The following is a 57,671-nucleotide window of genomic DNA, read 5'->3' on the forward strand; positions in this document are numbered from 1 at the left end:
GTGGTGGAATAAATGGCTCAATATATTCCCATTGGCTATCGGTAATATCTGTAGACATAAGAATTCAAGATCAAATGAGCCTGAATTATAGACGACCATAATTAATCATTTATGAGATGGCTTCTAGTGACGTAGCACCTTCATGCATTCCTGATGAGCAAACCCTCATAGCAACAGAGAGAGAGAAACTCAACATATTCAAAATATAGCTGCCTTTTATAAACAAGAAAATACCGATAATACAACAACCCATTTACTCTGCTGTCCTGGGTGCCACATAAAAAAAGGAACTGAGAAAACAACCTCAAAAAAATTCCAAACACTTGATGAGCTTGCCAGCCATTGTAAACTTTGTGAACGCTACAATATCAACAAAAAATACAAATGCAATTCGTGTCACTTTGCCAGCAACAACCGAAAAGACATAGAGATCCACCAAAAAACATTACAGGAAAATAAACTTTTCGCCTTCAAAAGACCTCATCAAAGTTACGATACTTTACTTAGCCAATAATTGTTGTCAGTTCTTAAAATCTCTGAAGAAATTTTAAGAACTGACCTCACTGACAGCCTCAAAGCTGACGCCAGCTGATCCGGAACAGCAGCGTGTAGACAACAGGTAAAACGATCAATGTCAGGAGTGTTGCGAAGCCCAGACCGAAAATAATCGTCACTGCCATCGATTTGAAAAACGCATCAAAGAGCAGTGGCAGCATGCCCAGCATAGTGGTCAGCGCCGCCATGCACACTGGCCTGACGCGACTCACCGCCGAGTGGAACACAGCTTCATACGCTTCCTTGCCTTGAGAGAGTTCCAGGTTGATCTGATCTACAAGGACAATACCGTTTTTAATCAGCATTCCCGACAGGCTCAGCAAGCCCAGCAGTGCCATGAAGCTGAAGGGTGCATTCAGCAGCAGTAAACCAGACACCACACCAATCAGAGCCAGCGGCACGGTGACCCAGATCGCGATCGGCTGGCGAACAGAGTTGAACAGGAATACCGTGATCAGAAACATGGTCAAGTAACCCAGCGGGAGTGAACCAAACACCGCCGTCTGGGCATCACCTGCACTTTCATGTTCGCCGCCCCACTCCAGGCTATAATCTGGCGGCAGGGGAATGGCCTCGATTTCACCGCGAATTCGTCGGAAGACTGAATCGGCGGTTTCACCACTGGATTCGGCAGGCTCTGCCAACACCGCCAGCATCCGCTTACGGTCACGACGGACAATCAACGGGTTATCCCATTCGCTGTCAAACCGCGATACCACCTGGGTAATAGGCACAAAGGTTGAATATTCTTTACTCCAGACCTGCAGACCGGTCAGGCTGTCGGCGTCCAGCCGTTCCTGTTCTGGCGCACGCGCCATGATGGGCATGAGGTGACTGCCTTCCCGGTACACGCCGACCTGCTTACCGCTGAAATTCACCAACAGCGCGTCATCCAGTGCCTGCTTGGATATACCACTGCGCCGTGCCTGAGCGTCATCCACTATCGGGCGAACGATCAGCGACTGATTACGCCAGGTATGGCGAATGGCATCCGCCGCCGGCTCATTGTTGAGAATTGCAACGGCCTGACTGCCCAACTGGCGCAACACAACCGGGTCTTCACCGTAAAAGCGCGCTTCAATTTTGGCGGCTGGCGCCGGCCCGTTCTCCAGTCGTTTCACCCGGTATTCTGCCTGGGAAAAGTCTGCAGCTAGCAGGGATTCAACCTGGGGAAACAGGTCATCAATGGTTTCCAGATCCCGAGCCGTGATAATCACCTGACCATAACTGGCGTACATCTGCTCCGGTGAGTAGGGCAGAACAAAACGCTGAGCACCTCGTCCCATCACGGTCGTCACTGCCGTGACACCATCCAGCTCCAGCACCCCATCTTCCAGACGAGAAAGCTCGGCTTCCGTTGCCCGGATGTCACTGCCTTCCGGCATCCAGAAATCAACAAAAAACATGGGCGTATTCGAGGGCGGGAAAAACACATTCTTCACCAGTCCCATTCCGGCCACTGCCGCGACCAGCGCAAAACCAGTCAGCGCCAACGTAATGGGACGGTGGCGCATGGCAAGGGTGAGCAGCTGCCGATAGAGGGTAAACACAGCACCTTTATAGAGGTCTTCCTCCCCCTCATTGCCTGCCGTGTTTTCGTTATCTTTAAACAACAGGTTGCAGAAAAAAGGCGTCAGGGTAATCGCTGTAATCCAGCTGATGAACAGGGAGATCAGCAACACCTGGAACAGTGATTTACAGAATTCACCGGTACTGTCCTGGGAGAGACCGATCGGCGCAAAGGCGATGATGGCAATCACCGTGGCACCCAGCAGCGGCCACTGCGTCTGGCTGACCACCTGCTTTGCCGCCTCCAGGCGACTGAGACCACGCTTGATCCCGACGAGTATGCCTTCGGTCACCACGATGGCGTTATCCACCAGCATCCCCAGCGCAATAATCAGGGCGCCCAGTGAGATCATCTGCAAATCAATGGCCAGAATCCGCATCACGATAAAGGTGCCCAGGATGGTGAGGAGCAACACGGCGCCCATCAGTAATCCCGAGCGCAATCCCATGAATACCAGCAACACGACAATCACGATGGCAATGGATTCTGCCAGATTAATCAGGAAGCCATTCACTGATTCCGAAACGACTTTCGGCTGGTTATAGACAGTCGTGATCTCCATGCCGATCGGACGCTGCCCATCCAGCGCCTGCAATTTCGCATCAATCGCTTCGCCGACCTTCACTACATTGACACCACTGGTAAAGGAAATCCCCAGTGATATCGCATCGTCACCATCATTGTGATAGACGACCGAGGGTGTTTCTGTATATGCCTTGCTGACCGTGGCGATATCGCCCAGGTAAACCAGCTTTTCACTCCCTGGCGGGCTGATAATCAGCCGCTCCATCTCCGCGACATTATGAAATTCACCGGTGGGATGAATGCGCACAGAAGCACCGTCCACAAACATGCGGCCAGCATTGGAGACCACATTCTGATTCTGGATCAGTCCGAAGATATAGTCCGGGCTCAGGTTCAGCGCAGCCAATCGCGCCTGGGAAATTTCCACAACCACCTGTTCTGAACGGGTGCCATCCAGCACCACCTTCTTTACACCGGAAATCAGTACCAGTTCACGGCGCAGATAATCGGCATAATTCTCCAGTTCGCGGTAGCTGAAATCTTCACCGGTGATATTGAGGAGAATCCCGAAGACATCCCCATAATCATCCTCCACCTGTGACGGCTGCACACCGGGTGGCAGGCTGGCTTGGGCGTCATTCACCTTACGTCGCAGTTCATCCCATATTTGGGGCAGGTCATGTTTGTCGTATTGATCCCGGATTTCGACGGAAATCTGCGACAGGCCTGCATTGTTAACCGATTCCACATACTTAACCGCCGCCAACTGCTGGATCGCGTCTTCCAGCGGCAGGGTTACCTCTTCTTCCACCTGCTCCGGTGAAGCCCCGGGGTAAGGGGTGATGACCATGGCGGACTTGATGGTGAATTCGGGAAATTCCAGCTGACCAAGGCCCAGAAACGCCATGGAACCGCCCACCAGTAACAGGGCGACAAACATCCAGCTGATCACGGTATGCCGGATACTGTACTCCGCAGTATTCATTACAGTCCCCGCTCCCAGCGCAGTGGTTTGACCGTCATCCCTTCTGTCAGCTGACGGGCACCCGCCACCACCACCTGATCACCGGTTTGAAGGCCGGACAACACCTGGATACCCGCTTCCGTGATACGACCCACCGTGACTTCTACTGCGTTGACCTGTTTGGCTTCCGGGTCATAACGCCAAACCAGTGTGCGGCCGTCACTGTCACTGTTCACAACCGCCTGGGAGGGAATCAGCACATAAGGGATCTGTGATCGCTGGCGAGTGATACGGGCCAGGTCGATGGTAACGGTGGTCGTCATGCCGGGCAGCAGGGTCAGGTCATCCGGTACCGGCATCGTGAACACGACATCATACGTCTGGGTGCCCGGCGTCACCTTGGTGGCATGCTCCTTGTATTGCACCGTGAACTGGCGGCCCGGTGCAGCGGCAAAGCTGGCCTGGGGCTTATAACCCACTTCCACCGTATTGGCATCTACATTCACCACGATGCTCTCCGGCACCTGGATGTGGATATCCACCGTATTGTCACTCTGCAGCAGGAGAATGGTCTGCTTGGCCTGGGTGAACTGGTGGTTTTCCACCTCCAGACGCGCCACACGACCGGCGAAAGGCGCTTTCAGGACGGTATAGGCCAGCTTGTCGCGGGCCAGATCCAGCGCGGCCTTGCTGGATTTCAGCTGGGCGCTGGCCTTGTCGTAATCGGCCTGGGAAATGACTTTTCGTTCGAGTAGGGATTTCTTGCGCTGGAAGTCAATCTGCGCCAGCTCATAGCTGGCCTGGCGGTCCGCCACTTCATTGCGGACATCACGGTCATCCAGCCGCGCCAGCAGCTGACCCTTATCGACGTGCTGACCTTCATTCAGGGGCAATTCCACCAGCTCGCCGGATATGCGGAACGAAATCTCGGCTTCATCACTGGCTGTCACATGACCGGGGAAATGACGCAGTTGCTGGCTGCTGCTATTGGCCACCTCAAAGAGTTTGACCGGACGAATAAGTGCTTCCTGATGCGCCGGTTCCTTCTGGCAACCGGACAGCACGATGATCAGCCCGGTAAAACCCAGGACCAGTAACGGCTTGCCCCACATGCGACGAAATTCCTGCTGTCAATACGTAGTGGCGCAAGCTTACACGATCAACCGGTTGACGTCAGCGTTACCCGGCCCGCTCAACCGGGTTTGTCAGTGGAAGGCGACACGATAGACAGCAAAGCCGTCATCATTCTCATGCAGGAAGGTCATCGCATGGCGGGCATGGGCTTCAACAAAGCGGGAACCCTTAGCCGATGGTGACGTTTCAAACCGAAGATCCAGTGCCGGATTCATGATCGGAGCAAGCCGCCAATTGTGGTCTGCTATCACGCGAACAACGCCCTGTTCGCGGGTTTGCCGCTCAATGTAATCCGCCAGAATGTCGCGATTTTCCTCCGGTGAGGCAAACACGACGGATTCCGCCCCGGTACCGGCGAACTTGCCGCCGTAAGCCCGGTAATTATTCGCTGCGATGAGGAATTGCTGCTCCGGGTCCACAGCCATCCCCTGCCAAGCCAGCGACTGAATGCGCTCCGCTTGCGGGTTAATGAGTCGGCAATGCTCATCATAACGGGCGAGTTGGGTGACATCTATCTGGTAATCAACCCCATCAATCACATCAAAATTATGGTTAGGAAAACGATGATTAATCAGCATCTGTGGCTCACCGCTTGCAGGATCAATCTGGTTAAACTGCCCTGCCGCACATTCCAGCCACTCTTTCAGCGCTGCCCCGGTGATTTTCAAGACCACCAGGCTATTGGGAAACGGGTAGAGATCCACCGCATTACGGAATGACATCTCCCCTTTTTCCACTTCCGTGTAGTTGGCCGGATCACGCTGCCCCCCAGCCTTGAACGGTGCTGATACTGCCAGTATGGGTAAATCCTTCAAGGCCTCGTCATCCTTGAAGACCCGACGCACATAAGCCATCTGCGCCTCATTCACAATCTGGATGCTGGGATCGTCCTGGATAAGGGCCAGATAACTGTAAATTTCAGAACACGCGGTGCCAATGGGACGGCCCACAAAGGTCCGGGTCCCTTCATGGTCTTCAGCCAGCGCAGCCACCAGTTCAGAATCGGCTTCGACCAGTGGTTTATGATCCGGCCCTGCCAGCGGACGGGCTTCCGAATGGCTATCAACAACGTGCCATCGCCCAGAGCGGTTTTCCAGTGTCAGATCAATCACTCCGATATGATTCCCCCAGAAGCCCGGCATCACGGCTGGCACGCCATGAATCGTGCCATGCTCAAGGTCTACACCCGCATCGTTTTCAAACACAGGCCCCGGGAACACCTTATGCGCATGGCCCATCACCATTGCATCAAGGCCCTGAACCTGAGACAGGCCGTTAGCAGCCTGCTCTGCCATAGGTTCATGGGGTTCACTATTGAAGCCGCTGTGACTGAGGGCAATGACAATATCGGCGCCTTCCGCACGCATTTTCGGCACAAGCCTTGTGGCTGTCTCGACAATATCGTGAGCTGTGACCACCCCTTCCAGGTGCTCACGGTCCCAGCGCATGATCTGGGGAGGCAGGAAGCCAATAAAACCCACCTTGAGTGACTGCTGATTACCGGCAGTATCTGCAAAGCGATAAGGTTTTATCAGGTAAGGCGCAAAGGCATGATCGCCAGTGGAAGCATCTAATACATTGGCAGAAATCGATGGAAACTCAGCCCCCTGAAGCGCCTTCCTGAGATAATCCAGTCCATAGTTGAAATCATGGTTGCCGAGATTGGCAACGTCATACCCCAGCCGGTTCATGGCCTTGTAGACGGGATGGACCCAACCACTCTCCATGGCCCGACTGACGGCATAATCCCCCATCGGCGATCCCTGCAGCAGATCCCCATTATCCACCAGCAGACTGTTAGCCACTTCATTACGGGCCTGGCGGATCAGCGTTGCGGCACGCACCAGCCCGTATTGATCCGTGGGACGATCCTTGTAGTAATCGAAATCCATGATATTGACATGAAGATCGGTCGTTTCCAGCACGCGGAGCTGGAGGGTGGCTGCCTGTGCAGTCATCAACAATAATCCAGTTACCAGCAGAATCAGGGATCGCAGCATAACGCTTGCCCCTATTAAGGTATATGTCGAGAAGGCTGCGGGAAACTATAGCAATGACTTGCAACAACGGGATTTCTCATCAACCAGAACGGGGCACAGCTAAAGAGTGAAACAGCAGATTGCGGCCTTCAGGAAAGACAAAGAAAGGCACAGCACTCAACGGCTAGTCGAGGTGCAACCAGGTTGAATCCGACAATTTCTCATCATAGGCTTTCCCCGGGCCACACTTGTTTGAGTAATAGGAATGTTTCGGGTAAAAAGTCTTGTAATACCTGACCGCATGTTCCCTCGCGAGATGCTCCGGCACGCCTACAAGCTGCGCAGCCCGATAATTTCTCTGCACTGCCTGACAATCGGTTTTCTGTTCATTAGATTCCCCCCTGGCATGCATGGATTCATGGGTAAACACATGCATGCTAAACAGCTGTTTACGCGTAATATTTTCGGGATGCTCCAGATACTCCATGAAGTGAGCACACCAGCCATACATGAACACAATCTCACCCGTTATCGGATTGGCATGGCCTGCCAGCCATACGCTATTGTCAAAAATGGCATCAAACGCCGTATTACAGTGCACCACGGCGCGACGCTCGGCCAAAATTGATGCTTTTTCTGACAGAAATTGCTCAAAACGCCATGCCTGGAAAGGAATCCAACCTGCGGCAACGGCCAAGCCAATCATGACTGCAATGTAGCCCAGATCAAAACTGTCATACCCCTTGACCCGGTTTGTGGGCTTTTTGATACCACGCCATGCCAGCCATAAAAAGAAAATTGATAAGGCAATCAAAAACATAGCGGAGTGAGCCTTTTAATTGAACGATACCTTTCTCATCGACACATGAATTATTTAATTTACATCGACTCAATAACACGTAGCAAAGTCCGCTGCAAAAAATCTCAGGATTCAACAGGCATTTATCATTTTGCCCATCCCCAACGATTTGTCTTATTGAACACGCCATCATGTGTATGACTGATGAAGACACATTCATAAGCCTTCATGCCTATCAGAAAAAAGGTGAAAAGAAGAAATAGGATGGCGAAAAATAAAACCAATAGCAGGAAAAACGGGGACAGACAGCGCCGTCCCCGATCGAATTATTGCTGTAGAATCAACGAGATATTATCCGCATACCCATCACTGCTCCCCCAGCTGTCGTCAAACTGGACGGTCACATCAATGGTCTGTGTTGCCGTTGGCACCTGGCCTGAAGCGTCACGATAAACAAAGCCCGTCGCACTGCCACGATCTGATTCCGTCACAGGCCCGATCATCACGCTGCGCTGACCGAAATACCAGTCACTCAAGCCAGACCAGCTACTGCTGTTGATCCGCTTGGGATAGCCGGCATCCGCTTTGTTGAGGGCATGGTCAAACCGGACATACTCGCCTTCCTTGAACAGGTAGGATTTGAACAGGTCTTTCCGGAACGCTGCATCAATATGGCTCGGCCAGACCTGCAGCCCCGGCCAGGTCGTATCCGATATCAGCATCGGATACCCTACATCCACCTTGCCACTGCTGAGGTTGTAGCGGATATATTCAGCACCCTTGAAGAAATAGGCGTTGCCATTGCTCCAGTTGATTGCTGCATCAATATCCCGGGCGCCGCCCTGGAACTTCGCCAGCTCCGGCCATTGCTCGGCGATCTTCATGGGATAACCGTCATCGGCACGATCCGCGTCAATGTCATAACGGATATACTCATCATCCTTGAAGAAATAGGCTTTGCCATTACCCCAGTTGATCACCGCATCGATATCACTGGCACCGCCGGTGAATCGATCCAGCCCTGACCAACCGCCAGAAATACCCGCGGGATAGCCGCTGTCGACACTGTCATTACCTAGATCAAAACGGTAATACTGGTTGCCACGGAAGAAATAGACTTTTCCGTTGTCCCATTTGGTCGCCGCCATACCGGCATCATCATTAAAGCGAACGGTGACGGAGGCCTTGTCATCGTCCTGTGCATAACCGCCCAGCCAGGCAGAGAGGTTGTACGTCGTCGGTTGCAACAGATCCAGATGTGCGACATCAATACGCTGTGTCATGGCAGACTTCTGTTTGGTACCGCCGGCAAAGAAGATCTTTCCTCCATTGGGTACGCTGCCAGCACCAGGGAATCCACCGGGTGCGCCATATTGAATCGGCACAGCACCACCACCTTCCAGCCAGCCGGAGGTAGAACCTTCATAGCCATATTTGGTGTAACCGCGATCATGCTCGGCATTGCCATTAACGATTAATTCTGCACCTATCTGCGCCGGCTGAGCGACCTGGGCACGCAGGACAGAGCGTCCATCCAGCCCCAGGTTTTGCCAGGCCAGTCCCAGGTGATCCAGAATAGAGGGCACCACATCAACCGGTGCCGCATCGGTACGGATACCGTCGGTCAGGTGTGAAACCGCATCGCCACTGGCAATGAACCAGCTGTTCCGATGGTCCGGACGATTCTCGCCATGCTGGCCATTGGCGGTACCACCGTGATCCGGCACGGCAACCACCAGCCAGTCTTCATTCGCATAACCCGGCCGGGATTCCATGGCATTCATAATGTCACCCAGCTGTCGGTCTGCTTTTTCAATCGCATGGCGGTATTCAGGGACATCAATGCTGAAACCATGCTCATGCCCCTTCGCATCAACCATGGAGAAATACTGAAACAGAACATCCACATCCGTATTATTCAGTAGCTCGATGGTCTTGGGGACGGTAGTGTCATCCTCATACTTTCCGTAATACCAGTAGTGGTCTTCATCCGCACCGGTCGGCATTCTCATATGAATACCATCCCAAGACGTCACCCGCGCGGTATGGAGAGCGGGATTCTGCTGTTCAACATGGCTGAACAAGTCAGGAATATTGCCCAGCTTTGACCCCGTAAACGAATTGTTGGTAATGCCATGGCGATCCCGCCAGACACCGTAGAGGACCGTCGCCCAGCAGGGCGCACTCCAGGTTGTGTCTTCCGCCTGCATCGGGCTGAAGAATCCCTGGTTGATCAGCCGATCCAGATTCGGTGTATTGGCCTGCTGCAGGGAATCAGGGCGTAAGCCATCAATACCGATCAGCAAAACCTTTTTCTTTTTCTGAACCGTGACGGCGCTACCGGCATCGGCATTGCTGGCATAGCCGGCTAGCGGTAGTGCAACCGTACTGGCAGCGAGGAGTGAAGTCAGTGTCAGCGCAGGCAGTGACCGCCTGAACCGGAGGTTGGTATTGTCCATTGTGGCTCCCTGAAGTTTTGTTGTTTTTATCCGGCACTGAAGTCCGGACGAGACTTCAGTGTGAGAGCAGGCTGTGACAGTGCCATGAAGCTATTGTGAATGTCCAGCGTCGTACAACCATCCAGTGACATAGCGTATTGGAAGTCCCTGCTACAAGTACTGATTCTCCCCAAAGGCGACATGGTAGACACTGCATCGGTATCACCCTGAATAACCATCAAAACAGCTGAAGACGCATTGACGCTTTCAGGGATGCCATGTTTCCAAACGCACAGGCCGCTCTCACAACAAGTCGGCCTGTACGACAACGACTCGAATCATAACCATGAAGCAATCCACTTTGGCAGGCCCATTATTGGCCGCATCCGCTTTTGTACTGTGGGGGCTGACACCGCTGTACTACCGCCTTGTTCCGGGTGCCGATGTTTATGAAATGCTGGCCCAGCGACTGATATGGTCCGTACCAACGTTGCTACTGGTGATGTTGATCATTGGACGCCATATTAACTGGCGCACGGTACTGGCGGATCGCCGCTCACTGCTGCTCTGCCTGCTGGCTGGCCTGTTCATGTGCCTGTCCTGGTACTGTTTTATCTACGCTATGACCCATGACCAGGTACTCGCTGCCAGCCTGGGATTTTTTATTAATCCACTGTTCTCCATCGCGCTGGGCGTCCTGTTTTTAAATGAACGCCTGAACCGTGCCCAGGCGGCCGCTGTTGTGTTGGGTATCCTGGGTGTTGGCTGGCAGGTCTGGCATTACGGCGAGCTGCCGTGGCTGTCGCTGGGTATGGGCGTTGCGTTTGGCTTCTACGGCATGATCAAGAAGTACATTGCGTTTGATTCGGTGACGTCACTTCTTGTGGAAGCCATGCTTTTGACTCCGTTTGCCCTTGGTTATCTGTTCTGGCGCCTTTACGACGGCAGCAGTGTGTTCTTTGATGCCAGCAGCAATGTTCAGCTGCTGTATATTCTTTCAGCCCCTGTCACCTTGCTGCCTGTGGGGCTGTTCACACTGGCCGTGCGTCGTACCTCGCTGACAGTTGTGGGTCTGATTCAATACATTGAACCCAGCTTGCAGTTCTTCCTGGCCATCGCCCTGTTTGGTGAAGTCTTTGACAGCGTCAAAGCCGTCAGCTTTGGATTTATCTGGACAGGCCTGCTGCTCTGCTGCCTGCAGAGCGCCTATGACCATTACCGCCCAAGAAGTGTCTACTGACAATCAGCAGGGTACCCACATCACTCCGGGTACCCTGTAATTTCGCGGATCTTGCGATAGAGCGGCTGCATCTGCTTATACATTTTCAGATACACATCGTTGTAAAGCCGGTCATACAACAGGGTATTGGCAGGATCCGGCTGGAACACACGACAAGGTCTCGTCATATGCGTGATCGCCGAGCGGTAATCCGGATAGAGCCCGAGTCCTACAGCCGTATTAATGGCAGCCCCAAGACCGGAGGTTTCATACGTGTGAGGACGCTCCACTGGCAGCCCGAAAATATCGGCTGTCAGCTGCATAGCGCCATCACTTTGCGATCCTCCACCGGAAACCACCAGCCGGCCAATAGGATGACCACTGCGTTTCTCCAGGATATCCCGCCCCTCACGAAGCGCGTAGGCCAGCCCCTCGACGATCGCTCGATACACATGGGCACGGGTATGCACATCACCAAAACCAATAATACTGCCCTTGGCCTCCAGGTTCTTGAGACCAGGTGACCAGTAAGGCTGCAACATCAAGCCCATCGCCCCCGGCGGCGCCTCGTCCAGCAGCCCTTCAAATAATTCCTCTGGCACGACACCGCGCTGTTCGGCCTGCTCCAGCTCAGGGTGGCCGAACTGCTGCTTGAACCAGCTCACCATCCAGTAACCGCGATACACCATGAATTCGGCGTTGTAAGCATCAGGTATGGCGGCAGCAAACGGAGGAATCAGAAACTGCGGCTCAACGTATTTGTAGTTGACGGTATTAATGGTCGCCGTCGTCCCATAGCTGAGACACCCCGTACCGGCATCCGCACAACCGGAGCCAATCACCTCACAGGCTTTGTCCGCCGCTGCCGCAATAACGGGCAGACCTTCAGGGATACCCGTGAATTCCGAGGCCGCTTTCGTTACATGTCCCAGCAACTCACCCGGTTTCACCAGTTCCGGCAACTGCTCTCGACGAATCCCTGTACAACGCCATTTCCAGTCCAATGACTTGGCCCACTGCTGACGTTTGTAGTCAAACGGAATGTAGCCCACCTGACACCCGGTAGAATCCTTGAATTCCCCCGTCAGTTTCCAGGTATGCCAACCAGACAGCAGAAGAAATTTATGGGTATTGTTCCAGAGGTCGGACTGATTCTGCGCCAGCCAGCGCGCCTGACATTTGCTGCGGAAATAATCCAGTGTTTCCCTGAGGCCGGTCACGGCGGCAATCAGGTCCCAGCCACCGCCAATCGCCTCGTCGGTGTCCGCTCGTCGCTGATCCAGCCAGAGAATGGCCGGACGCAAGGCTTTTCCCTGCTTATCGACACAAACGACAGTACCCCGCTGTGTCGTCACCGACACCCCACTGACCGCACTCGCCGGAATCTCGGCCTCCCGCCAGAGCTCCCGGCAGGCACGGCCGACAGCCTGCCAGTAATAATCCGGCTCCTGCTCCGCCCAGCCGGGATTCGGTGAAAAATAAGGATTCAGTTCAACCCGCGATTTGCCTACCAGTTCCCCCTGCAGGTCAAACAACAAGGCGCGTACACTCTGGGTACCGTTATCGATAGCCAGCAAGTACTTTTCCTGCGACATCCGGTTACTCCTGCGGCAGCTCTGCAATCGCGACCTGCTCTGTTATTCTTTTTTCGTGCTATCAACGACAAAACCGCAAGGCTTTATGAAGCAATGGAGTACGCTTTGCGCCACAGCGCCTGGTAACGCCCCACCTCCTGAATCCATCGCTCGGCGTCCCAACCTGCTTCTTCCTGCATGATGGCACGGATACGTCGCAGTTCTCCCTGGCCGCCGTTTTCAAGCAGGTTACCGATGCGTGTCCGGCGTAACAGCAAATCATCCAGATGAACCACCTGTTCATGCCGGACGGCCCAACGCAGTTCCCCCCATAAACAGTCGGTATTGGCAACGGGTGTCCATTCCGTATCTTTTATGTCTGCAACCACATGCTCCATCGCAAAACCAAAACGTCCCTCCAGACGACGAAGAATGTTTTCAGAATCACGCTTAAGCCTGGAAACCGTTTGTGTGGCAGCTGATGAGGAGAAAATGGGTGCCTGTGGACTGAAACCATCAGCCCCGGAGATATAGCGGCGAATACTGACCATGACTTCGAGCGCAATAAGGCGGAATGTCGTCAGCTTGCCGCCACAGACAGTAATCAACCCCTGATCATCCCAGATGGCATGCTCACGCTTTTCTTTCGAAGGATCCACATCCTTGCCACTGCTGATCACCGGGCGAACGCCTGTCCAGGTGGAAATCACATCTTCCCTGGCAATCACCGCGCCGGGAAACTGATGGTTAGTCGCTTCCAGCAGGTAAGTGATTTCTTCCTCACTGATTCCCGGTTCCTCATCCAGTGATTCCGGGTAATCCAGATCCGTGGTGCCGATCACTGTGTGACCTTCCCATGGGAAAATAAACACGGGTCGTTTGTCCACAGGATGCATGAAACAACAGACCTGGGCCACCGGCAGACGCCAAGCTGGCACCACCAGATGACTACCGCGCAATGGACGCACGACAGCGGACTGCCCCACCTCTTTACGCAGTGTATCGGTCCAGACGCCTGTCGCATTGACCACCACCCTCGCTTTCAGGGCAACCGTTTCACCGGTCAGCTCATCCACGGCATTGACGCCGGAAACGTGACCATCCTGTTTAAGAAGAGAATCAACACGACAATAGTTCAGGGCCTCGGCACTGGTGTTGTTCAGGGCTTCATACAGAACGCGAAGCACCAGCCGGGCATCATCGACAATGGCATCATGAAAGCAGGTTCCGCCTTTGAGCCCCTCTTCACGAATACCTGGCGTAATCTGAGTACTCAGTTTGTCCGCAGAATAAAAGCGATGGCTGCGTTTTCCGGCCAGCGCACCGTAGACGTTCATCACCGCTGAAAATGCCAGCGGCCCGGGAAATCCACCCTTGTAATGGGTCATGGTGAATTTACTGCGCTCCACCAGCCCCGGTGCTTCATCCAACAGCCTTTCACGCTCACGCACCGAATCATGGGTCAGTTTCAGCTGACCCTGGGCAATGTAGCGCAGGCCACCATGCACCATCTTGGAGGAACGGCTCGACGTCCCCCAGGCAAAATCCTTCTGTTCCAGCAGCAGACAACGCAGACCGCAGCGGGCCGCTTCTCGCAAAATTCCGGCGCCGGTAATACCTCCGCCCACCACAATCAGGTCCCATTCATCGGCTGCCCGCAGTGCAGCCAGTATCTCGCCCCGCGATCCCCCCAGCGGTCCCCGGTTCGCTTCACTCATGTGGCCTGCCTCTTTTGTCAGACTTCTTGGTTATCCGATCATTCGGCAATGATCGATCAGGCTTCCAACAGCGCCCCCGGATTCAGGCGGCCTTCCGGATCAAAGCGTTGACACAGGGTATTGATCGCTGCCATTCCCAACTCGCCCTTTTCAGCGGAAAGATAAGGTGCATGATCTCGCCCCACACCGTGCTGATGACTAATGGTACCGCCATGGGCAACGACCGCCTGGGAGGCTGCACTTTTCAAGTTCCGCCAGTTCGCCACCGTTTCTTCGTAGGTTTCGCCACAGCGGAACAGGTAAGTGGTGTAAATGCTGGAACCCTGTGCATAAAAATGCGACAGATGGGTAAAAACATGCACGTTCTCTCCCTGATCCGCCAGCGCACCACGCAGTGCATCCTCCATGGCGTTCAGGGTGTTGTCCACACGACTCCAGTCCACAGACGTTTCCAGTGTGTCGACGGCATAGCCTTCCTGCCACAGGTTTTCACGCAAATACGGAAAGCGGAAACGACCTTTTTCCCAAATACGACCAATACGGTCGCCAATGGTCATGCCAACACCGTTATAGTGACGCACCAGTCGCCGTATCTGCTGATGTGCTGCACGGTATTGGTCACGGGTGCCTGTAATACCAAACGTCAGCATGCACTTGCCTTCATCAACATTCCTGAAGCGCAGGTATTTTTCGAGCATGGCAATGAGGTCTTCATGTCCCGCCAGCTTCAGCTGGGTAAAGGTTTCCGTGGCATTGGACAACCGGAGCATCGAAAGCGGAATCCGCGACTGAACGGCTGTCTTTGTACAGTTGAAGCCATCTCGCCAGTTAGGGAAATAAACGACAAAGAATTTTTCTTTTTCAGGCGCTGGGCTTACCCGCACCTTCACTTCAGACAGTACCCCCATACGCCCTTCCGAACCCATCACCATTTCGCGAATATCAGGGCCTGCTGAGGAAGCTGGCATGGTAGGGATTTCCAACGTGCCATCAAAGGTTTCCAGACGACCGCCGGCAAACAGCTGTTCGATACGGCCATAACGCAGTGACTGCTGGCCGCTGGAGCGACTGGCGACCCAACCACCGATCGTAGACAGTTCAAAGGATTGCGGGAAATGCCCCAGCGTGTAACCACTGCGGGCCAGCTGTGCTTCCACCATGGGGCCGGGCGTACCGGGACCAAACGTGGCAATCTGGCTTTCAGTATCCAGACTGATCAGGCGGTTCATATGCTCAAGACTTAACGTCAACACCGGTTTATCCAGCGCCGGAGGATTGATATGCCCGGCAACACTGGTGCCGCCACCATAAGGGATGATGACAAAATCCTGCTCACGGGCCAGATCCATTAGCTCTCGGATTTGTTCGGGGGTTTCAGGATAAGCGACACCATCCGGGAAACGATCAAACACCCCGCTTTTCATGGCTACCCAGTCCGGTAAAGACTGCCCACGGGCATGGCGGACACGGTGCTCAACATCCTTACAGATCAGTTCATGATCAGGCAGGCGTGATGCCGGCACCTTGGCACACACCTCGTCCAGGGTCGCCTGCGGCAGGATCCGGCCTTCTCCCAGATTTTCTCTGACAAACTGGCGAGCGCCTTCAGTAATGGTGGGTTTTTCGGTGGTGTCTGTGCCCCAGCTGTTCCAGTAACGCATGGTCTTATTATTCCCCTGGCTGCGCTGATGTTCTGGTTGTTATCGAACCGGCTTCCCCGGTAAGTAGTGGAGAGTGTACTCCTACTGGCATTATCCGTGAAAGGGTCATACCAAGAACAAGCATTGTGAAAATAATCGCAGGGGTTGTCACTATTACTTAATTAACATCTACCAGTCAATATCGGCTACCACACTGCTTTAAGAGTTATAAACAACTGGTAAAATACTGCATAGTACCGATTCTTTAGTATTATTTTTCGCCAGTATTAAAAGGAAACCTTTCCAGAGCACTAACTCATTCAAGCATTATGCACGTGAACATTTGGCCATTTTATTTCGAAAACTGTTGAATCTGACACGTCTAATTCATCTAAATCAGATTCTGCACCAAGCATAGGCTTTTCAATTTCAGCACCTGCAGCCAATATTTCTGGCAATTGCTTCTCAACCTTTCGTCTCTCTTGTTCTTTTTTATCTAAAGGCTGAACAGCAAACGCTAAATTAAGGTGCAAACTATTTGCATGACGTTTTATTCTATCAAACCCATAGCTAACAATACGGCTAGCTCTCATATCCATACAAATTTCAAGATAGCGTTTTTCAACTCCAACTCTTTCTTTATCTGTAAGAGGAAGGTAGCTAAAATTATTTGATACAATTGCGGCTTTATCCATAAAACTCTTAAAATTAATTTCCCCCAACATTGGCACTTTAATAGGAGGTATACCACATTCAACAACCTGCGGTATTATTTTAAACTCTCTAACGGCCAAATCAAAGGTTGTACCTGACCCGTAAAACAAGTCATCCATTAATTTCTGACACCCTCCCTCAACCGGATACAATTGAGGCTTTGCAAAATTAAATATGAGAGACATATTTGGCAATAGTATATGAACAACAAAAAGAAAAGGTGGATTTTCCATACTCAACCACCGACAAGAATAGCTATTTTTGCAAGAAGTCACTTTCACAGTTTCTCCATACCATTTTAATGCTGCCAATGGATTGAGCAAGTTTCCTCTCTTTCCACCTAGCTTATTTCTAAAAAGCTCAACCCCTACTAACGGCATGATGGATATTTCTGCATCGACCTTTTCCACATTACCCTTTGCTATATAATCTTCAGGTCTAGTTTTCAGTTTAGTTTTTACCGCCTCATCTTCCTTAGAAAAATCCAAGTCATAGCATGATTCCTGATAGTTTCCTCCACGCGCAAGCTCTGGATTAGCTATTAAAAATTTTCGTATATTGTCATACGCTGGCTGTTGATACCTGTCTTGAATAAATACACTCTGCCACCCATATTCTTTACTCATCGAAGACGCTGCTGGCTGAGACCTTTGTAGTGGCGAAGATATATCCTCATCATCTATTACTATCAAAGGAGCTGCTACTGCCCCCTCAGACTGAGTCAGTTCTTCAGAAGCTAAAGTCCCTTCAGAGATAGTGGATTCTGCAAGAAATCGTTGCCCTTCCCCCCCGCTGCTAATTTCAGAGTCAACATTGCTTGCGCTTGGCAGAGCCGCAATAAACCCTTCAGAATCCAGCCAATGATCATCATCAGACTGAGAGCTTTCCTTCCTAGTATGGGGTACCGAAGAATCAAGCTCCTTATCTGAACCGAAACGGGATTCTACGCTCACAAACGATTCACTACTTGAGGATTTATCTTTATCCCTACTGTCAGCCCTTACTGCTTGTGTTACTGAACTCTTACTTGACGATGTAGCCTGCTGCGTGCTCAAAGGCATAAGAACCGCTTCATCCTCCTCAATCGGAGAGATATCCTTGCCTGATACCTCCTCTCCCAATGCAGGCACCATAGTACTTTCTTCCTTCCTGTCATCCCCAGGATCCGATTGAGATCGAATCCTAGACTGACTGGCATCATGAGACGTAAAACGCGGAACCTCAGGCTTTCCAGCAGCTCCAGAGAATTGCCCATCAGCCCCCATCACCTCATACCGGTCCGTATCCGTTCCGTACTGACATACGGGATCCCGCACATCAGACGACTTCGATGAGACGTCATCTTCTCCCTGTAAATCGCAACAACAAGGAGAACAGACACTAATAAAGAAAGACCTGATATTACTGCAGAGTGTGCATATGCCATCAACGATGTACCTGACCGCATCCTTTACCGGCGTAATAACATAGTGACAAAAAAACCCTTCCTTGCTCCCATTATCAACATCATGCGCTTCATATTGAGAGGCTCTAACATCACATAAGCTATCGAAGGCAACTGGGTGAGCCATATATTTCTCCATTAACCCTTGAGTGGAATAAGGTTTAAATACCTTATTATTTGATGCTTGTACCCAAGAAAAAGTTCCAACATCCCTCCCTTCAAGCCCGAATTCAGAAAAGATAAATTTATTTAATAAAATCAAATAATTACAGAAATACGTGCTACTCTTTTTCGCTCATTGGATTTTTACTTACCGGGCAGCGTGTTCTATATCTAGCGAAAAGAGGCTTCGAAGCCTAGAATAAGCGGTTTTTTTAAAGGCAGGGCGTTCGCCGTTTGGCAGATTCGTCAGCGAAAAATGCACCTGCCAATGCCTGAGACGACACGGTAACACAAGCGGATGCGTAAAAAGCTATACATCAAAACCCATGGTTGCCAAATGAACGAGTACGATTCCGCCCGCATGGCGGACCTGCTCGGCGAAACCCATGAGCTTGAGCTGACCGACAGCCCGGATGACGCCGATGTTCTGCTGGTGAACACCTGCTCGGTTCGGGAAAAGGCTCAGGAAAAACTGTTCCACCAGCTCGGCCGCTGGAGACACCTGAAAGAGAAGAACCCGAAACTGGTCATCGGTGTCGGTGGCTGTGTCGCCAGTCAGGAAGGGGACGCCATCCGTCGTCGTGCCCCGTATGTTGACGTGATCTTCGGGCCGCAGACCTTGCACCGTCTGCCGGAAATGATTGACGCCAGCAAAACCACCCGCAAGGCAGTGGTCGATGTCACCTTTCCGGAAATCGAGAAATTTGACCGTCTGCCTGAGCCCAGCGTCAACGGCCCGACTGCTTTCGTTTCCGTCATGGAAGGCTGCAGCAAGTACTGCACTTTCTGCATCGTCCCTTATACCCGTGGCGATGAGGTCAGCCGGCCCTTTGATGACGTGATTGCCGAATGTGTCTCCCTGGCCGAACAGGGCGTTCGTGAAATCAACCTGCTGGGGCAGAACGTCAACGCCTATCGGGGCGAGAAGCACGATGGCACGGTCGCCGATCTGGCTGAACTGATCACCTATGTCGCCGCCATCAACGGCATTGGCCGGATCCGTTTCACCACCTCGCATCCTGTAGAATTCTCAGAAAGCCTGATTCAGGTTTACGCGGATGTGCCTGAGCTGGTCAGCCACCTGCACCTACCGGTACAAAGCGGCTCTGATCGCATCCTGGCCCTGATGAAGCGCGGTCATATGGCGCTGGAATACAAGTCCAAGATTCGCAAGCTGCGTAAAATTCGCCCAGACCTGAGTATGTCGTCCGACTTTATTATCGGTTTCCCCGGCGAAACCGATCGCGACTTCCAGGACACCATGAACCTGATCGCTGACGTCAATTTCGATGCTTCGTTCAGCTTCATCTACAGCAAGCGACCAGGTACGCCGGCGTCTGACATGCCTGACGATGTGCCGACTGAAGTGAAGAAGCAGCGTCTGCAAATCCTTCAGGATCGCATCAATCAACAAACTATGCAGATCAGCCGTCGCCTAGTGGACACCACCCAGCGTATTCTGGTCACTGACTTTTCCAAGAAAGATCCGGGACAGTTGCAGGGACGAACCGAGTGTAACCGGGTGGTCAACTTCCAGTGCACCGATCCACGATTGATCGGTCGCTTTGCCGATGCGCTGATCCTGGAAGCATTTCCGCACAGCCTGCGGGGCGAGCTGGTTTCTTCTGAGCTAGATGAAGCACACGTCGCATAAACACGACAGGGTAACCATTAACACAATGGTTACCCTTCCCAGAAGGATATTTTCGGTAAAATCGTTGGCAAGCGATTTTTTTTTAGACGCGAAATGAGACTTCACCAGCGCGGGTAACCTGCTCGCAATACCAGGGTTAGCCAGCACCACACTTCTCAGTCTAATGATACATAGCAGCTGCAAGGGCGCTGCACCAGATAACAGTTTTACGATGCCTTCATTGCCAAGATCAACAGCTGTATCCTTTGGCGTTTTGCCATAGATATTCTTACCTTTGAGCAACACTGGCCTACGTAGCAAAAGAGCAACTGCAATCTCTTGATGGTCATTCCTCACAGCATGGTGCAAATAGTTATTTTGATCATTATCAACCAAGTCGAGCTGTAGACATTGGCAATTTAGCAGCTGGTATATCAGCTTAATCTGATCCTGCCCTAATGCATTATGAAAAGCAGTAAAACCCTCTCCATCCTTACAATTAACCTCTACATTCCTACGCAACAAGTAATGGGTTATACGGGAAGCTCCCGATTCGGCAGCCACATGCAGTAAAGAAACATTCATTCCATTTTTATATTCAACATCCAAACCAGAAAACAACATCAATATAAACAAATCATTTCTATCCTGGCGAACAACATGAAAGACAGGTGTATCATAATGAAAATCTTCGCTAACAATCGATAAATCACTCTCCTCAACAAAGTACTTTACTATCAACCACTCTCCTCGACGCGCCGCAATATGCATAAAACTCTCTCCCCAAGGGTTCAGCACATCCTTACCCTTAAATTTATTCTTATTAAGAATAAATTCAGCAACTGCACCAAACTCAAGAAGATAAAATAGCTCATCAATATATTCACTATAACTTTCTGACTTAAACTCAAACACTGCAGAAGTATAAATGCATGGTATTGACTGGAGTAAGGATAGATTTATGTTACGACACTTCCTTTTCACCAATTGCTTTTCAGATTGACTTGACAGCTTCTCAACTGCTTGCTCATCAAGCATATACTTTATTTTTCCTGACGGATTTACAACCGCTTTCCCCTTAAAGAAGCACAAGTCCACGAGTTTAACACCAGATACGTGCTCTGAATCACAGAGTGCTGAATTAACCACATAGCGGACGCTCATACTCTAAAATCACCGGCAAAGCTAATACAGACAAAACTGCATCAATAAAGTTCGATAACTGAGTAGCTGTTGATTATTCACTCAAAGAACTTGGCTCTACACAATCTTTGTGCAGAGCCAAAAATCACAGAGTGTTAAGCCCTCTATTGATTCACTACCAGTAAATCCCCCGTAACAACGCAGCAAAGGCCACCTGCTCTGAGGAAATAGCGGCGTTTTTCCCTTTATCAGCCTCTTTATTACCTCGGGCGGCCGGTGAATCCGGAAACATCTTGAAACCGGTATTCATGATGATCTCACTGGCCCTTGAAGTCAGCGCATCTTGAATGACCCACCTGGGCATCGGGCTCGCCTGAAAGCCAGACTGACAACCGAACCAATCCAGTAGGCACATACAATCGCAGCACAATGGCAAGCCAACACCTGAATGCGATCAACCCAGCGAATCAGACAACCTGATAGTGTGATCAGCCCGGCTGCCCAGTTTATCAAGCAGGCGGCGATTCTCAGAGACACAAGCCAGCATCCCCCTGCTCCCTGTATAAGTGGCCCAGCCTGTCGGCTGACAACATGGCGGACAGAACGGCATCCACCGAAACAGGAAAGGGCATATTGTGAATGGTCTCGCCCTTCGCACAGGTGGCTTCAGCCACAGGCATAAGGGACTCTGCCGAGACATCCTCCACCCCCAGATCCCCAAGCGTGACAGGCAAGCCAACGGATTGGCAAAAAGCCAGCACCTCCCGAATCTCAGCCAACGGTGCATTCTCAAGCAGCAGTTGTGCTAGGGTGCCAAACGCCACTTTTTCACCATGGTAGTGAGCATGACACGCATCCAGACAGGTCAGCCCGTTATGGATCGCATGGGCAGCTGCCAGTCCACCGGACTCAAAGCCCACCCCACTGAGAAACGTATTGGCTTCCACAATATTTTCAACTGCCGCGGAAACAGTATTGTCAGTCACAGCCAGACGCGCCTTCAGGCCATCCGCCAGTAGTGTTTGATAACACAATTCCGCCAATGCATAGGCTGACTGACTGGTCGCACCTCCCGCGTTGGTAGTACGCCCCGCCCGGTAACAGGCCCGTGCTTCAAAGAATGTCGCTAAGGCATCCCCCATACCGGCCACCAGCAGCCGCTCTGGTGCATTGGCAATAATGCGGGTATCAACCAGCACCAGATCCGGGTTACGGGGAAAAAACAGGTATTCGCTGAAAACACCTTCCTCGGTATAGAGGACCGAGACCGCACTGGTGGGTGCATCGGTTGAGGCGATCGTCGGCACAACCACAACGGGAATCCGGCAGTAATAGGCAATGGCCTTGGCGGTATCAATCGCCTTGCCACCGCCAATACCAATCAGAACATCGGCTCCCGAGGCCTCGCAGATTGTCTGCAATCGCTCAATTTCTGACCGGCAACACTCGCGGTTGAACTGCTCCAATCGAATTCCCTGCGGATACTCACGCAGGCTTTCCACAACGGTGTTTTCGACCTTCTTCATGACCGATGGACTGGCTATCGCCACTGGCCGCTGCCCCAGAACATTGACGTGTTCACCCAGAAAGGACAAAACACCTTCACCCTGCACATATTTAGCAGGCGCAATGATCACTCGTTTCATCAGGATTCACCGATAGGTGCAGTTAATGTTGTGATATAACAAAGCATGGTTCGCATCACAGCCATTAAAGCAGACTCTATCGTCACTGCTGCTTAGTGTTCCGCCTGGGTGTATCCCTAGAAGATTTACAGGGGAAGACGGTCACCGTAAATACCATCGTTTTATGCTACTGGACTATGATCAGCCTTCGGAAATATTAAGGTTCATCACTTTCAACCACAGATCGACATTCACTGGTGGATTATCTTCATATTCAAGAATGCGTACCGTGCAACAGAAAAAATAACTGAGCCCTTCCAATGATTTGGCAGGGCCCATAACAACAGGATGTTAAGTCCCTATTGATTCACTACCAGTAAATCCCCCGCAACAACGCAGCAAAGGCCACCTGCTCTGAGGAAATAGCGGCGTTTTTCCCTTTATCAGCCTCTTTATTACCTCGGGCGGCCGGTGAATCCGGAAACATCTTGAAACCGGTATTCATGATGATCTCACTGGCCCTGGGAGTCAGCGCATTCACGACCTGGGCAAAGATCCCCAGACGCGTGGCAATCCGCTTGGGCTTGTTGATCATGGCGTCGAGCACCATATCCGCTGCTTCATCCGGCGTCAGGGTCGGTACCGAGTCATAGATCTTGGTTGGCCCGATCATCGGGGTTTTCACCAGCGGCATGTTGATGGTGGTGAACTTGACATTACGGTCAGAGAACTCCGCAGCGGCACAGCGGGAAAAGGCGTCCAGCGCCGCTTTTGAGGCGACATAAGCTGAGAACCGGGGCGCATTGGTCAGCACGCCGATGGACGAAATATTAATAATATGCCCGCGACGTTTTTCCAGCATGGCCGGCGAAAAGCCCATAATCAGCTTCAGTGCACCAAAATAGTTCAGCTGCATGGTTCGCTCAAAATCGTGGAACCGATCGAACGACAACGCAATGGAACGCCGGATTGAACGTCCCGCGTTGTTGACCAGGATATCGACGTGTCCATGATCAGCCAACACTGTGCCAACCAGTGTTTCACAGTCTTCCGGCACACTGATATCACAACGATAAATATGGGCTTCACCACCAAATTGGCCGATTTCGTACTGGGTTTCTTCCAGTTTCTCCGGGGTACGTGCGACCAGAATCAGTTTGGCGCCGCTTTCTGCCAATTTCAGAGCCGTCGCCTTACCGATACCTGATGTTGCCCCGGTAATCACAATGGTCTTACCCTGAACGGCACCCTTGATGGTTCGATCCACTGACAATTCCGGATCCAGCTTGCGCTCCCAGAAATCCCAGATGGCCGGTGCATAATCCCTCAATCTTGGACATTCGATGCCCGAGCCTTTCAATGCCCGTTCGGTTTCCCGGCAGTCAAATTTGGTCGGGTAATTCACAAAGCTCATGACGGTCGGCGGAATGCCGAGATCTTCCAGCAATGCATCGCGAATACGCTGGATGGGCGGCAATCGGGTAATACCATCCCGGATCATCTTGGGGATAAACCCGAACATGCGAGAATCAATGCGCATGGCCATCCTGGGGGCATGCCCGGCTTCGGCAAAGGTATTCATGACTTCACCAACCTTGGACGGATCCGGATCCACCAGGTGGAAGCACTGACCATCCAGTCCCGGCTGGCTGGCAATATGCGCCATGGCATTGACCACAAAATCCACCGGGACGATATTCATCCGACCGCCTTCTATACCGATGGTCGGCATCCACTGAGGCAGTGACTGACGCAGTTTCTGTAAGAGTTTGAAGAAATAATACGGACCGTCGACCTTGTCCATTTCTCCCGTTTGGGAGTGGCCAATGACCATGCCGGGACGGTAAACACGCCAGGGTACCTTACAGTCGTCACGCACCACTTTTTCTGCCAGATGCTTGGTGCGCAGATAAGGATGGTCGAGATGCTCGGCCTCTTCGAACATATCTTCACGGAAGGTGCCGCGGTACAGGCCGGCGGCGGCAATGGAACTGACATGGTGGAAACAACCCGCTGACAGGGCTTCAGCACAGGCAACCGCCCCCCGAGTGCCTTCGATATTGGCCTGCTCCTGACTTTCGGCATCCGCCTTCATGTCGTAGATGGCAGCCAGGTGGAAAAAATGGTCAATGGAACCATTGAGGCTCTTTAGCGTGTCCTTATCAACACCCAGGCAGGGAGCGGTCAAATCACCAATAACACCCACCAAACGGGTTTCATCTACGCCATACCGTTCACGCAGTGCCACCAGCTTATCCATGGAGTTTTCACGCACCAGGACATGCACTGTCCCGCCCTGCTCGAGTAACCGTGCAACCAGGAAACGGCCGATGAAACCGGTACCACCGGTAACAAAATAACGCATCAATGGTCCTTCCTTATCATTGTTATTGTTATTGTGAAAAAATTTCACACTGTCAGGTCGTGGAAAACCTTTCATTATTCTCAGGGCGTCATGCCATTGCGCTGTTTGGACGCAAACTGCCTGAGCCTCTATGGTTGGCCTATCACATTCCATGCCAACCGCAGCCTTCCCCCCTCGGCGAACATTTTATAACGAATACAGATTTAAAATTTAAGAGTTCACGGTTTTTGTTATAGTAGCGACCGACGGGTATTCGGCGTATCAGACTGAATCCAGAAACATTTTCATCAATAACGCCGTTTTATCAGGAGCCAGTGCGTCACTACCGCCCTCACGCTTTCCATGATGGGCTAACCGGTATATCCTCAATACATACGCAGTAACATGGTTGAACACGACACTTTGAACGCACAACCCACCGGGGCATCCGCCCGCCAATTCGACCTTGAGCCCATCGACGCTCACCGTTTCGCCCTCCTATGCGGCCAATTCAACGAACACCTGAAGCAAATTGAGCAGCGCCTTGGCATCCGCATCAATAACCGCGGGAACCATTTTGAGCTGGCGGGTAATGAACAGATGGTCGATGCCGGGGAAGATATTCTTCGCCAACTCTATGCCGAAACCGATGGCGCCGATGACCTATCTCCGGAAACCGTGCACCTGTTCCTGCAAAATGCCTCCGTTGAGGCCGTTATTGACGGCAATGAGATTGTTCACGATCTCAATACCCTCTCTCTGAAAACCCGTAAGGGCCTGATCAAGCCCCGAGGCCCTAACCAGCAGAAGTATGTTCGTACCATTCTGGAAAACGATATCAACTTCGGTATCGGTCCGGCTGGCACCGGCAAAACCTACCTGGCAGTAGCCTGTGCTGTGCAGGCGCTGGAAATGGAACAGATCCGTCGTATCCTGCTGGTACGTCCTGCCGTCGAAGCTGGCGAAAAGCTGGGCTTTCTGCCTGGCGACCTTGCCCAGAAAATCGATCCTTACCTGCGCCCGCTCTATGATGCGCTCTATGAAATGATTGGCTTTGAGCGAGTCGCTCGGCTGATCGAAAAGAATGTCATTGAAGTTGCACCGCTAGCGTATATGCGTGGCCGCACACTGAACAATGCCTTCATCATTCTGGATGAATCCCAGAACACCACCGTTGAGCAGATGAAGATGTTCCTGACCCGGATCGGGTTTGGTTCCACGGCCATCATTACCGGGGATATCACCCAGGTCGACCTGCCCCGCGGTACCCGCTCGGGTCTGGCGCACGCCATTGAGGTGCTGGAAGGCGTACCGGGTATTGGCTTTACAATGTTCAACTCCCGCGACGTTGTCCGGCACCCACTGGTCCAGAAAATTGTCGAGGCCTATGACCAGCACGATCGCATTCAGCCGTCCCACAAGGTCAAGGGTACCGCCTGATGACCACCTGCATTGACCTTCAGATCGCCAGCGATAGTGAGAACTTGCCCGCTGAAGCAACCCTGACGCAGTGGGCCCAGGCCGCCATCGGCAGCGCCCGCGATGAGACTGAGATCAGTATCCGGATCGTCGATGCAGAGGAAGGCGCCGAACTGAACCAGACCTGGCGCCACAAGCAGGGTCCGACCAACGTGTTGTCCTTCCCGTCAGATCTACCGGAAGAGCTCGGGCTGCCGCTGATCGGCGACCTGGTGATCTGCGCACCGGTCGTCGAACGGGAAGCCTGGGAACAGCAGAAAACCCTGGAAGCCCACTGGGCTCACATGGTTGTTCACGGAACCTTGCATCTGCTCGGTTATGACCATATAGAAGACACAGACGCCCTTGAAATGGAGGCGCTGGAAACACAGGTTCTGACAGGACTGGGCTATCCCGCCCCTTACGCCATGGACGAGCTTTCTCCGGAAACCACTTAAAGAAGACAATGAGCGACGACCACCCCACCCCGTCCCAACAGCCCGCCAGTCAGCAGCCTCTTGCCACTGGCTCTCACCACCAGAAGAACTGGCTGGACCGGCTGAAGCAGGTTTTCTCCAACGATCCCAAGAACCGGGAAGAACTGCTCAACCAGCTACGGGACGCCGAACACAGTGAGCTGCTTGATAGCGAAGCCCTGCAGATTATTGAGGGCGCCATCCAGGTGGCGGACATGCAGGTCCGGGAGGTGATGATCCCTCGTTCCCAGATGGTCTGCATCCGGGCGGAAGAGACGCCGGAGCAGTTCCTGCCGGCGCTGATTGAGTCCGGCCACTCCCGGTTCCCTGTGATCGGCGATACCAAGGATGAAGTGCTGGGCGTCTTGCTGGCCAAGGACCTCCTGCCGCTGATCCTGGACAAGGGGAGCCGTCGCTTTACCATCAAGGATCTGCTGCGCCCTGCCACAGTCATCCCGGAAAGCAAACGTTTGAATGTGCTGCTGCACGACTTCCGCACCAACCGGAACCATATGGCGATCGTCATTGATGAATACGGTGGCGTGGCGGGTCTGGTCACGATTGAAGACGTCATGGAACAAATCGTCGGCGACATTGAGGACGAATATGACGTTGAGGAAGACAGCTTCATCAAGCCGTTGAATGACGGCGAATACGTGGTCAAGGCGCTAACGCCGATTGAGGACTTCAACGAGCACTTCAACAGTGACTTCAGTGAAGAAGAATTCGATACCATTGGCGGTATTGTGATGCAGCAGTTCGGTCACCTGCCCAAGCGCAATGAAACCATCACCATTGATAATTTCTCCTTCCAGGTACTGAATGCGGATAACCGCCGGATTCGTCTGCTGCGGGTAACATCCGCCCAATGATCAGGTTCACCCCCCGGGTCGGCCATTTGTTGGCCGGCCTTGTCGGTGCCTGTGCGACACTGGCGTTCAGCCCCTTTGATCTCTGGCCGGTCTTCCTTCTGGTCAGCGCTGCGGTCTTCTGGCTGATGCATGGCCTGTCGCCGAAACAGGCCGCCTGGCGCGGCTGGTGCTTTGGCGTGGGCTTCTATGGCGCGGGTGTTTCGTGGGTCTATATCAGTATCCACAACTTTGGTAGCGCACCGGCACCGCTGGCCTTTGCCTTTACCGCCCTGTTTGTTATGGCTCTGGCTTTGGTGTTCACGGCGCCGCAGTTTGCCCTTTATCGCTGGCTCTGTCGGCGTATCAATCGTGAAAACAGTTGGCCACCCGTGCTGCTATTCAGTGCCACCTGGGTGTTATTTGAGTGGATCCGCAGTTGGTTTCTCACGGGCTTTCCCTGGCTTTATGGCGGCTACACGCTGATGGATACGCCACTGGCCAGCTGGGCACCTGTGACTGGCGTCCTTGGCCTGTCACTGTTATTGGTGCTGTTTGCCAGTGGACTGACACAGTACCTTCGCTACCGTCATGACCGCACACTACTTGCGATATTGATCGGTACCGTCGCCCTTTTGCTACTTAGCGTGCCACTTCAGATCATTCAATGGACCCAACCGGTCAAGGGACAAACACTGTCATTTGCTGCTGTCCAGGGCAATATTTCCCAGGATCTGAAATGGAAACCGGGGCACCTGGATGACACGATTGAAACCTATCTCAAGCTGACCCAACCTTTCTGGAATCGGGATATCGTTATCTGGCCTGAAAACGCCATACCCACGCTCTATCAGAACGTCCCGGCACTAATGGATCAGCTGGATGCGAAGGGAAAAGAGGCCCACACCAGCCTGGTGCTTGGCATGCCCTGGTATGAAAACGACCGCTTCTACAACAGCATCATCAGCCTGGGTACTGGCGATGGCCATTACTTCAAACAAAAGCTGGTGCCTTTCGGTGAATATGTCCCCTTTGAATCCGTACTGCGCGGCCTGATTGCCTTCTTCGACCTGCCCATGTCATCGTTCTCGCTCGGCAGTGACAACCAGCCCCCTCTTCAGATCGCCGGACACCCCGTTGCGGCCTATATCTGCTACGAGGTTGTCTACCCAGATTTTGCTGCTGCGCTGGCCAGGGATACCGGCTTCCTGATCACCATCAGCAATGACACCTGGTTTGGCACCTCGATTGGTCCGTTCCAGCATTTCCAGATGGCTCGCATGCGGGCCCTGGAAACCGGACGCTATATGATTCGAGGGACCAATGACGGCATCAGTGCATTGATTGATAAGAAAGGTAATGTCGTCAACCAGATCGCACAATATCAGGCAGGCGTGCTTGATGGTGAGTTACCAATAATGACGGGGGACACGCCGTTTATGCGCTTCGGCTCATGGCCGGTGCTGGCGTTCTGTCTGCTATTGCTGCTTGCCAGCCTGCAACCCTGGCGGTCTCGCTAACGCATGACCGCCAGCAGGGCGCCGGTGACCGTGTTGTTCAGCTTGCGCATTATTGGCGAAGAATACAGCTGGATGTAGGCCTTCAGCTGGTTGTCGGACATGTACCGGTAGATATACAGCATCTGTGCGGTGAGCATATCCCGGTACTGTTCCCGGTAGTTTTCCATCTGACGCCGGGCAGCATCTTCCATCTGCTTCTCAGTGATTTCCGTTTTACCCAGCTTTTCCATCATGATGCGTGAGGCCATCAGGGCACCCTGGATCGCCATTTCCAGTGTCAGATCAACCGCATCGGTGACATCAATCAGTTCACTCACCAGACCGACCCGAGAACTGCGTGGCGGTTTGTTTTCCAGACGCTGGGCAATGTATTGCTGCATCTGGCCAATGCCAGCTGGCTGGTAGGCCCGTCCTTCCAGTTCCCAAGCCCGTTGCCAGATGGGGTCATCCATAATCCCGAGAATCTGCTCCAGCTGTTGCACAGACAAATCGCGATCAAGATGATCCAGCACAATACCCCGGACGCGCTGATCTGAGAATTTCTCTTTCAGGCTCTGGTCCAACAGCACCATCATCTTGCGGGTCGCCTCATCCGCCTGCTGGACGTCATCACCAAATAATGCCCGGGCATCAGCAAAATTGTTTTGCATCCAGTCCAGCTGCATCTTGAGACCTGAACGGTGATACAGGTCGTTAATCAGGGCATTCTTGTCCGCCGCAGCACTGGGCGTGCCGGTAAAGACAATGAATAAAAAGAAGCTGGTCAGCGATAACTGTTTACATACGTTTCTCATGTGCAGTCCCTGCAGGCTGGATCCGTTTTCCGGTCAAACGTCCCTGTCATTCAATATCGAGAGCCCTGTCTATCTATTGAGAATATGTAGCAGACTGGCAGTTTTCCAGTTTCCCTGGCCAGTTCGTTGTCAAAGCAAGATCTTATGTCGTCAAACCGTCATAATGCGATGCTTACAATAAGCCATCACGTTAACGATCAACGCCCCCGGACGCGAATAACATGGCCTTGGCAATATTTGATCTTGACCATACCCTGATTAATGGCGACAGCGCATCACTCTGGGCCGAGTTCTGTGTGGATGCAGGGTTAATGGATGATCCGGACTTTCTGCCTCAAAGTGATAATCTCTATGCGGATTACGAGGCCGGTACGCTTGATATCCATGCATATATGGCCCACAACCTCAAACCGATTATTGGTTATACCGATGAAAAGCTGGCCCCTTTGCTATCAACCTTTCTTGAGTCGGTGATTGAACCCTGTATCTACCGTGAAGGTGAAGCCCTGCTTCAGAAACACAGAACACAGGGGGATACCTTGCTCCTCATCTCCGCAACCGGCGCCCACCTGGTAGAAGCCATTGGGCGAAGACTCGGGGTCGATGTCATCATGGCCATTGATCTGGAAAAGAATGCACAGTGTTTTACTGGAAATATCACCGGCATCCCCACATTCAGAGAAGGCAAAGTTGAACGTTTACAGGCATGGCTACAGGCGCATAATGCATCAATGAACGATAGCTGGTTTTACAGCGATTCCTTTAATGATCTGCCACTGCTTGAACAGGCTACGTTCCCGGTTGCTATCAATCCGGATTGCACACTTCGTGGTATTGCAGAAAGCCGGGGATGGTCGATTATGCGGCTGAATGGCTGATGTCTTTAAACAGATATGCGCATCAACCATTTACATAGGCGAGCGTTTCTTTACCATGATCAGTAGAGAAGCAGCATTGCGAAGTGCATCTATCAGGAAAGACCCTCTTCACACTAAAACATCATTCGTTAGCTATCGACTTATGGGTAAGCGTCACAAAAGAAAATGTGGCAAAAATAGCATATAGCGAGTATGCAGAAACCATCGCGGTAATTTCAGAAAACCCGTAACCAAATGCCAGAAAAAATGCAAAAATAGCAAAAATAGCAAAAATAGCAAAAATAGCAAAAATAGCAAAAAGAATGTTACGCAATAGAATCGCATCAACCAAAGGAATAACAAACAGGACAGCCAAGAATACACACACCTTTTTCAATGGACACTTATTGACAACAGACCTATAGAGATAAAAGCCTGAAAAATAAAAAGGAGCATGCAGCACTAAGTACAATATCATATCTCCTGTTTCAGATAATAAATGACCGCCAAACGCATCCAATACCAAAAATTCTTGCTCAAGTGAATAGTTAAAAACAAAAAACGAATACACTAAAGAAAACAAAAACAAGAGCAAACCTGAAACATTGGATTTTATAACATTCATAGTTAGCCTCCATGCTTGTTATTCATTGTAGAATAATGATTTCAGTGCATTAACCATCATTTACCCAGCTTTCCCTTCAACGAAGGGTTACCAACGCCTATTTAGCACATGCCATGCTATCGAAAACATAAAAAACCATTTTCTTAGATAAAACTCTTCGAAATCAATGTGGCTTGCTTAACTATTCTCACGGCACCTGTTTACTATTGAGGTGCGCTATGAAACGGTTGTTTTCGCTGGCCATTGCCACTCTTCTGTGCCTGCCATACTCGACTGGCAGCCTGGCAGGGAGTCGGCCAAACTCTCATCCTCTAACCGCCACACTACCTGATTACTTCGGCGCCAAAGAGCGTACGATTAAACGCGTCATCTTTTTTGGTGACAGCCTCACAGATGACGGCGGGAGCAATTCCACCTATCAGTTGCTCAAGGTGCTGAATGACCAGGCTGATACGGCTTATCTACAACCTTATATTCATCGCTTCCTGCGAGATTATTTCCAGTTCTATGAAATGCTTTGCCATGTTGTGTCGTGTACCTGGTATGAAAATGAATTACTCGACAAGTTTGTGGATCTGACCAAGCAACTCAATATCCCGGTGATTCCCTCCGCCCCTTATGCTGACGGACGATTTAGCAACGGTCTCATCTGGGCTGAACACCTGACCCAGATGATGGGTTTGAGCACACAGAACCCTGAGCAGTATGTGAATCGTTCCCACGGTGGCAGCTGGAGTCTCAGCACACGGGATAAAATCGGCAACTTCAGTGATTTACAAGGCGGCAGCTTGTTAAAAGTCGCAGAACAATTAGTCTCAGGCAGCCTGATTCCTCCCAGTGCAGAACTGCTGGTCAAGGCGTATATCCGGAAATACCCGGAATTTGATGACGACGACATGGTGTTATTCTTCTTTGGTGGCAACGACTATCTCAATATGTACGATGACCCCGCCGACGTTGTAGAAGCCCAGACCCGCAGCATTGAAAAACTGATCAACCATGGGGCTCAGCACATCGTCTGGTCCAACATGCCCGATATCTCCAAAGCCCCGCGCTACCTGAAAATGGATTACCCAACCCGTGACCAGGTGCAGTTCCTGATCAGCCGACACAACCAACTCCTGCTCACCACCTTGCAAAACATGCAGAAACGCTATGAAAAAGAAGGCGTCCATATCCATATGCTGGATACCCGCGCCCTGTTCTGGGATGCCCTCAATAACGCAGACAGCCATGGTCTGACAAATACGACTGAACCCTGCGCCAAGGTCAGCCTGCCGGGCATGGACCGCAGTGGGCAAAGGTCGTTCCAGAGTGGTGGTGCCGTTGAAACGCTGGCGAAAAACGCAGCGGTCATCGCTCTCTCACCGGTGATCGACAAGGAAATCATGAACAACCCGCAGCTGGTGACAGCCTTCAGAGCCAACGAGGAAGCACCACAAGTCTGCAGCAATCCGGATGAACATGCGTTCTGGGATGATGTGCATCCTACCCAAAAGTTTCATTGGGTTTTAGGGAAAGGTATCTGTCACAAGCTGAAAAGTGTGGGTTATGCCTGCAGCAGTGATCAATATTAACAAAACAGATCACAGCAATGGCATCGTGCATGATGCCATTGCCTGTTTCATATCCGGTAACGGATTCGATACCACAACTGACCCACCATTTCATGCAGCGCCAACTGGCTTTTTACTAATTCCGTCACCGTTGGCAACCAGTCGCGCCAATTATGATGTCGCAATGTACGTAAGTACGCTGTCGGGGCTGTGACAACCTTGAAGCCCTGGTGCCGAAACACCCTGGCTGCACGGGGCATATGCAAGGCGTGGGTCACCAGGATGATACGGCTGATATTCGACTGCGACAGAATAGCGTGAGAAAAACGCCCATTATCCATCGTCGTCAGACTCTGATCTTCCTGCCAGCGTGTGGTGACACCAAAGTCTTTACGCAACACGCGATCCATAACCGCCGCCTCATTGATGCCATTGGCAGCGCCTCCACTGACCAGAATCGGCAACCCCGTTTGTCCGGCAACTCGGGCGGCAAAACGTAATCGCTGCAACAGCAATGCCGAAGGCTGGGGCAGCATGCCATAGTCCGGCGTATACCCATTGATACCGGAACCCAGCACGACAATGGCCTCTGGTGATACCTGTTGCTGGAATACACGGGTATCCAGTGCCGGTTGCTGCGTTTCCAGCCAACCCACCAGCCTGTCGGCCACCGGACGAATGGAGAACAGATACAGACTGCTCACCGCGATAAAAACGAGTACCCACGACGCTACCCGATAACGCCCCCAAAGGATGAGCGCCAGTATGAGCAGCACGATCTGGAGTCCGGGGGGCAGCAACAAGGTTTTCATCATTCTCTAACGTCCAGACACAATGGTGTGAGTAAACACGAAAGCCCATAGAGGGCAGACTGCCCCTACCCGCCGGGCAGGGACTGGGGTATCCTTGCCCGTTTGGAACCACTATCCTCAACAGGCTCCGGCCCTGTCCGGCTTTCCTGTCACCACTTTCTCCGGTCTGATCCGGAGAACAGGCAAACAGAGCAATGATGGAAGAGCATTATCACCCGCACAAGATCGAGGAAGCTGTCCAGTCCTACTGGGATGAAAACCAAAGCTTCTCCGTGACCGAAGACCCGAGCAAGGAAAAGTATTACTGTCTTTCCATGTTCCCCTACCCGAGCGGCCGCCTGCACATGGGGCATGTCCGCAACTATACCATTGGTGACGTTGTTTCCCGCTACCAGCGGATGCAGGGCAAGAACGTCCTGCAACCCATGGGCTGGGATGCGTTCGGCCTGCCTGCGGAAAATGCCGCTATCAAGAACAAAACAGCGCCGGCCCCCTGGACCTACTCCAATATTGAGTACATGAAAGGTCAGCTCAACCGTCTGGGCTTCGGCTATGACTGGAGCCGGGAACTGGCCACCTGCCGCCCGGAATACTACAAGTGGGAACAGTGGTTCTTCACCAAGCTCTATGAAAAAGGCCTGGTTTACAAGAAGATGGGAACCGTCAACTGGTGCCCTAACGACCAGACCGTACTGGCCAACGAACAGGTGGAAGATGGCCGCTGCTGGCGCTGTGACACCATCGTTGAGCGCAAGGAACTGCCCCAGTGGTTCGTCAAGATTACCGCCTATGCCGATGAACTGCTGAGCGATCTGGACAAGCTGGAGGACTGGCCAGAACAGGTCAAGGCCATGCAGCGTAACTGGATCGGTCGCAGTGAAGGTGTGGAAATGACCTTCCGCCTGGCCAACCTGATTGCCGGCGCTGCCGACAGCTTCACTATTTACACCACCCGTCCCGATACCCTGATGGGCGTCACCTACATCGGCCTGGCGGCTGAACATCCGATCGCCAAAGCTGCCGCAGAAAACAACCCTGAACTGGCGGAGTTTATCGCCGAGTGCAAGCGCAACGCCGTCTCTGAGGCCGACATGGCGACCATGGAGAAGAAGGGTGTGGATACCGGTCTGCGTGCCGTTCATCCCATCACCGGCCGCGAAGTCCCCGTTTGGGTCGCCAACTTTGTTTTGATGGATTATGGCTCAGGCGCCGTTATGGCTGTTCCGGCCCATGACCAGCGGGACTGGGAATTTGCCACTAAATATGGCCTGAACATTGAACAGGTCATCCAGCCTGCTGATGCATCAACCGACGTCGATATCAAAATAGCGGCCTACACCGAAAAAGGCATCCTGGTGCATTCCGCTCAGTTTGACGGCCTGACGTCTGAAGCGGCCTTCGACGCCATTGCCCAGCACCTGATTGATGCCAGCCTGGGCGAAAAACAGGTCAACTACCGTCTGCGCGACTGGGGCGTCAGCCGTCAGCGTTACTGGGGCGCGCCGATCCCCATGCGTTACCTGGAAGACGGTACCGAAGTGCCGGTTCCACTGGAAGAACTGCCGGTACGCCTGCCAGAAGATGTGGAAATGGACGGCGTCCAGTCCCCCATCAAGGCTGATCCGGAATGGGCCAAAACCAGCCATAACGGCCAGCCAGCCACCCGGGAAACGGATACCTTCGATACCTTCATGGAATCCAGCTGGTACTACGCCCGTTACTGCTGTCCGAACAACGATGAAGCCATGCTGGATCCGACTGCCGCCAACTACTGGCTGCCTGTGGACCAATACATCGGCGGTATTGAGCATGCCGTCATGCACCTGCTCTACTCCCGCTTCTACCACAAGCTGCTGCGCGACGCTGGCCTGGTCGACAGTGACGAGCCATTCAAGCGCCTGCTCTGCCAAGGCATGGTACTGGCAGACACCTTTTACACGCTGGATGAAAAAGGCACCAAGCACTGGGTTTCCCCCGCCGATGTTATCAGCGATCGGGACGACAAGGGACGCCTGCTCAGCGCCAAACACAAGGACACCGGCGAAACCGTTGAACACGCTGGCATGGGCAAGATGTCCAAGTCCAAGAACAACGGCATTGACCCACAGCAGCTGATTGACCAGTACGGCGCCGACACCGTGCGTCTCTACACCATGTTTGCCTCTCCGCCTGAGCAGTCACTGGAGTGGTCAGAGTCCGGTGTAGAAGGTGCACACCGCTTCCTGCGTCGTCTGTGGAAAATGGTCGCTGACCACCTGTCCGGCAATGATGCCCCGACTCTGGACAAGAATGCCCTGACCGCAGAGCAGAAAGACCTGCGCCGCAAGACGCACGAGACCATCAAGAAAGTCAGTGATGACTGCGACCGTCGTCTGACCTTCAATACCGCTATTGCCGCGGTAATGGAGCTGACCAACACAATCAGTCGTTTCAGCGATACCTCTGACCAGGGTCGTGCAGTGGTACGGGAAGCACTGGAAGCGGCCACCCTGCTACTGGCGCCGATCGTTCCCCACATCGCGCACAGCATCTGGCAGGCACTGGGTCATGCAGAGCCTGTGGTAGCCGCCAACTGGCCGGTGCTTGACGAAAGCGCCCTGACCCGTGACAGCATCACACTGGTGGTTCAGGTCAACGGTAAGGTACGTGCCAAGCTGGAAACCGCAGCCGATGCGGACAAAGCTTCGCTGGAGAAATTGGCGCTGGAACAGCCCAATGTGCAGAAATTCACTGAAGGCAAAACGGTACGCAAGGTGATTGTCGTACCCGGTAAGCTGGTGAATATCGTCGTCGGCTAAAACAGACTAAGCATCTGTGACTGGTCTGCATCATTGAGAACAGTCACAGATCTTCACATACCATATTTGATCGGTAGCTGATTCAATTCAGTACTCAAATACATAACAAGCAAGACTTACGATACAAAACGAAGCACCGAACTATTTCCGAAGAAATAGAGCTTACGACTCATACTCACACCGAATTAAACCACACACAAATAAAGCTGTGCTTTTATAAAAATAAAATGCACCCTGGAAGCGCTTAGTTTTTCATTCCACATTATTCATCGAACGACTGTATTATTATAAATAACATACTCAAATCAAAAAAATGTAAACTACCTATTCCACTAAACCAGCTCCTATTCGAAACCCGACATACCTTAATTTCAAGCTTGGTATACCTTAAAGCCTGGATCATCCAACTGACTTTGGATACCAGCTTGTTGGTACAGTGCTCTCCAGTCATCTTCAGAACGGGTAGTTTTCTGCTCAGTTCTACATGCCAAGATTCTTTCCAAGCCTCTGCTAGAAAGGAATGGTACCTTAACACCAACCATTTTCGCATTGCTAACCTTTGAATGAATTCCCTCATCATGTTTGACATGATAGTAAAGCTGACTGATAAAACGTTTACGTAACAAGCAGCAAGACGGCAAATAACTCATAAGTTTATCCCACCAGCTATTAGCAACATGTACTATTACAACATCTCGTCCATCCAACGTACCACGACGAATACGATAACGTTCTCCACTCGCCTGGCATAGTGCCAACTCATCCATATTATGCTCTGTCAATTTGACTTCTGTCTGAATATCAAATCGACTAGCAACATCAATAGAAAAACACTTCATTTTCATATCCTCCACACCAAACAATGGTACAGACCAATAAATAAACATTAATAAAAATCAATTAATAAAGAATAATCATCAGCGGATAGATTTATCTTTTTATTACAACTAATAACTTAGATACCATAACAAGAGCAGGGTTCCTGGATTGGTTATTTTTCAACCTCATACTATGGTCTAACTATCTCGCGTCTTTATGCTGAACGCACTCCTGTTTTTTCCATTCAGCGCTGTATAATGTCAGCCTTCAAGACCATCAATCAGCGCCCATTTACCGGAGTCACTGACAGCCAATGAGTACTCAGCGCAACTATTTTCTCTATCCCTTCGTGGTTCTGACCCTGCTACTGGCCGGTTGCGGCTTCCAGCTGCGCGGCCAGATGGATATCGCCCCGGAGCTCAAGACACTGGCGCTTACCAATACTGATCGGGTCTTCAATCAGGACCTGATCATGGTGCTGGAAACCAATGGCATCACTATCAGCGATGCGGCCGATTATCGCCTGCGTATTCTCTCCCTTGAGCGTGAAAACAAAGAGATCACGCTGTCTGGCGGTGGTATCGTTTCAGATTATGAGCTGACCGGCACCCTGACCTGGGGTCTCGAAACCGCCAGCGGCCTGGCCCTGTTCCCGGCGAAGGAAGTGCGTATGAGCCGTACCTACCAGTACAGCTATAACCACGCCACTGCCTCTCGCAGTGAAGAGGATCTGATTTGGAACGAATTGACCCAGGATCTTGCCATCAACCTGATGCGCCAGGTCTCCGCGATCTCCAGCGAACAGCTGGCGACACTGACTGCGGACGCCCGGGCAGCCGCTGAAGCGGTGCAGCAATAAGCCTATGAAACTCGGCAAACCCGAGCAGCTGGAGAACCAGCTCAAGTCCGGCCTGGCGCCCTTCTACATCCTCAGCGGTGATGAGCCGCTGCAAATTGAAGAAGGTTGGGACCTGATTCGCGCTAAAGCCCGTGAGTCCGGCTTCACTGAGCGAACGGTCTACCATGTGGATAACGGATTTGACTGGGGCGAGGTCGTGGAAGCGGCCAACAGCCTTTCGTTGTTTGCCGAAAAGCGCATGATTGAACTCCGTGTTCGGGAAGGCCGCTTTGGTGATGGCAAAAAGGTTCTGCAGGCCTGTGCCGAAAAACCGCCTGAAGATACCATTTTCCTGATCATCACCTCCCGCATCGACAGCAAGGCCAGTAAAGCCAAATGGTTCACGGCCATTGAACAGGCTGGTATCTGGGTTCCAGTCTGGCCGGTTGAACATCATCAATTGCCCGGCTGGATTACCCGACGCTGTCAACGCGCCGGGCTGAAAGCCGAACCTGAGGCTGTGACCCTGCTGACAGAACGCGTGGAAGGCAACCTGCTGGCCGCAGCCCAGGAGATCGAAAAGCTCCGACTACTGGCAGCGGATGGCACTGTCACCGTCGACACAATTCGTGAAGTCGTTTCTGACAGCGCACGCTATGATGTGTTTGGCTTGGTGGATGCCGCCATGTCCGGCGACACCCGACACGCGGTTCGCATCTTTAACGGTCTGTTGTCGGAAGGTACCGAACCGCCCATCCTGCTTTGGGCGTTGGCCCGGGAGCTGCGACTACTCAGCCATCTGTCCCGTAAGGTGAGCCAGGGTGTTGGATTGGAAGTGGCGATGGACCAGATTGCCCGCTCACACAAGGCCGTTCCCTTCATGCTGAAAAAGCGCAAGGCGCTTTATCAGGGCTGTATCCGCAAGCACAGCGAACGGAAACTGCGCGCCATGCTGGAACAGGCATCCACTATTGATGAAGCCCTGAAAACTGGCAGTAAGACCTGCAATCCAAAAGATGAACTGCTTGATCTGGTTTTATCACTATCAGGATTGGATATTCTGACAGCCTGACGTAAAGTGCGGCAAACAACCCAACCTGATATCTACACACTGAAGGGCTCCCCATGCCGCTGTCATCCTGGCTGTCTGTTGTCGCCATCTGTATGCTGGGCGCCATGTCCCCTGGCCCCAGTCTCGCGGTTGTTATTCGGAATACGATGTCCTCATCCCGCCGCATGGGCATGATCTCCGGGATTGCCCATTGTTTGGGGGTGGGTGTCTACGCTTTACTGGCTACGGCCGGGTTGGGTGTGCTGATTACCGGTAATCCGCTCCTGTTCAAAGCATTGACCTGGGGGGGCGCCGCTTACCTTGCCTGGCTGGGTATCAAGGCGCTCAGGGCATCCGGCACACCGGCATTGGCTGCCGGAAATGTCGCCGAAGAGCACGTATCCACCATCAAGGCTGCTCGTGACGGCTTCCTGATCTCCTTCCTGAACCCAAAAATTGCAGTCTTCTTCTTGGCGCTCTTCAGTCAGTTTGTCACTCCGGACATGGGTTGGCAGGCAAAAACGATCATGGCATTTACCGCGACAGCCATTGATGGCCTCTGGTACTGTTTCATCGCCGCAGTCGTCGGACACGGCGCCATTCTTCCGTTCCTGCGCCGTTATACGCTGTGGATAACCCGGGCAACGGGCGTACTCCTGCTGGCCGTCGCATTGCGGGTGGCATTTCTGTAAAACTGAACCAGACTTGCTGTCTCATTCCATGCGTCACGGCAAATGGTTATGCGGCAGTTTTTCCGATTCAGAGCGATTCTCATGGGGTGCAGTCGCGCCTTTCTGGCAGGTGCATCCAGCTACTATCAGGCATTTTATTCAGAGCTATTGCCTGAACCTGAGTCACAAGCACGAAGACAGGATTCACCGGCACCGGATCAGGAGAAACGGCCACACCACTCCCCCAGAGAAACGTGATGCCCCTCAGGATTCCCGGGCCAGCAGGTCAGTGACAATGGTCAGATCATTGATATGGTCATTGTCAGAATGCTCAAAACGCAATTTGACCCCCTTCCGGAGCCAGGTAGGCACATTGTAATAATCTTCCGATGACGCAGGCCGGGTTCGTTGTGAGCTTTTCCGTTGTTCTACCGATTCTCCGAAAATGTCGTGGTGGACACCTTCTATGACGGTCATCTGTTCTGCTTCTGTGACGATGCCCAGATAGCGTCCAGCTGCAAGGAATCCCTGGATATATTGTTCCTGCCGCTCAGACACCTTATTAATGGTATGAATAATGGTGTAATACTCACGCAGCAACTCTTCGAGTTTTTGCCAGTAGTGATTCTGATTCATAACAACAACGCTCCTGCAGCAGTGAAACAGGTCCACTGAAACCTTCCGGCAACAGGTTCAGGCACCATGGTCTATGGGGGTATCATAATAGTATCCGGTCTCTGACTGAAACTGGATACGGAATTATTGCCAGGGCGTTCTCACTATAGCCCGACGACTCATCCCAATGTCTCACTCAGGCGTTTTGACTCCATGATCGATTTACGCAGCGATACCGTGACCCGTCCGACACAACCCATGCTGGCCGCAATGATGAATGCGGAAGTGGGTGACGATGTGTTCAATGAAGACCCAACCATCCAATCACTGGAACACTACGCTGCCAATCTGTTTGGCATGGAGGCTGCACTCTTTTGCCCCTCTGGTACCATGACCAACCAGATTGCCATTCGCCTGCATACCCGCCCGGGCGGGGAAGTCATCTGTGATCAGTATGCGCATATCTACAACTATGAAGGCGGCGGTATAGCGGTTAACGCTCTCTGTTCCGTCAGCCTGCAGCAGGGGGAGCGGGGTCTGTTTACAGCGGCCGATGTCGCAGCCAGCATTCGTCGGGATGACGTTCATCACCCGGTCACCAGCCTGGTAGCTGTGGAAAACACCATGAACCGCGGCGGCGGCGCCTGTTATGACTTTGCTGAACTCCGCGCAATCCGTGAAGTATGTGATCAGCACAAAATTCCGTTCCACCTGGACGGTGCCCGCCTTTTTAACGCACTTGTCGCGAAAAACGAACAGCCAAAAGATTATGGTCGTTTATTCGACACGATCTCCATTTGCCTGTCCAAAGGCCTGGGGGCACCCGTCGGCTCTCTCCTGCTGGGTAAGCAGGAACACATTAAAGCGGCCCGCAGGATACGAAAGGTGATGGGAGGCGGTATGCGCCAGGGTGGATTCCTGGCGGCAGCCGGCCTGTATGCGCTTGAGAAAAGCATCGAACGGCTGGCCGATGATCATCGTCGTGCCCGTCTGATGGCTGATGCACTGTCCGACATGCCCTGTATCAAAGCGATCATTCCGCCGGAAACCAATATCGTTATCGCCACACTTCAAAAGCCGTTTACTCCGGATCAGGCACTTAGGGTCTTTAAGGCATTCGATATTGCGGCTGTGCCCTTCGGAGCTCAGGAAATTCGTTTTGTCACGCATCTGGATTTTGATGACAACCAGCTGGAAACATTCATTCAGAAACTTTCGGAGATCAATCACGCGATTGAGCAAGCCTGAGAAGCCGGCGGCCATAACAAGCTATGGCCGTCATATTTTCCAATCAATATCCGCATTGTCTCTATCGCTCAGACACCAATATCCTCGTTCCATAATTCAGGAAACAGGCTAATAAAATTCTCCATCAATTCAACACACTCCGGATGGTTGACGACCGTCACCTCGACACCACGGCTTTTTAACAGTTCTTCCTCGCCCATGAAGGTTTTGTTTTCCCCCACAACAACCCGGGGAATCTCATACAACAACATGGCGCCACTGCACATGGAACAGGGGGATAGTGTCGTATACATCGTGCACTCACGATAGACCGCCGCTGGCAAACGCCCCGCATCTTCAAGCGCCGCCATTTCCCCGTGAAGACAGGGACTGCCTTTTTGAATCCGCTGGTTATGACCTCGACCGATGATCTTATTGTCGTGAACCAAAACCGCACCGATTGGAATGCCACCTTCTACGCGACCAGCTTTAGCCTCGGCAATGGCGGCTTGTATGAACGGGTCAGTCATTGCTGTTTTCCTTTTCATACCGTGACGTTATCCCTGTTAACCATAGCGCTACCCACCGATGGTTCAAAGCGGAGTTCACCGTGCCGATCCTGAGGAGTGGTCTACACTGTGCTGCAGGCAATCTGTCGTCAGCCTGCGTGTTGTTGATGCAAGGCACACATTCACTGCTGACCTGTTGTCCCTTAACTTCCCAGCCAGCCACAAAGCGTGGCCGTTGTTTAATGCATTTGAGGTAAACGGCATGTTCAGGAAAGTTCTTATTCCTGTCGTTGCAGCAGGCTCTCTGCTCGCATCTGCATCTCAGGTTTACGCGCTTCAGGAAGGTGATTTCGCCATCAAGGCCGGTGCGTCCTACATCAAGCCGGATGACTTGAAAATCAAGATGAAAACGGGGAATCACGAACACTACAAAGCAACAACGGATGAAGAATGGACTATGGACATCAGTGCCCTAATGATGATGACAGATGATTTAGGCATTGAAGTGGGTACATTCTGGCCTGCAAAATTCACCAGCAAAGTAAAACATGAATCGTATAAAGTTGAATATGAAATGATGCCAATAATGGCAACCGCGCAGTTTTATCTTATGGATCGAAATGAACCCGTAAGACCCTACGCAGGCTTGGGAGTAGCGTTTACGCGCTTCTCCAGTGAAAAAGTTAAAGGGACGACGGGCAGTAACAAATTATCCGTTGATGATAACTGGGGCTGGACTTTCCAGGTTGGTGCCGTATTTGATATCGATGATCAAATATTCGTTGATGCTTCCGCTAGATACATTGCCATGGAGCTTGAAGGTAAAGCGTCAGGTCTCCCCAATACTGGAGGTACAGGGAAATTCAAGAAATCTGACCTTGATCCATGGGTCTTCTCTGTAAACGGTGGTATTCGATTCTGAACACTACGCGCTTTTATTTGCCAGCAGTCTTACCAAGAAGACTGCTGGCAAATGACTTAACCTTCCAACAACGTCACATCCCTGACTGCACCTTTATCGGCACTGGTTGCCATGCTCGCATACGCCTTCAATGCCATTGAGACACGACGAGGCCTTTCCTCAACGGGTTTCCAGGCCTTGGCGCCTTTGCTGTTCATAACCTCCCGACGCTGCTGTAATATTTCATCGGATACGACCACATGGATCGTACGTGCCGGAATATCAATACGCAGGATATCGCCGTTTTCGACCAGACCAATCGCACCACCGGCCGCCGCCTCAGGCGACGCATGCCCGATGGAAAGCCCGGATGTTCCACCGGAAAAGCGGCCATCTGTCAGCAACGCACAGGCTTTACCCAGCCCCTTGGATTTCAGGTAACTGGTCGGGTAAAGCATTTCCTGCATACCAGGGCCACCTTTCGGACCTTCATAGCGAATCACTACCACTTCACCGGGTTTGACCTGATCTTCCAGAATACTGCGCACCGCATCATCCTGACTCTCAAACACGTGCGCCGGGCCTTCAAACACCAGGTTGCTCTCATCGACACCTGAGGTTTTGACGACACAACCATCCACAGCAATATTGCCATAGAGAACTGCCAGTCCGCCTTCCTCACTGTAAGCGTGCGACAGTGAGCGGATACATCCTTCCTCTCGATCGGCATCCAGGTCCGGCCAGCGTGTCGCCTGACTAAAGGCTTCCGTCGTCCGGATACCGGCAGGGCCTGCCTGATAGAAAGTATGCACTGCCGGATCATCCGTTTGTACGATGTCCCATTTTTCCAGCGCCTCTTTCATTGAAGCACTGTGCACAGTAGCAACATCTGTATGCAGGAGACCGGCACGATCCATTTCGCCCAGAATGGCCATAATGCCACCTGCACGGTGCACATCTTCCATATGGTATTTCTGGATATTCGGTGCGACCTTACACAGCTGCGGGACACGACGGGATAAACGATCAATGTCTTTCATGGTAAACGGCACGTCGCCTTCCTGTGCCGCTGCCAGCAGATGCAGAATGGTATTGGTGGAACCGCCCATGGCAATGTCCAGACTCATGGCATTTTCGAAAGCTTCGAAACTGGCAACATTTCTGGGTAACACATTTTCATCGTCGTTTTCATAGTAACGACGGGTAATGTCCACAACGCGGCGCCCCGCTTCCAGGAAAAGCTCCTTTCGATCAGCGTGAGTCGCCAGCAGGGAACCATTGCCAGGCAAAGACAAGCCTAATGCTTCTGTCAGACAGTTCATGGAATTGGCGGTAAACATGCCAGAGCAGGAACCACAGGTCGGGCAGGCCGAGCGTTCATACTCATTAACGGTGTCGTCATCTGCATCTGAGGCCGCAATCACCATTGCATCCACCAGGTCCAGCTTATGCTCGGCCAGCTTGGTCTTACCCGCTTCCATTGGCCCACCGGAGACAAAGATCACCGGAATATTCAGGCGCATGGCTGCCATCAGCATCCCGGGCGTGATCTTGTCACAGTTGGAAATACAGACCAGTGCATCGGCACAGTGGGCATTGACCATATATTCCACGGAATCAGCAATAATGTCGCGCGATGGCAGGGAATAGAGCATGCCGTCATGCCCCATGGCAATTCCGTCATCCACGGCAATGGTATTGAATTCCTTGGCAACCCCGCCATGGGCTTCGATTTCCCGACAGACCAGTTGCCCCATATCCTTAAGGTGGACATGCCCGGGAACAAACTGCGTGAACGAGTTGGCGACCGCAATAATTGGCTTTTTGAAATCCTCGTCCTGCATTCCTGTGGCGCGCCAGAGGGCGCGGGCGCCGGCCATATTGCGGCCATAGGTCGATGTTCTGGAGCGGTACGCTGGCATGAACGGCAATTCCTTCAGTCAGGATGTTTTCTCAATTGTTCATCGTCCGGTGATCGTGCATGGTCCGGAATAATGCAGGCCGCTCCGTGGCTCAGGGAGAGGATACCAAAACTCAACGCAAGTCACCCCATCAATCATGATGACCGTTTCATCAATCTCGCAAAACACAACAGTTTTACAATGCGCATGACGCATTGATCACCACGCCATCTTTGTTTGCAGAGCTATTCTCTACAAGTCATTGATCAATGACTTGTAGAGGTAAAGCAACATGGACATCCATCCCAAGCTTCAAATTCTCCTGGACAAACAGGAGATCACTGAAATCATGTACAAGTTTGCCCGCTCACTGGATCGCGTTGACGGGGATTTGATGAAATCAACCTATTGGGAAGATGCGATTGAAGAACATCAGGATCCGATTTTTCCTGAACTCTTTTTTTATAACGACAATGCTTGGCAGTTTGTTGAACCGGCTATGGAAGGCTTCAGGCAACTAAAAGCCACCCAGCACCGTATCTGTAATCCTTTGATTGAGGTGAATGGCGATACGGCTACCGCAGAATGCTATGTCTGGGCGTATCATCTCCATGATGAAAACGGCGTCGATAAAGAAGGCATTCTCGGCGGCCGCCACCATTTCAGGTTTGAGCGGCGCAATGACGAGTGGCGCATCAAACATCGCTCCACCGTGTTTGACTGGAACCGGAATCAAACGTCTACGGCTGTCTGGAGCGACAAGTTTGACAGCAAATATCGTGGAAAACGCAACCGTTCTGATGACAGCTATAACTACCTGAAAACGTGTTGATGATATCGTTCAAATGCACATCTCCCGCAGGATGTGCATTTGAATACATCGTTTGCCCTAACGCCTGGACTGCACCATACCGTCAGGGCGCTATCGGGTGTTGTTCCAGCACTGCCCTGATATCGTCTGGAATGGTAGTGGCTCTCTTCTGGTCATAATCAAAGTGGATCATAACGGCTTCACCTTTCGCGCAACAGGCACCGTTTTGCCAGGCTTCATGACCGATCGTCATTGAAGTGTTACCCACTTTTAACAAACCGGTTCGTATCTCCACCTCGTTGCCGTATTGAAGTTCGGCAAGGAAATCCACGGTTATCCTTGCGATGATTAACCGCCACTTGTGGATATCCAGGTCAGGCGTAAACAACCGGAAGATCGGTTCCCGTGCCTTTTCAAACCAGACCGGAAGAACAGCATTGTTAATGTGACCAAGCGCATCGGTTTCACTGAAACGGGGCAACATAACTTCTGTAAACACAATCAATTCCTGTGCGGGTTAGGTAAGGTCTGTTACGGCGAGATTCTCCCAGGATGACCACTATACGGCTTTTTCATCCTGGGATTCCCGATAATGGCCAGGCGAACACCCTGTCCATTTTCTGAAAGCCCGTCCAAAATTACTGGGATCGTTATAATCCAGCCGCTCTGCAATTTCTTCCACGGTCAGCCGGGTATTACGAAGAAAATAGAGTGCCAGCCGCTTTCTTTCCTGATTCACCAGATTGCGATACGTCGTATTGTATTCCTGCAGTTGCCGCCGCAATGTCCTGGGTGACATGCCGAGATGATCGGCCGTCTGCTCCAAGCTGGGGATCACATTCTCCCGACTGCGCATAAACGTAAGCACCTGCTGTAACAGACCGGTTTCCAGCTTCAAACTATCCAGCATTTTGCGACACTGTCGCTCGGCGGAGGCCATGGTGATGGCATCCGCTGTGGGTAGCGGTACCGAAAGGTATTGGGCAGGAAAACGAAACTGGTTGGCTGGACAACCGTAATGCAGTACAGCACCGTCAAAGTCGATGGCTGCATGATGGCGGGGACGCTCACAGGCCAGTTGTATCTCCAGCACTGTCTGCGAGCCGCCGTACAGAAACCGCCTGATCACCTGATGGCTGGCAACAAACGCGTCCAGGTAGAAGACACGGTTAACACCCAGCGCTACGACTTCATCAAACTGCAGGATCGCCGTATCGCCATCCTGAAACAGTCGTACAGCAAGCAGCGGATATCGGGTCGCCAGATACCGCTCAGACACTCGGATGGATTCTTCCATACTCCGGCTGCTCATTGCGGCAGTGGCCAAGGCGCCATGGCTGGGCAGATTCAACTGCATGCCCAGCTGCCAGCCCAGCGATGCATCGCCGGTTTGCTTGAGAATGAGACTGACCAGGCGGTCGCAACGGTCAAAATCGATATGGCCATCGTCTGCATCCAGCTCTATGCGCCGGATACCCGCAGCATCCAGTACGGACGGTTCATCAATCCCCTGCTGTCCTGCCAGTGACAACAGGTGTCGAACATACGTGGTCGGAATAGCAATTGTGGTTCTTTTATTCTTCATGCCGTCGCCATGTGCTGACTGCCTGCCCGCGACCGATACAGGCGCATCAGGCTCCCCCAGCCCTTTCCGGCCCCAAATGACCTTGGGCTCTGCCGGTTCCGCTCTGTATTTTGCCTGACAGAATACACAGTATTGAGTAACAGACAAAAAAGATAATAACAGTCATCGGACCATGAACACACCTCACGCCGCCTCCAGATGCCCAAGACCGTCCCATGTCGACGTCAAACCCCGTCGCATGCAATTCGGACTCGACTCCCTGAAACGATACTGGCACAGCAATGATGCCTTCCGAAGCCATTTTTTTAATGGACTCTCCACCCTGTTTCCCCAGGGTGAACGTTTCTTTATTGATTCTGTGCGCGGTGTTCAGCACGAGATCACCGACCCGGTCCTCTTGGCTGAAATCAAGGGATTCATTGCCCAGGAAGCCGTTCACGGGCATGAACATGACAAATACAACAACCTGTTGCGCGAGCAGGGATACGACATTGACAAGCTGGACCGCCACCTGGGTTTCTGGACACGACTGGGCCAGAAGCTGATGACACGAAAGCAGCAACTGGCCACGACCTGTGCCGTGGAACACTTTACCGCCATCATGGCCAACGCCATGATGAAATACCCTCAGGACTGGCTGGGGGATGCGCCGGATGCCATGAAAGCAATCTGGCGCTGGCATGCCATTGAAGAAACCGAGCACAAGGCGGTCTGCTTTGATGCTTACGAGGCCGTTGGTGGCGGTTATTTCACCCGGATCCTGATGATGATCCAGACCACCATCCACTTCAGCTATGTCACTACTCGCCATGTCTGCCACTTCCTGGCACGGGATGGCGTCTTATTTAAAGCCAATACCTGGAAAAGTGGTTTCCAGTTCCTATGGGGAAATCCGGGACTAATCCGCCAGATCTTCAGGGATTACATGGATTACTACCGACCCGGCTTCCATCCATGGCAGCATGACAACAGTACGCTGATCGACGAGTGGAAAGCCCAACACGAAGAAAAATATTCCGTTCGCCCCGCCGCCTGATCCAATTCGCCGGCTCCGTGCCGGCGCGCCTGCTACGCTGTTGTCATCCTTAACGAACCTTTCGCCGATACGGCCGTCTAACCTGTAGGATATAACGCCAGCGATGAGGCCCACTTTATGAGCAGTGGACATGACGTCCCTTCTCAACCCCACAGCCAACCACGGGGACAATTCAGTTCACGGCTCGGTTTCGTGTTTGCTGCCGCCGGATCGGCCGTTGGCATCGGTAATATCTGGGGATTCCCGACCCAGGTGGCAGACAACGGTGGCGCCGCATTTCTAATCATCTACCTCATACTCTCTTTATTACTTGCCTACCCGGCACTGGTCGCCGAGCTGATGATCGGCCGCTACAGTCAGGCCAATCCGATCACTGCCCTGGAGCGATTGCCCCATGCCCAGGCGTTCAGTAAACACGGCCATGCCTTGGGTTGTCTGGCCGTCATCACCATCTGCCTGATTTTTGCCTTTTACAGCATTATTGGCGGTTGGCTGATTGCATACGGGCTCGCGCCGGTATTCAACGAACTCGGCCTGGAAGCAGCGGCCAACTGGCTGGTCAGTTTCACCCCGGAACGAAACCTGGTCATGACCGCCTGCTTCATTGTTATCACGCTGACCGTTGTGAATGGGGGGATAGAGAAAGGGATTGAAAAATGGTCATCACGTCTGATGCCTTTGCTGGTGATTCTACTGCTGATTCTCATTGGTTTTGTGATCGGTCAGGAGGGTGCTTTCGATGGGGTTCGACACTACCTTGTGCCGGATTTCAGTAAAGTGACGCCAACGCTGCTGTTCAATGCGCTGGGACAATCCTTTTTTTCCATGTCCCTGGGGGTTGGTGCCATGATGGCTTATGGCTCTTACCTCAGCAAGCGGGCCAATCTCCCGGCGATGGCTCTTCAGGTCTGCCTGCTGGATACCGGTATCGCATTTCTCGCAGGACTGCTGGTCATTCCCTGCATGTTTGTGGCCTTGGAAAGCGGCATGATGATTTATGATGACAATGGCCTGCTGCATTCCAGCGATACATTGGTGTTCAACGTACTCCCGGCCTTTTTCTCGTCGCTCGGTGCCATAGGCTCGGTGTTAGGCGTCATGTTTTTCGTTCTGATGACCATTGCAGCACTGACATCCTCTATCTCGATGCTGGAAGTTCCGGTCTCCTGCCTGACCGAACGCGGCAAACTTTCCCGACAGAAAGCCAGCCTGGTAATCTGCCTGCCTGTCCTGCTGTTGTGCAGCCTCATTATTGCTAATTTCAGCACCCTGTTCAGTGGTGTCATCACGCTGACAACACGATACGCTCAACCATTCAATGCCCTGCTATTTTGTCTGTTTGCCGGCTGGCTGATGCATCGGAACCACCGACTGAAAGAAATACAGCAAGGGTTCAGTCAGGTTGAAGAGACATTATTCTGGCGTATCTGGCCCTGGTATGTCCGCTATTGCTGCCCCGTATTGATTGGTAGTTTGTTACTGTTTGGCTGATTACATGCCGCACATAAAACCGACGTCAATAAACCAGCATTGATACTTCATTCCCAATGAATAATACGAAGCTAGTATCTGTCATCTAAAGTTACAGATGAAGATAAATAGAACATCAGCCATAAACACTATGCATCAATCTCAAACGGATATTGAGTCTGTGTCTAAAACGTCGCAGCAGCCAGCGAAAGGATACACACTTATTGAATTGCTTATGGTCGTGATCATTGTCGGGATCATGGTCGGCTATGCCACTTATTTGTACCAGGATATTGTCCGTAGTGCCAAAGTCACGGAAGCAGCCATGGCTGCGAAGGAAGTCCGCCAGTCAATAGAAGCGCATGTCGCAATAAAACGTGAACTCCCCAATGGCTTCACACGCAGCATGGCAGGCATCAACTCCTCGGTCATTGATAAAATTGAAACCATAAAAATCAGTGACACGGATATCCAGGTGAATGTTTTTCTCAAACGTGAAGTCTTCCCCGATGAATCTGAGCAACAGGTCTATACCCTGTTGGGTAATTTAGTCACAGCCACAGGGACGGTGGCCTGGCATCCTTGCGGAGAAGACGACTGCATAACACCCGCATCAAAACTCCCAACAGCAGCGACATTACCGCCATCTATCGTTGGCCCTGGGGGCATCATTATTGCCCCAGGGCCGCCAACAGTCCCAACACCTCCGTCACCGCCAACGAGTCCGACTACGCCGCCGGGGCCTCCAACAACGCCACCGGCACCTCCGGTTACACCACCGGCACCTCCGGTTACGCCACCGGCACCTCCGGTTGCACCACCTGCGCCTCCGGTTGCACCACCTGCGCCTCCAGTTGCACCACCTGCGCCTCCGGTTACCCCACCTGCGCCTCCAGTTGCACCACCGCCGCCGGCGCCTTCACCGGCTCCATCGTCAGATTCACGCATTATGTACTTCTGCAAAGAGCAATCGGACTATAGTCCACACCCTGAACATGGACAGATTAATTTTGAAGTCAATTACGTAGGTAGTAGTTATGAAAGAGATTACACACTTCGTGGAAATGGCGAAGAATGTCAGAGAGTAATAAAGTCGTATGGTAAAAAAGTCGATTACCTCTGGGTAACAGGATTAAGTATTTTTATGTTTAATTCGGGCAAAATCTATCCTGAAATCGATTATCCGGATTCAACCGCCTGTTACACAGTGAAATATCATCCTACCCCTTCGAGGAGAACACTGGAAAAACGTGGCATAGCTGGAAAAACGGTTGGATGCCCAGTTACTCTTGCAGCAGATCCCTCACGCCCCCAAGAGCTTCCTTCAGGGACAAATGCGCCAGGCTGGACAGGTCATATCCACCTTTGTCGTGAAGAAACTGGATACATGATTAAATCTGTCTGGAAAACAGATTCCTCATTATTCGGTGACGTTGACAGCGATTTGTACCCCTACACGATTTGTGCCGGAGGAAAACCCAACGGATATAATGTCTTCTCAGTCGATATCCAGCCCCATACCTCCATTGCCCCGATTTGGACCGTTTACCCGGCGCTGGATTTCAAGGCTGGGGAAGAAGCCTGCTACATTGTCGTCAAAAAATCCGATGGCATAACGGTTGATTTGATCGTGGCCGACCGTAATCCAACTGGAGGAGGGTGTACACCCCGAAAATAAGAGTCCAGTGGATTTATCCACTGTGGAAATAACACGCTCAATAACAAGAGGAAAAGCTGGCTTTACAGCCTTTCCTCTTTCTATCGAATACTGACAGCCTTCCAGATTACCCACCGGGATAACCAGAACAATGCATTTTATGCATTAAGCCCATTCAATAAATGCTAAATTAGCTCACAGTTTCTCCCAGCACGACAAATCATAAGAACAAATCTGACAGGCTGGCCGTTGAAAATTGAAGTACCAAGCAAATACTCCGATAAAATAATCGTATGGGGTATACGTCATATCCATTAAAAACAACAGATACATAAAGATCAAAACATTCGCTAAGGGGAATTAGCGTCAAAAAAATGGCGTTATTTTCATCAAAATGAATATTGAGCCAACAAATCAATAGCGGCACTGTGATTAATAAAATCGGTAGTTACAGGGGTTACACACTGATTGAGATAATGGTGATCGTCTCTATTGTCGCCATTATGGCGGGCTATGCCATTAATACCTACCGAGATTATTCTACACGCGCCCGACTCAGCGAGGCCGCACAACTGGCCCATACCGTCCGACAATCCATTGAAGCGCACGTTGCGACAAAACGTACACTGCCCCCGAACGAAGTGCGTAGCTTTGTAGGCCAAAACATGGACGTCGTTGAAAAAATGGAAACGGTCAGCACCGGCCCCAATTCAGTACGAATTAATATCTACATCAAGCCTGAAGTCTTTCCCGATGAGCCAGAGCAACAGGTCTTTTCGCTGTTGGGTAACATCGTGGGTGGTGAAATGTCATGGGATGAATGTGGCGGTGATGGCTGCCTGACCGATGCATCCAGCCTGCCTCCGCCAGTTGCGACTCCACCCTCTACGCGATCCGGTGGCGGAGGTATTCAGATTGCCACCGCGCCACCGACAAGCCCTCCGTCATTTAGGCCACCAGCAGGCCCTATAACACCTCCTTCAGGCCCGATAGCGCCACCAGGGCCAATAATCTCACCACCTTCCGTTTTTCCACCGACAGTACCTCCGGTTACACCACCGACAGCACCTCCGGTTACACCACCGATAGCACCTCCGGTTACACCACCGATAGCACCTCCGGTTACACCACCGACAGCACCTCCGGTTACACCACCGATAGCACCTCCGGTTACACCACCGACAGCACCTCCTCCAGCAGGATGGCGAGGCGATTACTTGGTATGTAAGGAGGCTTACGGTACTTATGGTGTAGATGCTTATTATAGAACTGACTCAAGATTATTCGGGAATTATTCAAACACCCTTGTATATCCTTATGTTATTTGTGCGGGAGGGAGACCAAATTACGGGATGCTCTCCTTAACCCTGACCCTAACAGATGGCTCTATGTCAGCGATCACCCTTTATCCAGAACGAGATTTCAGTCCTGGAGAGACAGCATGCTACATAGTCACTCTAGAAAAAACCGTTGTTCTCGGTGACCATGACGGGAGAGCTGGGTGCACGAGGAGAACACCTTAATGGTATATTCGCCTTTGAGTAGGAAATAGAAGCCGTAGTACTGTGAAAAGTAAAAATGCCAGTATCAATACTGTCGATACTGGCATTTTTTTTTATTGAATGAATCAGACTAAAAAGTCACCCTTGGCCTGTTCATCCGCATGATAGGAAGAGCGCACGAGAGCGCCTGAAGCCACCTTACTGAAGCCCAGTTTTTTTGCCGTATCTGCCAGCTCAGCAAATTCATCCGGATGAACAAAGCGCTTAACCGGCAGGTGATGGCGGGAGGGTTGCAGATACTGGCCCAGAGTGATCATCTCAATATCATGGGCACGCATATCTTCCATAACCTCGATGACCTGCTCATTGGTCTCACCAAGTCCCAACATCAAACCGGATTTCGTCGGCACTGACGGGTTACGGGCCTTATACTGCTTCAGCAGATCCAGTGACCACTGATAATCCGAGCCCGGCCGGGCCATCTTGTACAGTGCTGGCGCGGTTTCCAGGTTATGGTTGAAGATATCCGGCGGTGTTTCGCTGAGGATATCCAGCGCAACCTCCATACGTCCCCGGAAGTCAGGCACCAGGATTTCAATCTGAACCTCGCTGGTGCGATCACGAATTTCCTGAATGCAGCTGGCAAAATGGCCCGCACCGCCATCACGCAGGTCATCACGATCCACAGAGGTGATAACGACGTATTTCAGACGCATATCGGCAATAGCCTGGGCCAGGTGTGCCGGCTCCCCTTCATCCAGCGGCTTTGGACGGCCATGGCCAACATCGCAGAACGGGCAGCGGCGGGTACAGATATCCCCCATGATCATGAAGGTCGCGGTACCACCATGGAAGCACTCACCCAGGTTCGGACAGGACGCTTCTTCGCAGACCGTATGCAGGGAATGCTTGCGCAGGAGCTTTTTGATCCGCTCCACTTCCGGGGATGCAGGAATACGAACACGCAGCCAGTCCGGCTTGCGCGGCATGTCTTCCTTGGCTGTTGGGATGACCTTGACCGGAATCCGGTCAACCTTGTCCGCCCCCCGGTATTTCACTCCCGGCTCAAGCCGACGTTTTTTCGTGGCGTCGGTGGCTCCCGCGGCGCTGGCGGGATTGGATGATGAGCTTGTCATTTCGCTTAGTCCCAGCTTTGTCGGGTCTCGATCTCAGTATAACCAAGGCCCTGCACCAGATGGTGCGTCAATCGTTCAGCGGCGGACGTACAATCCGCACTGTTGTCATAATCTGCGAGCCGGGTCATGGCTAAACCGGCATACCCACAGGGGTTGATGCGCAGAAACGGTGACAGGTCCCCATTTATATTTAATGCCAGCCCGTGAAAAGAGCATCCCCGTCGAATTCTCAGCCCGAGAGAAGCGATCTTGGCGTTATCGACATACACCCCTGGCGCATCCGGCTTGGCGGCAGCAGCAACACCGTACTCCTTCAGTGTCGCAACAATGGCATTCTCAATATGCGTAACCAGTGCCCTTGCTCCCAAACCCAGCCGACGAATATCCAGCAACAGGTAAGCCACCAGCTGCCCCGGGCCGTGATAAGTCACCTGCCCGCCCCGATCGACCTGGACAATCGGAATATCGCCGGGATTCAGCACATGCTCAGCTTTTCCGGCCTGCCCCTGGGTAAAGACCGGCTGATGTTCAAGTAACCAGATTTCGTCACTGCATTGACGATCACGGCCATCCGTATAAGCAGCCATGGCCTTCCAGACCGGTTCGTAGGGCTGAATGCCGAGCTGACGGATAATCAACCGCTCTGGCTCATTGATGGGTTCGTGGCGGGGAAAAGGTTCTGTCATTGTTTAATTACAGCACCATCTGTATCCGGCCGCTGGCCTTCAACTCGTCGAAAATGGCTTTGAGCTGATCTTCACCCGTCGCTGTAATGGTGACGTTGATCGCCTGATAATTGCCGTTCTTGCTGTCACGCAGGGTCGCACTGCCGTCATGAGACGGATCATGCTTCTTGATAACCTGCAGTACGAAGTCTTTCAGATCCGGTGCCGCATTACCCACAATCTTGAGCGGGTAAGCACAGGGAAACTCGATTTTTGGGGCTTGCTGTTCTTCAGTAGACATCAATCATTTACCTCGCAGGCATCCAGAAAAACGGGCCTTGGCGTTTACCGCTAGCCGGCTTTATACGTCTGGTAAAGGCCAGCCACATGGCGCCAGACGCTCCCTGGCTCTCCTTTGCCGACCTGGATGCCATTCAATTCGATAATCGGCAGCATTTCTTTGCTGGAACTGGTGACCCAGATTTCATCCGCGTTCTTGAGCTCGTCAACAGACACATCCCGCTCTTCACAGCGATAGGCGCCGTCATTGACTGCCAGCTCCAGCACCAACGCCCGGGTAATACCACTCAAAATCTTGTGGCTTCTGGGCGGTGTGATAATGGTTTCATCACGTACGATAAAGACATTGCTGGATGAACCTTCCGTCACCCGTCCTTCGGCATCCACCAGAATCGCTTCAGTAGCGCCGCTATTCAGCGCCAGCTGGTGATGCATGACATTTCCCAGCAGGGACGTACTCTTGATATCACAACGCTGCCAGCGCTGGTCAGGCGCGGTAATGGCCGTGCCGCCCTTCACGTCGTCCAGGGAGCCTGTGATGCGTGGCGCAAGCGGCATTGTCATCACAAACACCGTCGGCCGGGTTTCTGCCGGAAAACCATGCTGACGGGAAGCATAGCTCCCCCGCGAAATCTGGATGTACAGGGCCTGATGCTGTCCCGCGTTCCGGCTGAGTAACTGATCAAAGATAGCGTGCCACTCAAGCACGGTAATCTCCACGGGAAGATGGATGGCAGTCAGGCTGGCACTCAATCGCTCGAGGTGTTCCTCAAGACGCAGAGGATACCCATGAAACACCGGAATCACTTCATAAACGCCATCCCCGAACAGAAAGCCACGGTCAAGCACGGAAACCTGTGCCTTTTCCAGCGGAAGAATTTCACCATTCAGGTAGACATCAGACATAACAACGATTCAATCCAGCTAAAAGCAATACTGCCGCAACTTGTTCACAACAGGTCACGGCAGTGACAGGGCCTGACTCAAAATTAACTGAACAGACCAGCAAAGAAGCGAAGAATACCGTCCCAGACACGCTTGAAGAAGCCGCCTTCCTCGACAGGCTCCAGTGCGATCAGGGGCACTTCGGAAATCACTTCGTCATCCAGCGTGACTTTCACCGTACCGACCTTCTGGCCTGCGGCGACAGGCGCCATGATATCCTGATCAATCAGCATACTGGCCTGAACCTGCTTATCCTTGCCACGGGGTACTGTGATCACGAGGTCTTTTTCCAGACCTACGGCCAACTCATCCTGAGAACCTTTCCAGATGCGAACCTGCTCCAGGGTCACACCACCTTTCTTGACGTCAACATTGTCGAAGAAACGGAAGCCGTAAGTCAGCAGCTTTTGGGTTTCATTGGCCCGGCTGCGCTCGCTCCGGGTTCCCATCACAACGGCAATCAGGCGACGGCCTTCACGCTCGGAAGACGCCACCAGGCAATAGCCGGCTTCATTCGAATGGCCGGTCTTGATGCCGTCCACATTCGGGTTGGTGAACAACAGAGTATTTCGGTTGGCCTGCGGATTCAGGGGCTTGCCAGTGCGCTTATCAACCCCGTACTGGAACTCTTTTTCCGCATAGATGGGATAGTATTCGGGATGATCAATGATCATGTGGCGCGCCAGAACCGCCAGATCCCGGGCAGAACTGTAGTGGTTCTCTGCCGGCCAGCCGGAAGCATTCACAAAATGGGTATTGGTCATGCCAAACTGCTCAGCCGTAGAGTTCATCAGCTGGGCAAAGCCACCCTCACTGCCGGCCACATATTCAGCCAGTGCTACGCTGGCATCATTGCCGGAAACAATAATGACGCCTTTCAGCAGATCGGAAACGGAAACCTTTTCACCCACTTCGATGAACATCAGTGAGCCTTTCATGCGCCAGGCTTTTTCGCTGACCATCACCTGGTCATCACGGCCGATATTGCCATTGGCCAACTCAGTTTCCACCACATAGGCGGTCATCATCTTGGTCAGGCTGGCAGGAGGCAGTTTCTGATCCGCATTTTTCTCCGCCAGTACTTCACCACTGGCAGCATCCATCAGGA

At 52.2% G+C, this 57,671-nt stretch carries 49 protein-coding genes and 1 pseudogene (1 of these 50 running past the window's edge); 20 read left to right on the top strand and 30 right to left on the bottom strand.

The window, feature by feature from the left end:
- Positions 1-572: 572 nt before the first annotated feature.
- The 6 genes from KHS78_RS13010 to KHS78_RS13035 form a co-directional block, all read right to left on the bottom strand.
- On the bottom strand, positions 573-3,635 hold the full coding sequence (locus KHS78_RS13010; protein WP_211828906.1) for an efflux RND transporter permease subunit: 3,063 nt from the start codon (positions 3,633-3,635) through the stop codon (positions 573-575).
- Entirely contained in the window at positions 3,635-4,726 is a 1,092-nt protein-coding gene (locus tag KHS78_RS13015) for an efflux RND transporter periplasmic adaptor subunit (protein WP_211828907.1), read from the bottom strand. Before KHS78_RS13015 ends, KHS78_RS13010 begins: the two co-directional genes overlap by 1 nt.
- Before the next feature lie 93 nt (positions 4,727-4,819).
- Positions 4,820-6,748 (bottom strand): bifunctional 2',3'-cyclic-nucleotide 2'-phosphodiesterase/3'-nucleotidase, encoded by a 1,929-nt coding sequence (locus KHS78_RS13020; RefSeq protein ID WP_211828908.1) that lies wholly within the window; start codon positions 6,746-6,748, stop codon positions 4,820-4,822.
- A 163-nt stretch (positions 6,749-6,911) separates the two neighbouring features.
- Positions 6,912-7,547 carry a hypothetical protein gene (locus tag KHS78_RS13025; protein WP_211828909.1) on the bottom strand — a complete coding sequence of 212 codons (636 nt, stop codon included), beginning with the start codon at positions 7,545-7,547 and terminating at the stop codon, positions 6,912-6,914.
- A 305-nt stretch (positions 7,548-7,852) separates the two neighbouring features.
- A complete protein-coding gene (locus tag KHS78_RS13030) occupies positions 7,853-9,985 on the bottom strand; it encodes a hemopexin repeat-containing protein (RefSeq protein WP_211828910.1) in 2,133 nt (710 codons plus the stop codon).
- A 26-nt stretch (positions 9,986-10,011) separates the two neighbouring features.
- Entirely contained in the window at positions 10,012-10,203 is a 192-nt protein-coding gene (locus KHS78_RS13035) for a hypothetical protein (protein ID WP_211828911.1), read from the bottom strand.
- 107 nt (positions 10,204-10,310) lie between these two features.
- Here KHS78_RS13035 and rarD point away from each other — a divergent pair, with 107 nt between their 5' ends.
- Positions 10,311-11,204: an EamA family transporter RarD gene (rarD, locus tag KHS78_RS13040; protein ID WP_211828912.1), complete on the top strand. Its 894-nt coding sequence runs from the start codon at positions 10,311-10,313 to the stop codon at positions 11,202-11,204.
- Positions 11,205-11,224: 20 nt separating this feature from the next.
- Here the strand turns inward: rarD and KHS78_RS13045 are convergent, their stop codons facing one another.
- From KHS78_RS13045 to KHS78_RS13060, 4 genes are all read right to left on the bottom strand, one after another.
- Positions 11,225-12,778: an FGGY-family carbohydrate kinase gene (locus tag KHS78_RS13045; RefSeq protein ID WP_211828913.1), complete on the bottom strand. Its 1,554-nt coding sequence runs from the start codon at positions 12,776-12,778 to the stop codon at positions 11,225-11,227.
- Positions 12,779-12,861: 83 nt separating this feature from the next.
- Positions 12,862-14,475, bottom strand: a complete 1,614-nt coding sequence (locus KHS78_RS13050; protein ID WP_211828914.1) for a glycerol-3-phosphate dehydrogenase/oxidase — start codon at positions 14,473-14,475, stop codon at positions 12,862-12,864.
- A gap of 56 nt (positions 14,476-14,531) precedes the next feature.
- Entirely contained in the window at positions 14,532-16,136 is a 1,605-nt protein-coding gene (locus KHS78_RS13055; protein WP_211828915.1) for an FAD-binding oxidoreductase, read from the bottom strand.
- Between the two features lie 299 nt (positions 16,137-16,435).
- Positions 16,436-18,535 carry an EDR2 domain-containing protein gene (locus tag KHS78_RS13060; protein ID WP_211828916.1) on the bottom strand — a complete coding sequence of 700 codons (2,100 nt, stop codon included), beginning with the start codon at positions 18,533-18,535 and terminating at the stop codon, positions 16,436-16,438.
- A 198-nt stretch (positions 18,536-18,733) separates the two neighbouring features.
- On the opposite strand from KHS78_RS13060, the gene miaB reads away from it, so the two are divergent.
- Complete coding sequence (gene miaB / locus KHS78_RS13065) at positions 18,734-20,089, top strand: tRNA (N6-isopentenyl adenosine(37)-C2)-methylthiotransferase MiaB (protein WP_211828917.1); 1,356 nt, start codon at positions 18,734-18,736, stop codon at positions 20,087-20,089.
- Here miaB and KHS78_RS13070 read toward each other — a convergent pair.
- The 4 genes from KHS78_RS13070 to KHS78_RS13085 form a co-directional block, all read right to left on the bottom strand.
- Positions 20,066-21,106, bottom strand: a complete 1,041-nt coding sequence (locus KHS78_RS13070) for an ankyrin repeat domain-containing protein (RefSeq protein WP_211828918.1) — start codon at positions 21,104-21,106, stop codon at positions 20,066-20,068. The genes miaB and KHS78_RS13070 overlap by 24 nt on opposite strands.
- Before the next feature lie 280 nt (positions 21,107-21,386).
- Positions 21,387-21,575 (bottom strand): hypothetical protein, encoded by a 189-nt coding sequence (locus KHS78_RS13075; protein ID WP_211828919.1) that lies wholly within the window; start codon positions 21,573-21,575, stop codon positions 21,387-21,389.
- Positions 21,576-21,738: 163 nt separating this feature from the next.
- Positions 21,739-22,857 carry a glycerol dehydrogenase gene (locus tag KHS78_RS13080; RefSeq protein ID WP_211828920.1) on the bottom strand — a complete coding sequence of 373 codons (1,119 nt, stop codon included), beginning with the start codon at positions 22,855-22,857 and terminating at the stop codon, positions 21,739-21,741.
- Between the two features lie 349 nt (positions 22,858-23,206).
- The gene (locus KHS78_RS13085; RefSeq protein ID WP_211828921.1) at positions 23,207-25,201 is read right to left on the bottom strand and encodes an SDR family oxidoreductase; all 1,995 of its coding nucleotides are present in this window, start codon (positions 25,199-25,201) and stop codon (positions 23,207-23,209) included.
- A gap of 384 nt (positions 25,202-25,585) precedes the next feature.
- Between KHS78_RS13085 and KHS78_RS13090 the strand changes: the two genes are divergently transcribed.
- Genes KHS78_RS13090 through lnt form a run of 4 tightly spaced genes read left to right on the top strand, consistent with a single transcriptional unit; the run spans position 25,586 to position 29,482 of the window.
- Positions 25,586-26,620: a PhoH family protein gene (locus tag KHS78_RS13090; RefSeq protein ID WP_211828922.1), complete on the top strand. Its 1,035-nt coding sequence runs from the start codon at positions 25,586-25,588 to the stop codon at positions 26,618-26,620.
- Positions 26,620-27,096 carry an rRNA maturation RNase YbeY gene (gene ybeY, locus KHS78_RS13095; protein ID WP_211828923.1) on the top strand — a complete coding sequence of 159 codons (477 nt, stop codon included), beginning with the start codon at positions 26,620-26,622 and terminating at the stop codon, positions 27,094-27,096. Before KHS78_RS13090 ends, ybeY begins: the two co-directional genes overlap by 1 nt.
- Positions 27,097-27,104: 8 nt before the next feature.
- On the top strand, positions 27,105-27,986 hold the full coding sequence (locus KHS78_RS13100; RefSeq protein WP_211828924.1) for a CorC family transporter: 882 nt from the start codon (positions 27,105-27,107) through the stop codon (positions 27,984-27,986).
- Positions 27,983-29,482, top strand: a complete 1,500-nt coding sequence (lnt, locus tag KHS78_RS13105) for an apolipoprotein N-acyltransferase (protein ID WP_211828925.1) — start codon at positions 27,983-27,985, stop codon at positions 29,480-29,482. The genes KHS78_RS13100 and lnt overlap by 4 nt, the downstream gene beginning before the upstream one ends.
- Here the strand turns inward: lnt and KHS78_RS13110 are convergent.
- Positions 29,479-30,276: a hypothetical protein gene (locus KHS78_RS13110; protein WP_211828926.1), complete on the bottom strand. Its 798-nt coding sequence runs from the start codon at positions 30,274-30,276 to the stop codon at positions 29,479-29,481. The genes lnt and KHS78_RS13110 overlap by 4 nt on opposite strands.
- A gap of 221 nt (positions 30,277-30,497) precedes the next feature.
- Here KHS78_RS13110 and KHS78_RS13115 point away from each other — a divergent pair, with 221 nt between their 5' ends.
- The gene (locus KHS78_RS13115; RefSeq protein ID WP_211828927.1) at positions 30,498-31,154 is read left to right on the top strand and encodes an HAD family hydrolase; all 657 of its coding nucleotides are present in this window, start codon (positions 30,498-30,500) and stop codon (positions 31,152-31,154) included.
- 121 nt (positions 31,155-31,275) lie between these two features.
- Here KHS78_RS13115 and KHS78_RS13120 read toward each other — a convergent pair whose 3' ends face one another.
- The gene (locus tag KHS78_RS13120; protein ID WP_211828928.1) at positions 31,276-31,758 is read right to left on the bottom strand and encodes a hypothetical protein; all 483 of its coding nucleotides are present in this window, start codon (positions 31,756-31,758) and stop codon (positions 31,276-31,278) included.
- Positions 31,759-31,976: 218 nt separating this feature from the next.
- Between KHS78_RS13120 and KHS78_RS13125 the strand changes: the two genes are divergently transcribed.
- Entirely contained in the window at positions 31,977-33,335 is a 1,359-nt protein-coding gene (locus tag KHS78_RS13125; protein WP_211828929.1) for an SGNH/GDSL hydrolase family protein, read from the top strand.
- A gap of 47 nt (positions 33,336-33,382) precedes the next feature.
- Here KHS78_RS13125 and KHS78_RS13130 read toward each other — a convergent pair whose 3' ends face one another.
- Positions 33,383-34,129: a YdcF family protein gene (locus KHS78_RS13130; protein ID WP_211828930.1), complete on the bottom strand. Its 747-nt coding sequence runs from the start codon at positions 34,127-34,129 to the stop codon at positions 33,383-33,385.
- A gap of 194 nt (positions 34,130-34,323) precedes the next feature.
- Between KHS78_RS13130 and leuS the strand changes: the two genes are divergently transcribed.
- The gene (gene leuS, locus KHS78_RS13135) at positions 34,324-36,924 is read left to right on the top strand and encodes a leucine--tRNA ligase (protein ID WP_211829068.1); all 2,601 of its coding nucleotides are present in this window, start codon (positions 34,324-34,326) and stop codon (positions 36,922-36,924) included.
- A 371-nt stretch (positions 36,925-37,295) separates the two neighbouring features.
- Here the strand turns inward: leuS and KHS78_RS13140 are convergent, their stop codons facing one another.
- Positions 37,296-37,763, bottom strand: coding sequence for a hypothetical protein (locus KHS78_RS13140; protein WP_211828931.1), 468 nt, complete (start codon positions 37,761-37,763; stop codon positions 37,296-37,298).
- Between the two features lie 293 nt (positions 37,764-38,056).
- Between KHS78_RS13140 and KHS78_RS13145 the strand changes: the two genes are divergently transcribed.
- The 3 genes from KHS78_RS13145 to KHS78_RS13155 are packed head-to-tail and all read left to right on the top strand — an operon-like array spanning position 38,057 to position 40,324.
- Positions 38,057-38,602, top strand: coding sequence for an LPS-assembly lipoprotein LptE (locus KHS78_RS13145; protein WP_211828932.1), 546 nt, complete (start codon positions 38,057-38,059; stop codon positions 38,600-38,602).
- Between the two features lie 4 nt (positions 38,603-38,606).
- Positions 38,607-39,653, top strand: a complete 1,047-nt coding sequence (gene holA, locus KHS78_RS13150; protein WP_211828933.1) for a DNA polymerase III subunit delta — start codon at positions 38,607-38,609, stop codon at positions 39,651-39,653.
- A 53-nt stretch (positions 39,654-39,706) separates the two neighbouring features.
- On the top strand, positions 39,707-40,324 hold the full coding sequence (locus KHS78_RS13155; RefSeq protein ID WP_211828934.1) for a LysE family translocator: 618 nt from the start codon (positions 39,707-39,709) through the stop codon (positions 40,322-40,324).
- Positions 40,325-40,567: 243 nt separating this feature from the next.
- Here KHS78_RS13155 and KHS78_RS13160 read toward each other — a convergent pair whose 3' ends face one another.
- Complete coding sequence (locus KHS78_RS13160) at positions 40,568-40,939, bottom strand: hypothetical protein (RefSeq protein ID WP_211828935.1); 372 nt, start codon at positions 40,937-40,939, stop codon at positions 40,568-40,570.
- Between the two features lie 192 nt (positions 40,940-41,131).
- Between KHS78_RS13160 and KHS78_RS13165 the strand changes: the two genes are divergently transcribed.
- Complete coding sequence (locus tag KHS78_RS13165; RefSeq protein ID WP_211828936.1) at positions 41,132-42,166, top strand: threonine aldolase family protein; 1,035 nt, start codon at positions 41,132-41,134, stop codon at positions 42,164-42,166.
- Positions 42,167-42,234: 68 nt separating this feature from the next.
- On the opposite strand, the gene KHS78_RS13170 is transcribed toward KHS78_RS13165, so the two are convergent.
- Positions 42,235-42,675 carry a nucleoside deaminase gene (locus tag KHS78_RS13170; RefSeq protein ID WP_211828937.1) on the bottom strand — a complete coding sequence of 147 codons (441 nt, stop codon included), beginning with the start codon at positions 42,673-42,675 and terminating at the stop codon, positions 42,235-42,237.
- Between the two features lie 58 nt (positions 42,676-42,733).
- On the opposite strand from KHS78_RS13170, the gene KHS78_RS13175 reads away from it, so the two are divergent.
- A complete protein-coding gene (locus KHS78_RS13175) occupies positions 42,734-43,576 on the top strand; it encodes an OmpW/AlkL family protein (RefSeq protein ID WP_211828938.1) in 843 nt (280 codons plus the stop codon).
- A gap of 56 nt (positions 43,577-43,632) precedes the next feature.
- Here the strand turns inward: KHS78_RS13175 and ilvD are convergent, their stop codons facing one another.
- Positions 43,633-45,477, bottom strand: coding sequence for a dihydroxy-acid dehydratase (ilvD, locus tag KHS78_RS13180; RefSeq protein ID WP_211828939.1), 1,845 nt, complete (start codon positions 45,475-45,477; stop codon positions 43,633-43,635).
- 271 nt (positions 45,478-45,748) lie between these two features.
- On the opposite strand from ilvD, the gene KHS78_RS13185 reads away from it, so the two are divergent.
- Entirely contained in the window at positions 45,749-46,288 is a 540-nt protein-coding gene (locus KHS78_RS13185) for a nuclear transport factor 2 family protein (protein ID WP_211828940.1), read from the top strand.
- A gap of 82 nt (positions 46,289-46,370) precedes the next feature.
- On the opposite strand, the gene KHS78_RS13190 is transcribed toward KHS78_RS13185, so the two are convergent.
- Both KHS78_RS13190 and KHS78_RS13195 read right to left on the bottom strand, forming a co-directional pair.
- Positions 46,371-46,766, bottom strand: a complete 396-nt coding sequence (locus tag KHS78_RS13190; RefSeq protein WP_211828941.1) for an acyl-CoA thioesterase — start codon at positions 46,764-46,766, stop codon at positions 46,371-46,373.
- A 60-nt stretch (positions 46,767-46,826) separates the two neighbouring features.
- On the bottom strand, positions 46,827-47,852 hold the full coding sequence (locus tag KHS78_RS13195) for an AraC family transcriptional regulator (RefSeq protein ID WP_211828942.1): 1,026 nt from the start codon (positions 47,850-47,852) through the stop codon (positions 46,827-46,829).
- 172 nt (positions 47,853-48,024) lie between these two features.
- Between KHS78_RS13195 and KHS78_RS13200 the strand changes: the two genes are divergently transcribed.
- From KHS78_RS13200 to KHS78_RS22670, 3 genes and pseudogenes are all read left to right on the top strand, one after another.
- Positions 48,025-48,888 (top strand): metal-dependent hydrolase, encoded by an 864-nt coding sequence (locus KHS78_RS13200; protein WP_211828943.1) that lies wholly within the window; start codon positions 48,025-48,027, stop codon positions 48,886-48,888.
- Positions 48,889-49,005: 117 nt separating this feature from the next.
- Complete coding sequence (locus KHS78_RS13205) at positions 49,006-50,379, top strand: sodium-dependent transporter (protein WP_211828944.1); 1,374 nt, start codon at positions 49,006-49,008, stop codon at positions 50,377-50,379.
- A gap of 130 nt (positions 50,380-50,509) precedes the next feature.
- Positions 50,510-50,626: pseudogene (locus tag KHS78_RS22670) on the top strand (prepilin-type N-terminal cleavage/methylation domain-containing protein); the annotation flags it as partial.
- Between the two features lie 81 nt (positions 50,627-50,707).
- Here the strand turns inward: KHS78_RS22670 and KHS78_RS22320 are convergent.
- Positions 50,708-50,881 (bottom strand): hypothetical protein, encoded by a 174-nt coding sequence (locus tag KHS78_RS22320; RefSeq protein WP_246506459.1) that lies wholly within the window; start codon positions 50,879-50,881, stop codon positions 50,708-50,710.
- A 5-nt stretch (positions 50,882-50,886) separates the two neighbouring features.
- Entirely contained in the window at positions 50,887-51,306 is a 420-nt protein-coding gene (locus KHS78_RS22325) for a hypothetical protein (protein ID WP_246506461.1), read from the bottom strand.
- A 1-nt stretch (position 51,307) separates the two neighbouring features.
- Here KHS78_RS22325 and KHS78_RS22330 point away from each other — a divergent pair, with 1 nt between their 5' ends.
- Positions 51,308-52,036, top strand: a complete 729-nt coding sequence (locus tag KHS78_RS22330; protein ID WP_246506463.1) for a hypothetical protein — start codon at positions 51,308-51,310, stop codon at positions 52,034-52,036.
- 407 nt (positions 52,037-52,443) lie between these two features.
- Complete coding sequence (locus KHS78_RS22675; RefSeq protein WP_425513970.1) at positions 52,444-53,538, top strand: pilin; 1,095 nt, start codon at positions 52,444-52,446, stop codon at positions 53,536-53,538.
- Positions 53,539-53,642: 104 nt separating this feature from the next.
- On the opposite strand, the gene lipA is transcribed toward KHS78_RS22675, so the two are convergent.
- From lipA to KHS78_RS13240, 5 genes are all read right to left on the bottom strand, one after another.
- Positions 53,643-54,653, bottom strand: coding sequence for a lipoyl synthase (lipA, locus tag KHS78_RS13220; protein ID WP_211828947.1), 1,011 nt, complete (start codon positions 54,651-54,653; stop codon positions 53,643-53,645).
- 5 nt (positions 54,654-54,658) lie between these two features.
- A complete protein-coding gene (gene lipB / locus KHS78_RS13225; protein WP_211828948.1) occupies positions 54,659-55,339 on the bottom strand; it encodes a lipoyl(octanoyl) transferase LipB in 681 nt (226 codons plus the stop codon).
- A gap of 7 nt (positions 55,340-55,346) precedes the next feature.
- On the bottom strand, positions 55,347-55,619 hold the full coding sequence (locus tag KHS78_RS13230) for an HP0495 family protein (RefSeq protein ID WP_211828949.1): 273 nt from the start codon (positions 55,617-55,619) through the stop codon (positions 55,347-55,349).
- Between the two features lie 50 nt (positions 55,620-55,669).
- On the bottom strand, positions 55,670-56,524 hold the full coding sequence (locus KHS78_RS13235; RefSeq protein WP_211828950.1) for a D-amino acid aminotransferase: 855 nt from the start codon (positions 56,522-56,524) through the stop codon (positions 55,670-55,672).
- A gap of 83 nt (positions 56,525-56,607) precedes the next feature.
- On the bottom strand, positions 56,608-57,671 hold the 3' portion of the coding sequence (locus KHS78_RS13240) for a D-alanyl-D-alanine carboxypeptidase family protein (protein ID WP_246506465.1). Its footprint extends 97 nt past the window's final position; only the last 1,064 of its 1,161 coding nucleotides appear in the window; its start codon lies beyond the right edge, outside the window; its stop codon occupies positions 56,608-56,610.

The organism is Kistimonas asteriae (assembly GCF_018263925.1).
GTDB classification, from domain to species: Bacteria; Pseudomonadota; Gammaproteobacteria; order Pseudomonadales; family Endozoicomonadaceae; genus Kistimonas; species Kistimonas asteriae.

Coding starts and splice junctions, on each gene's coding strand:
- KHS78_RS13080 (WP_211828920.1), bottom strand. CDS start 22,857: ATGAAACGAGTGATCATTGCGCCTGCTAAATATGTGCAGGGTGAAGGT.
- KHS78_RS13020 (WP_211828908.1), bottom strand. CDS start 6,748: ATGCTGCGATCCCTGATTCTGCTGGTAACTGGATTATTGTTGATGACT.
- holA (WP_211828933.1), top strand. CDS start 38,607: ATGAAACTCGGCAAACCCGAGCAGCTGGAGAACCAGCTCAAGTCCGGC.
- KHS78_RS13175 (WP_211828938.1), top strand. CDS start 42,734: ATGGTTCAAAGCGGAGTTCACCGTGCCGATCCTGAGGAGTGGTCTACA.
- ilvD (WP_211828939.1), bottom strand. CDS start 45,477: ATGCCAGCGTACCGCTCCAGAACATCGACCTATGGCCGCAATATGGCC.
- KHS78_RS13050 (WP_211828914.1), bottom strand. CDS start 14,475: ATGAGTGAAGCGAACCGGGGACCGCTGGGGGGATCGCGGGGCGAGATA.
- KHS78_RS13025 (WP_211828909.1), bottom strand. CDS start 7,547: ATGTTTTTGATTGCCTTATCAATTTTCTTTTTATGGCTGGCATGGCGT.
- KHS78_RS13130 (WP_211828930.1), bottom strand. CDS start 34,129: ATGATGAAAACCTTGTTGCTGCCCCCCGGACTCCAGATCGTGCTGCTC.
- KHS78_RS13185 (WP_211828940.1), top strand. CDS start 45,749: ATGGACATCCATCCCAAGCTTCAAATTCTCCTGGACAAACAGGAGATC.
- KHS78_RS22325 (WP_246506461.1), bottom strand. CDS start 51,306: ATGCGTGAATCTGACGATGGAGCCGGTGAAGGCGCCGGCGGCGGTGGT.
- miaB (WP_211828917.1), top strand. CDS start 18,734: ATGCGTAAAAAGCTATACATCAAAACCCATGGTTGCCAAATGAACGAG.
- KHS78_RS13010 (WP_211828906.1), bottom strand. CDS start 3,635: ATGAATACTGCGGAGTACAGTATCCGGCATACCGTGATCAGCTGGATG.
- KHS78_RS13140 (WP_211828931.1), bottom strand. CDS start 37,763: ATGAAGTGTTTTTCTATTGATGTTGCTAGTCGATTTGATATTCAGACA.
- KHS78_RS13015 (WP_211828907.1), bottom strand. CDS start 4,726: ATGTGGGGCAAGCCGTTACTGGTCCTGGGTTTTACCGGGCTGATCATC.
- KHS78_RS13090 (WP_211828922.1), top strand. CDS start 25,586: ATGGTTGAACACGACACTTTGAACGCACAACCCACCGGGGCATCCGCC.
- lipB (WP_211828948.1), bottom strand. CDS start 55,339: ATGACAGAACCTTTTCCCCGCCACGAACCCATCAATGAGCCAGAGCGG.
- ybeY (WP_211828923.1), top strand. CDS start 26,620: ATGACCACCTGCATTGACCTTCAGATCGCCAGCGATAGTGAGAACTTG.
- KHS78_RS13145 (WP_211828932.1), top strand. CDS start 38,057: ATGAGTACTCAGCGCAACTATTTTCTCTATCCCTTCGTGGTTCTGACC.
- KHS78_RS13235 (WP_211828950.1), bottom strand. CDS start 56,524: ATGTCTGATGTCTACCTGAATGGTGAAATTCTTCCGCTGGAAAAGGCA.
- KHS78_RS13200 (WP_211828943.1), top strand. CDS start 48,025: ATGAACACACCTCACGCCGCCTCCAGATGCCCAAGACCGTCCCATGTC.
- KHS78_RS13055 (WP_211828915.1), bottom strand. CDS start 16,136: ATGCGTTACTGGAACAGCTGGGGCACAGACACCACCGAAAAACCCACC.
- KHS78_RS13125 (WP_211828929.1), top strand. CDS start 31,977: ATGAAACGGTTGTTTTCGCTGGCCATTGCCACTCTTCTGTGCCTGCCA.
- KHS78_RS13045 (WP_211828913.1), bottom strand. CDS start 12,778: ATGTCGCAGGAAAAGTACTTGCTGGCTATCGATAACGGTACCCAGAGT.
- KHS78_RS13115 (WP_211828927.1), top strand. CDS start 30,498: ATGGCCTTGGCAATATTTGATCTTGACCATACCCTGATTAATGGCGAC.
- KHS78_RS13155 (WP_211828934.1), top strand. CDS start 39,707: ATGCCGCTGTCATCCTGGCTGTCTGTTGTCGCCATCTGTATGCTGGGC.
- KHS78_RS13030 (WP_211828910.1), bottom strand. CDS start 9,985: ATGGACAATACCAACCTCCGGTTCAGGCGGTCACTGCCTGCGCTGACA.
- KHS78_RS13075 (WP_211828919.1), bottom strand. CDS start 21,575: ATGCCCAGGTGGGTCATTCAAGATGCGCTGACTTCAAGGGCCAGTGAG.
- KHS78_RS13085 (WP_211828921.1), bottom strand. CDS start 25,201: ATGCGTTATTTTGTTACCGGTGGTACCGGTTTCATCGGCCGTTTCCTG.
- KHS78_RS13100 (WP_211828924.1), top strand. CDS start 27,105: ATGAGCGACGACCACCCCACCCCGTCCCAACAGCCCGCCAGTCAGCAG.
- KHS78_RS13195 (WP_211828942.1), bottom strand. CDS start 47,852: ATGAAGAATAAAAGAACCACAATTGCTATTCCGACCACGTATGTTCGA.
- KHS78_RS13035 (WP_211828911.1), bottom strand. CDS start 10,203: ATGGTTATTCAGGGTGATACCGATGCAGTGTCTACCATGTCGCCTTTG.
- KHS78_RS22330 (WP_246506463.1), top strand. CDS start 51,308: ATGTACTTCTGCAAAGAGCAATCGGACTATAGTCCACACCCTGAACAT.
- KHS78_RS13120 (WP_211828928.1), bottom strand. CDS start 31,758: ATGAATGTTATAAAATCCAATGTTTCAGGTTTGCTCTTGTTTTTGTTT.
- lnt (WP_211828925.1), top strand. CDS start 27,983: ATGATCAGGTTCACCCCCCGGGTCGGCCATTTGTTGGCCGGCCTTGTC.
- KHS78_RS13165 (WP_211828936.1), top strand. CDS start 41,132: ATGATCGATTTACGCAGCGATACCGTGACCCGTCCGACACAACCCATG.
- rarD (WP_211828912.1), top strand. CDS start 10,311: ATGAAGCAATCCACTTTGGCAGGCCCATTATTGGCCGCATCCGCTTTT.
- KHS78_RS13230 (WP_211828949.1), bottom strand. CDS start 55,619: ATGTCTACTGAAGAACAGCAAGCCCCAAAAATCGAGTTTCCCTGTGCT.
- KHS78_RS13205 (WP_211828944.1), top strand. CDS start 49,006: ATGAGCAGTGGACATGACGTCCCTTCTCAACCCCACAGCCAACCACGG.
- KHS78_RS13110 (WP_211828926.1), bottom strand. CDS start 30,276: ATGAGAAACGTATGTAAACAGTTATCGCTGACCAGCTTCTTTTTATTC.
- KHS78_RS13070 (WP_211828918.1), bottom strand. CDS start 21,106: ATGCTTGATGAGCAAGCAGTTGAGAAGCTGTCAAGTCAATCTGAAAAG.
- KHS78_RS13160 (WP_211828935.1), bottom strand. CDS start 40,939: ATGAATCAGAATCACTACTGGCAAAAACTCGAAGAGTTGCTGCGTGAG.
- leuS (WP_211829068.1), top strand. CDS start 34,324: ATGGAAGAGCATTATCACCCGCACAAGATCGAGGAAGCTGTCCAGTCC.
- lipA (WP_211828947.1), bottom strand. CDS start 54,653: ATGACAAGCTCATCATCCAATCCCGCCAGCGCCGCGGGAGCCACCGAC.
- KHS78_RS13170 (WP_211828937.1), bottom strand. CDS start 42,675: ATGACTGACCCGTTCATACAAGCCGCCATTGCCGAGGCTAAAGCTGGT.